Raw genomic sequence first — 49,260 nt, forward strand, 5'->3', positions numbered from 1 at the left:
CGAGGGGGGTGTTGGATATAGCCCCACCCCGCCTTCTTGTTGAAACCACCCCACCCCCCACCCCCCCCCCCCCCGACCCCCCCCCCCCCCCCCCCCCCCCCCCCCCCCCCCCTCGGCACGTTCCCGCCCCTTCCACCACCGAGCAGGAGGCTCCCTTCAAGCTAGGACCGCTGGCTGAGTTCATGGTGGAAGTTCCGTCGATCTTGTAACTGCCGGTCAGACGATCGCAGACAGTCATGCCACCCACCTCGAGGATGGACGTCCCGGGGTGAGCATCCGGCTTGGACGATCGATATCGGCTGATGGTCCGCCGCCCACGTCCTTAACCTGATCACAGCAGAAACTTACTGAAGGGGTGGGCGTGCGCGCACTGGAAGACATCAGAAACCAGGTGAGATCGGCTAAATCGCGCCGCTACATCGACGAGGCCATCGCTGCCTACAGCGGCGGCGCCTACCGCTCGGCACTCATCGCCATCTGGATCGCCGTCGCAGCGGATCTCATCGAAAAGCTTCGCTTCCTCGCCGACGAGGGGGACGCGAACGCGAAGGCACACCGCGACAAGCTCGACGCAGCCATCAAAGACAACAAGATCAACGAGTTGCAGAAGTTCGAGCGGGAGTTGCTGACCAAAGCCCACCAAGACCTCCAGCTCATCGGCTCGCACGAGCGGGACCAGCTCCTTCGTCTGTACGAGGACCGGCATCTCTGCGCACACCCGGCCTTCATCCCTGACAGTGATGATCTGTTCAACCCCACGGCCGAGTCGGTGCGGGCCCACCTGAGGGCCGCCGTGGACGCAGTGCTGTCGCATCAGGCGGTAACAGGGAGGAAAGCGCTGGAACGATTCGGTCGCGACATCGCATCCGCATCGTTCCCCCGGGACGACAGCCGCCTTGCTGACCACCTGCGCGCCGGTTACATGGACCACGGGACGCCGCAGCTACGGGCAAACCTGATCAAAGTGGTGTGCAAGGAGACCTTCAACCAAGAGAAGGACAGCACCTGGCGGTGGAACCACACCCGCACGGCTCGAGAGCTGCAGAAGATCGCTCCTGGAGAGTTCGAGGAGCATGCGCGCTCCGTTCTGGAGCGCAAGCAGAATGAGTTGGACGACGAAGGCCTAATAGCCCTGGTGGCTGGGCTCTGCTACGTGCCCGGTGTCTGGGAACTCCTCCACGCAGGCACCCGCGCTCGCATCGAGGAACTCCTCAAGAACGTGCCGGCCAACCAGTTGGTCATCGTTCACCAGCTGTACAACGGAGCCCTCCCCGCCGCTCCCGTGGACCGCATGCTGCTCGATCGGCTCAGCGAAGCTATTCCTCTCGTTTCCCGTCAGATGCACTTCGCGCAGCTCACCCCATTTCTGGGCGATGTCCCTGACCGACGACTCATCCCGCCTCTCATCGAACTGGTTGCCGACGCCAGCTCCTACGAGGGCGGCGAGGCCGTCCTGAAGTGGGTAAACGCCGTCTCTCCCAGCTTGACGGAAGACGACTTGCAGCAGCTTCTCACTGCCGCAGCCAGTAACAACCAGATCTCGGGTTCCGTCCTGGGGACCCGCCAACTGGAGTTCCTCCGGCACATCGGGCCCCAGGGCGAACAAGCAACGGCTGCCTGGGCCAAGTGGGACACGCGCTGGACACAGGATGCTGAGCCGACAGCCAGCAACCCGTAGTGACCGCGCAGACCTGGCCCTCCGCGACACGATGCGGCCCCCGCCAGGCGCATCAGCATGCGCATCACGTCGCTGCCCTGGTCGGAGGAATCTTCGGCTGCCACATCGAGTACAGCGAGGACAGCTACTGGGACACCTGCCCTCTGTCTTTGATGCACCGCAGATCGGGCCTGTCTGCGTTCTTCTCCGCCGCATGACTGAGAGACGGCAGGCAGATTGAACCAGGCGGCGGTCAGTGCGTAGACGGCCCCGTGGAGCCGGAGACGGGCCGGTGAAGGGGAGCTGGCTGCCAGTGCACCTCGCCGGTATCGCGCTGATGGTGCCAGGTTGCCAGGGTGCGGCCGGCGACCAGCCGGTCGAGCAGCGCTTCGGTCTGCTGGGGGGAGTGCCCGCACAGACGGGCCACGACGGCCATGTCAGCTACGGGGCCGGCCGGGGTGGTGTGGGCGGCCAGGACCAGCGCGGCCAGGCGGTCTGCGGGTTTTGCCGCTGCCGGAACGATGAGCGGAGCGGGCTTGAGGGCCCAGTGGGCGGCGCGCCGGCGGGCGCTGCGGCACGGGGCCTGGTTCAGTGCGCCGTCCAGCAGCCGCACCTGCAACGGTGCTGCCCGGGGATCGGGCAGGTCGAGCCAGCCGTCCTGTGCCAGTTCCTGCCACGCCTCGGTGTGCCGGTGCAGGCGCATGCCGCGCAGCAGGCCGGCCGGCAGATGGGCGTGGCCGTGTGTGTCGGCGCGCAGGGCGCATTGCAGGGCCAGCAGCCGGGCGGCGGGAGAGGTGACGCAGCCGAGTGTGGAGGCGAGGTGGGTGAGCATCTCCCGTACCCGTTGCGGCTCATCTCCGTGGACTCGCTGCCGGACGGGGGCTGATGTGGCCGATCGGTGAGGGCTGAGCAGAGTGTCGGGTACGACGGCGGTGTGGCTGGTCGCTGCCGCGCAGGCCGCGCATGCGTCGGCCAGCCGCCAGGTGCGGCCGCTGAGGTCGCGGGTCAGGGCCAGCAGTACCCGCCCGGCACAGCCGCGATGACGCGGATGCCAGACGCAGCCTCGCAGCCGGCACTGGCAGCTGCGCAGGTACGCGGGCAGTGCGTCCGCGCGGACATGGCAGGCCAGATGTGCCAGGGCGGCCGACCGTGCGGAGGAGGCCTGCAGGGGGAAGGTGCGGGCGGTACACGAGGGGCAGACGAGTACGGGGCCGTCCGCTTGCGGGCGCAGCTCCACTGTCCAGATACGCCGCACTGCAGCATGTGCGCCACCGAACCGCATGGGCTGGTCGTCCTCCCGTCCGTCTGACTGTCGTGGCGGTGGGCACCCTGACAGGCCCCCGAGACGGACGCACTGTAGTGCAGATTCCCGCACCATGGATTCGCCGTTTCCCCACTCCGGCGAAAGTGCAGAAACCCGCACTGACGGGGCAGGGGTCTGCACCGTCGGATGGTCGGGTGACGATCTTGCCGCCAGACCCCGACCTCACTGCGCTGCGCGTCGTGCTCGCGCGCCTGCGGGCCGAACGCGGTTGGACCTTCGACGAACTCGCCGACCGCAGCGGGCTTGCCCGGCGCACCCTCATCGACCTTGAACACGGCCGCACCACCGGCAGTGTCACCACCTGGCACACCCTCGCCCACACCTTCGACGTGCCCATCGAGCGCTTCCTGGGCGCCCTGTGCGACGACCACACCCCGCCCGGCACGGCCACTTCCTGAACTCTCGCTCCGTCCCGGTGCGCACCACGCCGTGAATCACCCGATCGGGCAATCAGGCAGGGAACAGTCATCCGCAGTAACGCTCATGTGTGCGGGCTCGTTGGGCCGGCCGTGGGACATACCTGCGACACGTTGCTCACGCCTGCGTGTCGCCTGGCACGGTCCGGGCCATGTGCCCCACGCCCGCCCCCGACGGCCGCCACTGGGACGGCAGCTCCCGCGCCACCCACCGCCCCCGCCCGCTCCGGGTGACCACCACCAGCCCCAGCCGCCTGCTGCGCGCCGGACAGACCGGCCGCTGCCGCCACTGCGGCCACCGTATCGACCTGTACCAGCGTCCCGACCAGCGGCCCATCGCCTTGCACCCCGCCGAACTGGCCACCGCCGACGTCCCCGAATCCTGCCGCTGGCACCTCAGTGGCGGTATCGCCTACCCGCACGGTGACAACAGCGCCTGGTGCCGCATCCCGCATGCCGTGCTCTGCCCCCACCGCACCCCGACCTGCCAGGCTGGCCCCCGCCTCGAGGTGATCCGCCGCCAACTCGCCGTTCGCACCCGCCGCCTCATCGACACCGGGGTTCTCACCTCCGCCCCACCCGCCACCCCGCAGCCCGTCCCCCCGACTGGCGGACCGGACCGCCCCGTCGTCCAGCTGCTGCTGTGCCGCTACCTCGCCCACCAGCGGCTCGAGGACCTGCGCTGCGTGGCCCAGACCCGCCACCGTCACCGCTGTCCCAACCCCGTCCTCGCCTCCTTCGGCCCGGCCGGGATGTGGAAACTGCTGCCCACCACCGCCCGGCACGGCCAACTTGCCCTGCCTGATGCCCTGATGGCCATCTACGACCTTAGCCACCTCTCCTACGGCGAACAGCTGCGCTGGCGCACCCAGCGCTGTCCGGCACATGCCGCCGTCCCCGGCGCCGCCGACCTCGCCCTGGCCTGCTGGGAACCCTTCGACCCCCTCCTGCACGCGGCACACATCCACACCCGGCTGCCCCACTCCCCGCCCCGCCCGCACCGAAGGGGATGACCCGTGCCCCACCACGCCCTGGAAAACACAATGACCCGCCCCCTGCCCCCGCCCGTCCTGCACCGCGCCGCCCGCCTGCTGCCGCTCGCCGCCAACCACGACGCCACCCGCCTGATGGCCCTCGTCGCCGCCAAGACACCGCAGCGCGCTGCCCACCGGCTGCGCCACCGCCTCGGCACCCGGCTGCCCATCGACGTGATCACCACCCACTACCCGGACGCCGACCACAGCGTGCTGCTCAACGTCGCCTTCCCGCCCGCCGTGCACGCTGCCCTCACCGCCGACGCCCGCCGCGCCCGGCAGAACCCCGAGCGCTTCCTGGAACTGGCCGTGCGTCGGGCCCTGGCCGAGCACGCCGACCGGGAGACCGACCGCCTCGACCGCGCGGTGTCCCAATTGCTGGCCCACACCACCCCCGCCTACCTGCCGGCCGCCGTCGGGCACGCACTCACCCGGCTCCCCGAGAGGCCCACTCCGTGAACCCCACCGACGAACAGACGGCAGCCGCCGACGCCTTCCACGCCGACCACCACCTCGCCCTGCAGGCCGGCGCCGGCACCGGAAAGACCACCACCCTCGCCTTCCTCGCCCGCGCCACCACCCGACGCGGCCGCTACCTCGCCTACAACCGGGCCATCGCCCAGGACGCAGCCGCCCGCTTCCCAAGCACCGTGCAGTGCAAGACCGCCCACGCCCTCGCCTACGCCGCCGTCGGCCACCGCTACACCCGCCGCCTGAACGCACCCCGCCGCCCCGCCTGGCAGACCGGACAAGCCCTCGGCCTGACCAAAGCCGTCCACATCGGCGACCGCGAGATCTCCCAACGCGCCCTGTCCAACGCCGCCTTGCGCACCGTCACCCGCTTCTGCCACACCGCCGACGAGGCCATCAGCCGCCATCACGTACCCCGTCTCCGTGGCCTGGACGACCCCGATCTCCACGCCCAACTCGCCACCCACCTCGTGCCGTTCGCACGCAAAGCCTGGGCCGACCTGCAGCACCCGGACGACGGCGCCGTCCGCTTCGACCACGACCACTACCTCAAGATCTGGGCCCTTGCCCGGCCGCGCATCCAGGCCGACTTCCTGCTGCTGGACGAGGCCCAGGACACCAACCCCGTCGTCGAACAGATCTTCCTCGCCCAGCGCGAGCACGCCCAGCTGGTCATGGTCGGTGACTCCGCCCAGGCCATCTATCACTGGCGCGGCGCCAAAGACGTCATGACCGGCTTCGACGGCACCCAGCTGACCCTCTCCCAGTCCTTCCGCTTCGGCCCCGACCTCGCCGCGGAGGCCAACCGCTGGCTGCATCTCGCCGATGCCCCGATCCGCCTCACTGGCACCCCTGCCGTGTCCACCGAACTTGGCCCCGTCACCCAGCCGGACGCCGTACTGTGCCGCACCAACGTCGGCGCCATGGCCCAGGTCATGACCCTCATGGCGGCCGGCTACCGGGTCGCCCTGGCCGGGGGAGGGGACAGCCTGCAGGCCCTGGCGCTCGCGGCCCGCGACCTGAAGGAAGGCCGCCGCACCCACCACCCCGAACTGATCCTCTTCCCCTCATGGGGCGATCTGCAGGACTACGCCGCCCACGACCCGGCCGGCCGCGACCTGCAGCCCCTGGTCAACCTCGTTGACACCCACGGCACCGAGGCCATCCTCACGGCCGTCGCTCAGCTTGCCCCCGAGCCGCACGCCCAGGTCACCGTCTCCACCGCCCACAAGGCGAAAGGGCGTGAATGGCCCCGCGTGCTCATCGCGGACGACTTCGCCCGCCCCAAGGACAACACGCCCGACGAGCAGACAGGCCCCCTGCCGACACCCGATCCCATCGACGACGCCGAAGCCCGCCTGGCCTATGTAGCGGTCACCCGCACCCGCCAACGCCTCGACCTGGGCGGACTGTCCTGGATCCACGACCATCCCGACGGCCCCTCGGTCGGCCACGACCGCCCCCATCCACCGGCGCTGCCACAGTCTCCTGCCGCTGCCAGGACATGAAGCCGGGTGCCCGCCAGATCGGCCTGCCGGCCGGCCCGCACCCCTTCCGGGACGGCCAGGCTCGACGCGAGGCCCCGCTCCAGCGCGACGGACGATAGACACCTCGGCGATCCCGATGCGCCTGACACACGCTCACTGCTGCGGCTGGGGCTGGGGAAGGACAAAGACAAGTTTTGTGGTTTCCAGGCCCTTTGAGCCCGGTAGCGGTCATGCTGGTCCAGGGACGCACGTGATGCGGGGGTGGAGGGGGACTTGCCGGATCAGCCTGACTTGTTCTCCGTGCAGCAGGAGGACGACGCGGAGGGTCTAGAGCACATACCGCCATTCGTGGCACCGGTCGCTGCTGCACCGAGCGCAGTGACACGCGATCCGGTGGCACTGCGCATTGCCGAGGCGATCCGGGACGTGTTCGGCGACTTCGGCTCCGAACACGGCCTGAGCCGCGGGGAGATAGCCCAGGCGTGTGCTGCGGTGGCCTCCGCCGGCGAGTTTGATGCGAGATTCCGGGTCTTCATCAAGCTTCGTCTGCTGGAGTCGCTGCGCGGCAAGGCCCACGACCAGCGGTATGTGTTCAATCCGACCAGTGGCGCGGCGCTGTTGGTCTACGAGCGGCTCGGGGAGGCTGGCGGCGTCCAGGAGATCACCATGCTGCTGGACCGGACCCGCGAAGGCCTCCTGAACGGCTCCCTGACCGAGGAGCAACTGGCCGCCAAGATTGCGCAGGCCCGGCGGAGCCTGGCGAACTACACCAACCACCTGCTGCGGCTCGTGCGGACCAGGCCCATCGAAGAAATGCTTGGCCAGCGCCACCACCATGCCCACACCACCTCGCTCGAGGAGGCGAAACACCTGGTCCACGCCGTCGCCGAGCAGTACCCCGCGCTGCGTCCTGCCGGTACCCGCCTGATCCAGGAAGCCCTGCGCTACACGGCAGCTGTCAACGAGTTCCACGACCGGCTCATGCAACAAGCCACCACCCGCCGAGACTTCAGCATGCTCCTTCCCGAGCAGTACGTGACCGCGGCCCGGCGGTCCTCCGCCGATGCGCTTGCGCAGGTGTTCGCCACAACCGTCTTCGATCCGCCGCACGTCCAGATCACCACGGGCCAGATCCTCACTGCCGCAGCCGACCACCAACCCCCACCACCACGGCAGCGCCTGCCCCGCCCCCCGTCACAGCCGCCCGGCCCGGACCCGGTCGAGACCGCACGCGCCAAGGCCGCGCTCGCCCGCCAGCGACGGGAGGCCACCGTGACCCTACTCATGGCCGGCAAGGACGAAGCCGACGTCACCGCCGCCCTGCGGGCCCTGCCCTGGCAGGCAGCAGTCAAGCACCTGGTCGAGCTGCTGCGCGCCGCAGCGGACCCGGCCATCCCGTTCATGCTCGACATCTCCCGCGAGGTCATCGTGGATGCCGCAGGCCCGGTCACCTACGCCTCACCTGTGACCGCGTACCGCATCCCCGACAGCCCCCAGGACATGGACGACGACACCGAAGCCGCACCGCAGAGCCCCCATGAGTGACCCCTACCTGCTGGCACGCGCCCGGGCCCTGCGCACGGTTCCCGTCCCTGCGGACCGTGCCGAACTCGCCCGGCTGCGCCGCGCCGTCGACGATGTGGAGCGCCGTCTGGTGGAGGCCGTCACACCCGACGGTATCCAGGAGCTGATGGCCGGCTGGGCCCCCGACGTGGAACCGGCAAGCGGCGCCCTGGGCGACAGTGACGCCCACCGCACCGCCTCGGCCGTCCGCCTGGTCACACTGGCCTGCTGCATCCGCCACTGCTGGCCCGACCCCAGCCAGCCGCTGTACCCGGGACAGCCCGCCGCGCAGGAGGACGTCATCGCCTCCCTGGTTCCTCTCCAGGACACCCTCGCTCCCCGGGAAGGCGTGGCCGCGCTGGGCCAGACCGCGCACTTCCTGAAAGCCCTGCGCTTCCTGCGAGCCTGCGGCCACCTCTTGGCGGACGTCGGCGACGGCATGATCCGCCTCGGACCCATGGTCGCGCTGTGGTCCGAGCGCGATGTGGCCGAACTCCGCAGCGGCTACGACGTCCTGCCCGCCCCGAGGAAGGAGTGAACCGGTGGACGTACCGGCCCTGCAAGCCCTGTCCCACAACCGGCGAGCGGATGTCCGAGCGGCGGTCTGCGCCGTGGAGACCGCCATGCTCCCTGTGCGGCCGGCCCACTACCGCGCCCTCGCAGAGACCCCGCTGCGGGTCGTGGTGGAACAGGTCCTGGCCGCATCCGGACGCACTCTGCTCGCGGTCGGCGGCGGCTACCTCTCCGGTTACACCGACGAGATCAGACAACGTCTGGCGCACGAAGGAATCGGGGTTCTGCCGCGCGACGACCGCGCCGTCCTCACCTTGATCCTGCTGTTCAGCGTCGCCATTCCACGAGCGTCCGGCACCACCCTGCCCGAGCAGCTGTGGACCCAGGGCACCCCCGTGCCCAGGGACCAACTCAAGGACTGCCAGGTGTCCGACGTGGTCCTCACCGGCGCGCTGCAGCGCCTGACCGACGCCGACCTGGTTCGCCGAACCAAATCCGGCTACGTCTTGGGCAACCAGTTCCTGCGCCTGACGCCGACCGCGGGCGCCGACCTGTTCGAACAGCTGATCCTGCTCGCCGACTCCGACGGGCTCCTCGCCGAATCGATCCGTCGCCGCCGCGCCCTCCGCACCGTGCCCCCGGCTGCCGCTACCGACCACGAGGTGCACGACACACCATGACCACTCCGCCCACATCCGACCCGTCCCGGGGTATTGTCGGCGACCGCCAACTCGTCGGGGTCCAGACCTTCGACATCGCCCGGCTCACCGCACACGCCGTTCCGATCGTCCCGGAGACCTTCATCGCCGTCTCCGGCCTTGGCCCCAAGGACGACTCGAACGGCTCCGGCAAGACCAGCTTCCTCATCGCCGTCTCCCTGCTGCTGGCCGACCCGCAGTGGCGCCTGGAGGTCAACGGGGGCCGGCACGCCAGCGGCATCCTGTTCCGTCCCGACGCAGCCGGCGTCGACCAAGCTCACCATGCCTCTCCGGTCACCCACGGCTACATCGTCGGCGTCTTCGCCCACCCCGCGGACCCCGCCACCAGCTCATTGACCGTCTGGGTTCGCATCGCCACTACCGCCCCGTACCTGCAAGCGAATTGGACCGAAGGCCTGCACGTCGCCGACGCTCCCACCGATCATGAGCGCAGCATCCAGGCCGACGTACTGTGGCGCGAGCTGGGCACACGCCAGATCCTCTCCGCCCGTGCCATGGCCGAGAAGCTCTACGGCACAGCCCCCCGCTGCCTCACCTACCTCGACACTGCCCTGCGCCCGCCCGTTCCCTCGCTGCTCAGCCAGCAGCTGACCGAGATGGAACCCCACGACATCGGCCGGTCCCTGATCGCACTGTCGGGCATGACACACCTGTTGGAGGAGGAAGAGGACCTGCGCGGCCAGGCCCTGCAGCACCAGATCAACCTCGACAAGGCCCAGACCCAGCACGCCCAGGCGCTGCTCGCAGAAGAAGAGGTGATGAGCGGCGTGCGCGCCCGCGAGGCCGCCCGCCTCGCCCTTCAGCGCGGCCACGAGGCATGGCGCCGCTACCTCGCGGCCTCCTTCCGCGACGCCCACCAGAGCGACCAACGCATCGCCGAGACCATGGAAGAGGAGAGGCAGGCTGCCGCGACAGTCGCAGCCTTGGTGCAGGACGCCGAAGACCATGTGACCTCGTTCGGTTCCGCCGCGGAACTTGCCACCCAGGAGAGCAAAGCCCGCCAGAGGTGGTCCGACGCCCAGCAACATGCTCGCGAACTTTCCACCACGATGACGGAGTTGACCACCCGGCAGGCGCTGCTGCGCAGTCAGCGGACCGCCCTCCTGCCCCAGGCGCAGGGCTGGGACGGCTGCGACTGCGCCACCACGGCTGCTCGCCTGGAGCAACGCCGGCGCGATCACACCAAGGCAGAGCAGCAATGTGTTGAGGCCGAAGACACCGTCACTCGCGCCCGCACCCACCTACACAACGTCGAACAGGGCCGCAGCGGAAAAGCCGGCCGTGCCATCGACCTGCTGAGCGAACACCACATTCATGCGCACGGTCTACTCGACCAACTCAACGTGGACGAGGCCGCTCGCCCCGTGTGGGAACCGCGTCTGGCGCCCTGGCAGGACGCGATCGTCGTCAAACCCGAGCACGAAGAGAAGGCCCGCCGCCTTCTGCACACCGCTCTGCCCGGCGCACAGATCATCTCGTCCGACGTGAGGCAAGAACACCTGCCCGAGGGCATTCACAGCACCCTGAACGTGGCACGCTTCCTCGGCACCCTTCAAGAGCGCATGATCCCCTCGGACGACAGCACTGCCGTCCGTGACCAGGCGATGGCTCTGACCGTGACGGGTGGCTTCGCCGCCCCGCTGGCTGGACGCGAAACCCGGTTCCGACAAGCCCGCGACGACCTCGCAGCCGCCGAGCAGAGCGCCACCGAGGCCACCGAGGCCATGACTGCTGCCACCGCTGCCCTCACCCTGGCCACGACCCAGCACGCGGCCGCCCAGGCCGCTGAAGAACTCGCACGCCTCAGCACCCGAGAGAATGACCTTCAGACCCAGATCGACGAACTGGCCGGCCGCGTCAACAAGGCCGCGCATGACGAACAGGAGCTCCAGCAGACCTGGAAGGAAGCCGTGGCCCGGCACGCCTCCCACGAACAGCTCCTCGCCAACGCAAAGCTCAAACTGGACGCGGTCAGCAAGGCGCTCAAGGAACGTCACCGCAGCCTGGAGGCCCTGGAACGCCAGCGGCGTCAAATCGCCGCATCCCAGTGGCAGCTGCAGTGGGGTGGAACCCTCGAAGACGCCGTCCACCTCTTGGACCCGGCATCGGACCAGGGGCGTTCACCCCGACCCGGGGCCCTGCACCGACAGGCGGGAGACGAACTGCGCAAGGCCTACGAGCACTACGGCGTTGACGGCACCCCAGGCGCGGACGTCGGCGAAGACCTCCGCGCCGGCGAGGAAACAATGCGGGCCTTCTCCGAAACCGACCCTGCTGGCCTGCCCACCTTCACCTTCGCCGATGTGGCAGCCCCGCTGGACAACCGCCTCGTCGGCCACCGCGACCAGGACGAGGTGGCCGCAGCGCGCATCACTCACGACCAGCACGCCCGGGAGCAGGCCATCGCGGAACTCACCGCCGGGGTCGCCACCAGCGTCCGCAACCTGGAAACCCTCCAGGACATGATCGAAAAGCACCTTGACGGCCTCTTCGCTCAGATCAGCGCGGCCTTCAACGACCTCGACCTGCGCGGCGATGGCTACGGAGCCAAGCTCGAGCACGTCAGCGTCCGCCCCCAGGGCGCCGGTGACTGGCAGTGGCAGGTCATCCCGCGGTGGAAACGCTCCCGCAGCGGCGGATATGTCTCCTACCGGGAAAACGCCAACAGCGCCCAGGTCAAGGTGCATGCCATCCTGCTCGTCCTCGCGGCTCTCCTGGCCGACTCCCAGACCGAGGGCAGAGTTCTGATCCTGGACGAACTCGGCAACAGCCTCGGGGAGGTCAACCGCAAGGACATGCTCGCCGCCCTGCGCGACGTCGCCCGCGACCAACACCTGACCATCCTCGGCACTTGCCAGGACAGTGTCCTCGCCGACGCCGCCGATGTCTGCGGGGAACTGCTGTGGTTCGTTCATGCATCAGCAGCCGACATCATCAACCAGCCCACCAACGTCTGGGCCTTCGACAGCAATGGTGCCCGAACCCAACTCACCGAAGACTGGATCACCGCAGGACGCACTCATGCCTGATCTCACTCCCCGACCTGCGCTCCTCATCGGCGAAGCGCATGGCCGCGAAACTGTCCCTTTGCGTAACCTGCCGCCGGGCATCATCGCCGTCACCCTGCCGCGCATCACCAAGGACGGTGATGACACCATCCACGTGCGCGTTCCCAGGGACCAGCGACGACGCATCAGTCCCCGGCAGGTCGACCTCGTCGCCGACCACCCCGTCAGCCCCTACGAGCCGCCGCCCACCCTGACCACCCGACAACTGATCAAAGTCCTGCAGACCAAGACCACCAAGCGCTGGCCCACCATCCAAGCCGACCTCGGCGACAACGCCTGGCAGACCGTGGTCGACCTCATCCGCTGCGGCGCCGTCATCCTGCGCTGCGACGTCATCAACGCCACCGGCTACAGCCCGCGTTCATGGACCCTGACCCAGTCGTGGGCCGAACTCGCCGAGGACAAACTCGCCGAACTCCAAGGCCGCCAGCACCCTGAAGACTTGCACCGCGACCTCCTCGACATCACGTCCCGTATCCCGCAACTCGCCCATGAACACGCGCTGCTGGCCAAGACGCCACCCGGGCGCGTCCTGAAGATCCCCGAAGGCACCGCCACACGAGCCGAGGACTGGCGGGTCTACGAGGTCGCTATCCGGGCCGCCGGCATCTGGTGGCCCGCCCAGGACACCCCTCGCAAGATCACAGCCAAGGAGCTCGCCGGACGCAGCCTGCGCAACACCAAGAGCGCCTGGACCCCAGCCCGGCAGCAGGCCTTCTCCAACCTGATCGGAATCCCCTTCGACCAGGCCGTCGACAAAGCCGACACCGAACTGCGCATCCGCGGCCCCCTGCAGTGGCGAGTCGGTACAGTCATCGCCGACGCGGCAGCGTGCAACCCCTGGCTCGCTTTGCCCGCCCGCGGGGTCCGGGCCCTCGGCATGATCTCCTGCGATGCCCAGGGCATCTTCCTGATCGAGAACGAGGACACCTTCGAACAGGTCTGCAAAATCTCGGAGATCGCCGACACCTGGCTGTGCATCTGGGGCAAGGGCTACGCAACCGACGGCCTGGCCGAATTCCTCCGCGGCCTCGACGGTCTGCCCGTCGCGGCATGGGGCGACCTCGACGCCCACGGCATCCGTATCATCGGCAACCTCGCCGACCGCATCGGGCGGCCCATCACACCCGTCGCGATGACCGTCGACCTTTACCGTGCCGGCACCAAATACCACCAGGAGCCCGCGAAACTGGAGGAGAACCGCAAGCTCGCCGCCCGGCTTGCGCACCAGGGTATCGAGGCTCTGCGCGATCTGGCCGACGAGATCGCTCGAACCGACGGGCACGGCTGCGAACAGGAGACCCTCTACGACGAAGTCCTGCCCACGCTCCCAGGCCTGCTGAAAGCCGTGCACCTGCCCGGCAGTTGCTGACTTCGCGCCAGGCGGACAGAGCGGGGTGGCGGGGCTGTCTTCCACCGCTCCTGGTCCTCCCGCCGTGGGCGGCGGTGCCTGCCGCGAACGGAGACCCTCGGCTGTGCCGTGTCTGTAGCGCGCAGTGCGGGCGGTCGGCACACACAGCTCAAGGGACGAGGGCGCTGGCGGGCAGGGACAGGTCGAGCCGGGGCAGACGTCCGGCGTGCGTGCGCAGATGCCGGGCTTCGGCGAGCATCACGGGAGCGAACACGCTGTCCCCGGGCGGGCGGGGTGTCAGACGATGGTGGGCGCGGGCGCCGGCCAACAGCGGCCGAGCCCAGTCAGGCACAGCGTGCAAAGGGCAGTACCGATGGTTGACCCCGTGAAGTTTGATGGCGGAGACGTCGCCGGTGATGTCGAGGTCGCGGGTGAAGCGCAGGCTGCCCAGGCCGGCCCGGGTGAAGGCAAGCACGCTCAGCGCTCCGGCGATGAGCGGGTGTGCGAGAGCGGCCAGAGTGGCGGCCTCCTCGGAGCCGATCTTGAGGGCAGGGGCGGCTTGGACCAGCTGTGCCGTTGCCATCGCGCCGGTGCAAGGGGGAGCCGGGGGTCCGGGCCTCGTCGACTCCGCCCCGGGTCTGGGCGGCTGCCGGGCGGGCGACTGCCCCACAGTCACTGCCGCCGCCAGTCCCGTCTCTGCGGGAAGAACAGGAGGGAAAATCGGGCGCGCGGCTATCGGTCCCGGCTCAGCGAGGAGTGCCTCGAATTCCTCCCGGCCGCTGATACGGCGCTTCACGCAGGCCAGCACCGGCGGCAGTCCGCGCGGCGGCTTCTGCCACAGCAGGGTCAGCTGAGCTCCCGTCGACTCGCGCCAGGCGAGCAGTTGGTCGATGCGCCGGATGGTCAGCAGATGGGTCCGGGGGACCACAACGTGCCGCACCCCCATCGCGACACCCCAGGCAGCCGCGGCGAGCCACGCCGCGTTCACCGAGTCCAGCCACACATCCGGGGAGTTGGGCCCGGGCGCCAGCCGCTTGCCCAGCGCATACAGCATGTCGTGCGCCAGCGCGGCCGGGCTGCCGCTGGCCGGCGTCGGCTGCACGGCGATGCGGCCTTCCCCGGGCCGGTGGGCCTGCAGCGCCGCCCGGGTGTAGAACAGGTCGTCCCGCTCGTCCACCACGATCGTCACGTCGCTGTACGCCACTGCCACCACCTTTCCGCGTCCCGCCACACCGCCCCGGAGCGGCCAGGCACCAGGCCGGTCCGTACGGCGCGCCCGATGGTCGGCGGCGGTCCGGCGAACGCGGGCCGCCGCGCCTCGCGACCGCTGCTACATGCCGCCCAGCTTGCTGTACACCCAGTTGACGAGGTCCTGGCTGACCTCGGTCAGGCCCTTCTTCTTCATGCCGTTGAGCATGTGCTTGGTGATGGTGGTCCAGTTGCGGAAGTTGCCGTGGGCCGCGGCCCGGTCGATGTTGCGGATCATCTGCGGGTCGACCCCGGCCCACAGGGAGTGGAACGCCGGCAGCGTGCCGACGACTTCGGCCTCGGGCATGCGCGTGAACTTCTGCCAGATGAAGATCCGTGACGCCAGCATCGGTTCACGCTTGAGGACCTTGTAGCAGCCGTCGCCGCCGGCGAAGATCACGGCGATGTCGGTGTTGCGGTCGTCCCACAGGTGGCGCCAGTACTCGAACGAACTGCGGCCCATCCACTGGGCCTCGTCGCACACCAGCACGCGGAACGTCTGCGACAGCGTCTCCTTCAGGAGCGTGTCGAATTCGATCGGCCGGGTCGGCGGTTCCCCGGGCAGCCCCAGGGCGTGAAACAGTCCGTGGCGGATGTCGCGGGGCGTTGGCCCCGAGCGCAGCTCCAGGCGATAGGTGTTGTCGGGGGCGATCTTGCGCAGCGCCGAGTTCACCGACATCGTCTTGCCGTATCCGGCCGCTCCGTAGGCGACCATCATGGCCTTGGCGTCGATCGTCGCCTGGACGTCGTCCAGGGTCGTCATGAGCGTGTCGGTGGCCACCAGATGCGCATCGAGGCGATGGAAGTGGTCCTCGTCCTCTGCGGGCAGCCTGCCGTAGTCCATGTCGCCGCTCACGCGTTCTCCTCAGGGGTGTCGCTTTCCGGACCGTCCGCGGCCGGCGGGATGGGGCGGGCCCAGCCGTCCGGGACGGGCTGGTGCGGGATGTAGCCGGGATCGGCCCGCCGCAGGTCCGTGGTGGCCGAGTCGGCCAGTTCTGCCTCGGCCTCCGCCTCGGTCAGCGCACCCAGACGCTCGGGCGGGGCGGCGGTGGTGACGGCCTCGAAGCGCTCGCGGCGCAGCCGTGCAGCGGCCTTCATGTCCGCGCGAAGCCGCCGCGCCTTGGCGGTGCGGGCGTTGCGGACCTTGCGGACCTGCTCCTCGCTGGCCGCCTCGGCCAGAACGGCGCTGCCCAGGTGTACGCCGTCCAGGCCGAAGACCTCGATGGTCATGTCGTGGTGGGGCAGGTGGCGCACCGCGACGCGGACGCCGGCTTGGCCGACCATCCAGGGGGCGATGTAGTGGCGGTTGCGCCACCGCACGCCCTGCGTGGTGATGGTGCGGGTGCGTCCGTCGTCCTCGAGCCCGAAACGGGCCAGCTGCTCGGCGGCAACGTCGTGCAGGGGAGTGGGGTCACAAGACCACGCCTCCATCGGGGTGCGACCGCCCAGCCCCCTGGGCTGGTGCTCGGTGTTCCACCAGTGCACCCACTTCAGCAGCAGCTCCACGAACGCCTCGAAGGAGAGCGCGGGCTCCTCCGGATCCGCGGTGCGGCCGCCGGTGAGCGTCTGCCGGTGCACGTAGCGCGGCATGGAGACGAACAGCATCTCCTCGACTGCACCGTTGAGCGCCTCGATGGTGCCCTTCAAATGCGGGCTGTAGGCCGGGAGATCGACGACGGGAACGGCGAAGGCGCCCAGGGCCGAGGCCACGGTGGCACACAGGAACTCCTTGCCGCGGTCCACCCGGATCAGTCCCGGCAGGCCGCCGGCCGGGCCGAAGGGCTCGGCACGGTCCAGGGCCATCCGCAGGGCCGCCAGCACCGCATCCGCGCTGGGCGCATGAGGCGTCACGGCCACCCCCGTGATGACTTTGGTGTGGCAGTCGATGAACCAGGTCACCCAGGGCTGCACGAGCTGCTCTTCGAGCAGCACCCGCACGGGCACACACTTGTGGTCGCCCTCCCAGGCGGCGTTGCGGTGCGCGGGAGGGCGCTGCGCGAACACGTCGAAGGCCCGCCGGGCGGCCTCCCCCTTGGCGAGCCCGGCCCGCTCCCCAAGCGTCAGGTCCCGGCGCAGCGCCCGGTGGATCGTCGACAGCGAAGGGGCCGCAGGCAGCCGGGGATCGGCCAGGGCCCGCTGCTTAAGCTCGCGGTGCACGGCGGACGCGTTGCCTCCCCACAGCACCAGCAGCCGCCGGATCTCCGGGGTGACGCTGAACCGTGTCCGGGACGCCGCGTCGACGCGGCCGGTGGCGCGCGCCGTGGCGACCCACCGCCACACCGCCCGCTCCGAGCGGCCCACGGCCGTGGCGACCAGCTTCACGTGCGCGCTGGTCAGCTCACCGCTCTGGTCCAGCGACAGCAACCGCGGCAGCGCGGCCAGCCGCCCCGAGCGGGCGGTGAAAACCGCTTTGCCGACACCCTGCGTGCCGGCAGAAGAGTCATTCATGCGGTCTGCTCCTTACATGGATACGAATCGCGGAAGGGCCACAAGTTCCGTGCTTCCTCGGGGTGTTGGCGGTGTCCGGGCAGGACGTTGCGGGCGTGGGCCGTCGTCAGCGCCGTGACGCGGTGTCATGCCAGGGGAGGCGGGCACGGCGGAGCCGTCAGCCCGCGCCGGGTGCGAGCGTCAGCAACTTCGCTGGGGAGGGGGCGTGTTCCTCGACGGCCCGGCTACTCCAGGGAGCACTCGTGCACCGGGATACCGGGGATGACCCGGCACCGGCCGTCCTGCTGCGGTGCCGTCGGGTGGACGGCTGCGGTCGGCGCTGAGCCAGTTCTTGTGAGCGCCGGCCGCGGGCATGCAGGGGCGGCCTGTGATGCGCCGGGAAGGAAGCGCCGGGCCCGCCGGTCACCGCACGGGTGAGCCGCCGGCGCCCGAAGTTCGGGGGCCGGGAGATGGGCTTCTCGGCGACTGTGGTGCCCGGTTTGGCACTGGTACTGCTCAGGTGTTTTCCAGCAGGCGCCGGATCCCGTCGTGGATGACTGAGGTGTGTTGTTGCGGTGTGAGCCAGGCGGCCGTGGAGCCCTGGTCGGTCTTGTTGACGAGCAGGACGTCGTCGACGACCTCGGCCACCGGGTACAGGTGGCTGATGACGATGACTCTCGTGTCCTGGGCCACGCTGTCGCTCAGGACGGCGAGAGTGTCGCCCAGGCGGGTGTTGTCCAGCGAGCCGAAGCCTTCGTCCAGGAACAGGCTTTCCAGCTTGTTGTGGCTGGTGTTGTGGAGTTCGACGAGCGCCAGCGCCAGCGCGAGGGAGGTCTGGAAAGTCTCTCCGCCGGAGAGGGTCTCCGGGTCGCGCGCGTGATTGGTGGCGCGTTCAAGGATCTGGAAGTCCTCGGTGAACGCGTAGTCACCCATGGAGATCTGCCGGAGGATCCTGCTGCCGTGCCTGAGCAGCGAATGGGTGCGCTGATCGGTGAGATAGGTGAGGAACTTCCCGTCGGTGAGCTGGTCGCTCACGCTCTTCCACACCGCGGCCTGCTGGTTGGCGGCTTCGAGGGCGGTGCCCAGCGCGTCGGCGTAGGGGATTTGGGACTGTGCGGTGCTCAGGTCGGACTTGGCCTTGTCGTGCGCGGCTTCGGCTTGGATTGTCTTGCGGCTGAGCGGGTCGAGAACGGCGGTGGCGAGCAGGTCGCTCTTCGCAGGCACGGAGAAGCCGGGGTCCTGGTCGGTCTCGTCGGCGGTGGCGCCGGCTTGGCGGATCAGCTCCTTCTCGAATGCGCGGACCTCGTCGGCGGCGTGCTGGGCGGCCTGTCCGAGGGTGCCGGTCAGACGCTGATGCAGCGAGGCGAGGGCCATGCAGTAGGTGTCGACGGCGGCCAGGTCGCCTGCGTCCGGGACGGGAGGCAGGTCGGGGGATGCCTCGGCCTCGAGAAGGCCTGCGGCATCGGCCGCTGTGTCCGCCCACCGCTCCAGCTGCTTGATGAGATTGCGGGCGGGGGTCTCAACCGTGCGCCGGCGGCGTGCGTCCAGGGCCTGCAGGTTTTCGCTGTGCAGCGTGAGGGCCTGCCGGGCGTCGTCACGCTCCTGTGTCCTCTGATCGAGCCGTTCGAGGCGCTGGCCTGCCGCCTCCTTAGCGGAGGCGATGTCCTGCAGGGAGGGCAGTTGTGACGGGGAGGAGTGGGCGGGGCGGATGGAGGGCGGCAGTTCGCCGACCTCCGTCAGCAGACTCGCCAGCTCGGTTTCGTACTGCAGCCGGGTCTTGTCCAGCCGTTTGCGCTCACGCTGCAAGCGCCCGCGCTGGCGTTTGAGCTCGGCCTGGGCCGCCTCGTGCTCGGCCTGCGCCGCCCCCAGGTCCGCCTGGGCGCTCGTGTGTGCCGCGAGGGCCTCACCCTCCGCGTCGCGCAGCGGCTGGGCAAGTCCTTTGACCGCACGCGTGATCTCCGCCCGGCCTACTGGTTCGCCCTCGGCAAGGGCATGCGCCTGAGCCGTCGCCTGCCGGCCCAGCGTGTCCAGGGCGGTGGCCGTGGCAGGAGCACCGGCCGGGTGCACCGCGTCCACCAGCTCCTGCACCTGGAGCAGCGCCGAGTCCATGCGCTCACGGGCGGCCAGGTGTCCGCGGCGGTGCCTTTCGACCTTGCGCTCGGTTCCCTTCAGCTGGGCGGCCGCCTCCGCCTTGGCCTCCACCGCCGCTTCAACGGCGTTCGAGCGTATGGTGACCTTGCGTCTGGCCTGAGCAAGCGCCTTGCCGTCCAACAGCGGCGGGGGAGTGAAGTTGTTAGGGACGGGCCGGGTGCACACCGTGCAGGCGTCCCCGGGCGCCAGACCGGCACCCGCCGCGTGAGCGGCCTCCCTGCGCTGCAGCGCAGCGAGGCCGTCCTGGGCTGCTTCCAAAGCGCCGCGCAGCTTCTTCAGCTCGCTCTCCAGGCCGGCGCTGTGGCCGCGCTGTTCCTCCACCATCTCGAGCGTCGTGCGCTGCGCCTGCAGATGCCCGGCCGCGGCGTTGGCCTCCTGCAGCGCTGCCCGGACGGCCTCCTGGATCTGGTCGGTGTGCGTGCGTGCCTCGCTCACCATGCGCTCGGCCCGGCCGGCGGCCTCGACGAGGGCTGCCTTGCGCTGCTCGTGCTCTTCTAGTTCCTGCCGTGCCTGCGCGTGCTCCTGCTCGTGCTCGTCGTGCTGAAGCTGCTCCTGCTTCAGCCGCTGCTCGATGGCGTCCAGGCCGGCTGCACGCTCCGGCAGGCGGGACAGGACAGCGAACGCGCTGGACAGGGATCGGAGCGTGTCACCGGCCTGTGCGGCCGTATCCAGTGCGCCCTGCGCCGCCTCCAGTTTCGCGGTCAGGTCGCGTCCGGTGGTCTCCTGTTCTGCTGCCTCGGCATCGAGTTCCCTCTTCTTCCGCGCCAGCGCGGCCAACGTGATGCTCGCATCCGCAACAGCACGCTCACGCAGCAGCCGCGCCGCTCTATCCAAGCCCGTCTTGCGATGCTTGTGCTCGACAGCCCGGCTCTGGGCCGCGCGCAGCGCATCCAGGCGCTCGCGCCGACGGGCCGCGATACCCCGGGTGCGTTCCAGATCCAGCAGCGCCTGGGAAGCGGCAGCATGAGGATCCGGCAGGAGAATCGCGCGGGCCCTGGTTGCCTCGGTGATCTGCGTATTCAGGCGCTCCAGTCGCACGCCGGCCCGCTTGCGTACACGCTCGAGCTCGTTGATGCCGAAGATGTGCCGTAGGATGTCAGCACGCATGGCCCTGGGGGCCTTGAGGAGGGCGTCGAACTTCCCCTGGCGCAGCAGGACCGTGCTGACAAAGCCGTCCCAGTCCAGCCCGATGATCCGGGTCACCGCCTGCGTCACCGCGGCCTTGCCGTCGACCCGCAAGTCGGCGCTGTCTTCGGCCAGGGGCTCGAGCACGGCCTGCGGCCCCTTCTTGCCTTCCGCATGTAGAGTGCGGCGCACACTCCACTCGCGGCCGTTCGCCGAGAACTCGAACGCCACGTCCATGCTGGGGCATCCCTTGCCGATCAGCTCGTAGGCGGCCTTGGGGTCCTTGGACCACGAACACGTCCCGTACAAGGCGAAGATGATCGCCTCGAGGATGGTGGACTTGCCCACGCCGGTGTTGCCCAGGATGGCGAGCAGGCGCTTGCCGGTGAAGTCGACGCTGCAGGTGCCGGCGTAGCTGCGCACTCCCGTGAGGGTGAGCCGCAAGGGCTTCACGGTGCCTCCATCCCGGTGTCTTCCAGCGCGGTGCGCGGCAGTTCCTCAAAACCCCTGCTGCCCTTCGGCCATGGGCACGCCCCGTATAGTGCGAAAGCCATCGCCTCGAGGACGGCGGACTTGCCCGCGCCGGTATCGCCGGCGCTGCCAGGCAGATGCTTGCCGGTGACGTCGATGGTGCAGGCGCCGGGGTAACTGCGCACCTCTGTGAGGGTGAGCTGCAAGGGCCTCATGATGCCTCCTTCCAGGGGTTTTCCAGCGCGGCGCGCAGCTGTTCCTCGGCCGGGACCGGGGTCAGCGTCTCGTCGTCGAGTTCGTTGAGCAGGTGGAGGAATGCGGTGACGGTCGACTCCGCGGCATCTGCGTCCACTCCCTCACGTGCCAGGTAGGCCCGGAATGCGTCGGGGAGTTCCGGCTCGTCACCCAGGTCACCGTCGAGGACGGCGCTGGCGGCCGCTTCCCGCGCCGGGGCCGCGTTGATGAGGATCGCGTTCGGGACGATCTCGGCGATCTTCTGGCTGAGGAGCCCGTCGGGCTCCTCGCCGGTGATCACCGGTTTGAGGAAGGTCCCGTCGTACTGGTCGGCCGCAGCCTTCAGCTCCTCGAGGGTCCCGGTGAAGTGGGTCAGCCGCCGGCCACTGGAGAGCCGGCGCGGCAGCACCCGCACAGGCCGTCCCGGGTCGGCGTCAACGATCACGACGCTCTTGGTCTCGTCGGCTTCACCGAAGTCCATGGCAAGCGGACTGCCCGCGTAGCGGGCGGCGAACTTCAGGCCCTCGATGGCCTGCGGGCGGTGGATGTGTCCGAGAGCGGCGTACGACACCACCGGAAGGTCCTCGGGAGGGGTCTCGAAGGCCTCGTCCACGGCCCGTTCGCTCGGGGAGGTCGTGGCGCCTTTGACGAACACATGGGCCGTAAACAGCAGGATGTCCCGGTCGGGGTCGTACCCCTCGTGCAAGGCCTCCGTCAGTTCTCCCTGCAGGCCGCGCATCGCCGCGGTGTAGTCGGCATACGACGTGCCGGTGGTGGAATCGCGCCGCCAGAACCGGTTCGGGTGCACGAACGGCATGGCAGCCAGACGGATTCGCTGCTCACCACCGCAGGCGTCGAAGGTGAAGACGCCCCCGTCGTGTGCCGGGCGGAGCCGGTCGACGAAGAACAGGCCCCGGCCCAGGGAGGGGCCGCTGACGAGGTTGAGGAACTCGAAGTACGTGGGGGAGTCGTGGTTGCCGGCCACCACCACGGTCGGGGCAATGGCGGCGAGTTCGATCAGGGTGCGCATGGCACGGATCAGGTCCCGAGCGGTGGGACGGGAAGAATGGAACAGGTCGCCGCTGTGGACGATCAGGTCCGGCTGGCTCTCCTGGGCGATGGCCACGATCTCGGCCAAGACGGCATCGAAGTCCTCCTCCCGTGAATGCCCGTGCAAGACGTGGCCCAAATGCCAGTCGGAGGTGTGGAGCAGTCTGCTCATGCCTTCATGCGCCCTTCTGGAAGCGAGGCGTAGGAGGGCACCAGTGGTGCCTTATGAGCCCGGGACTGTACACCAAAATCCCTGGAGGAAAACTGGACTTCCCGAGCAGTCGTCGCTCTTGCGTCGTGGACGGGCACCTGATCGCTCCCTAAAAGCGCATGCAACAGCTGCAGGAGGAGGTCCGGCAGGCGCTCACGCGCACACGATACTTTCCAAGTTCGCCTTGCGGGTGCGGATTTGACATCCGCTCGACTCGTCTGGAGCGTTCGGTGCGGGCTTAAGTGATGTCCCGGACACGGTCTCGGCCGGGGCCTGTGTCGGCAGTCACCGGGCCCGACCAGGGTGACCGTGGGCGGCCAGGTCCATCAGACGCGGGCTCTGGGTAATGCCTGGAATAAAGCTGGGAGCCCCGAGTGCCTGCTAGCATGCGGGCATGGATGAGCATCTGGTCGCTCTCGAGAAGCGCATGCAACAGCTGCAAGAGGCGATCCGGCAGGCGCTCACGCAACACGACAGCGCCCAAGTGAAACTATTGGGCGAGGAGTTGGCGCGCACTCGAGGCGCCTGGAACGTTCTGTGCGGGCTCAGTGATGTCCCGGACACGGCCCAGCCACAGGCCCAGCCAGAGGTCCGGCCGCAGCCCGCGCTGGCAGTCGCCGAGCCCAACCAGGACGTGCCCGTACGCGACCAGGTCCACCAGGCGCTGGCCCTCCTCACCGTCCCCGCCTCGCCGAAACTGCTCAGCCAGGTCCACCAAACGTTCTTCTCCAGCCCGCTGAACACGGCACGCCTGACCACCCTGCGCCGCGACGAAGAACGCTCCTTCCGCTCCGCGCCTTACGGCCGCGCCTACTACATCTGCCCCGCGCTGACCTCCGATCTGCTCTCACCGGCCCGCGGGTTGCTCGCCCTGAGCACCTGGCCGCTGGAGCAGCGCCTGGTGGGGCCGCTCACCCAGCGAGTCCACTTCCTCACCTCGGCCCTGCGGCTCGCGGACGCCGCCGAACACCTCGCCGGCGAAACCGGGATGCCGCAGCCCGTCCAGCAACTCCTGCTGCACTACAGCCGCAACATCCACGGCGACACACCCCGGGGCCCGCTCGACCTGGACGCGCTGCGCCGGGCCGCCGCAGCGGAACTGGAGCTCCACGCCGACGACGACGCCGACACCCGCGCCGAAGCGGCCCAGCGCGCACGCGAGCAACTCGGCGACGTGGAGCAGATCTTCGGCAATATCCTGCGCGACACCGACCGCCTGCGCCGCACTTCGTAAACCCGCCCCTGCAACCAGCACGGCTGTGCCCTGTCCCGCCAAGGAAAACAGTGAGCTCGCTCGACGCACGACTGGGCGCATTACGCGGAACCGCGCCGCCCATCCCACACAATGCACGCACCCTGGCAGCGTTGACCGCCAATCCGAGCTGCGACCGCCGCTCCCTGCTGGACGCGGCCGGCATCGACAAAGACGCCCTCGCCGCCCATCTGGGCCTCCCGCGGCCGCTGAGAAAATCCCAGCTCGCCCTCGACTACGGCATCGCCTTCGAACGCCAGGTCACCGCCCAAGCCGGAGCCCCCCTGGTGCCGCTGCTCCGCCAAGCCCTGGGCCTGACCTTGTCGGAGGTGTCCTACGAGGACGTCAACAGCGTCGGCAGCGATGACGACAAATCCCCCCTGAAGCTACGCCGCGCCCACACCCGCTCCCGCATCCTCAGCGCAGCACACCGCAGGTCGGACGACCCTCGCACCCTGCTCGACCACCCCGTACTGTGTCTGACCGTCGCCGGCCACCAGGTCTACCTCGAGCCCGACGTCATCGCCTTCCAGCGCGACGGCGTCTTTCACGTCGTGGAGATCAAATCCTTCCCCGTCATCCACGGACAGCCCGACCCCATCAAGGCCAACGCAGCGCTGACCCAGGCCGCAGCCTACGTCCTGGCCCTGCGTGAACTCCTCGCTGGTGACGGCCTCCCGCCGGACCGCGTCTCCGACACCGTGATCCTGGTCAACCCGCGCAACTTCACCCGCCACCCCACCGCCACGCCCTTCAGCGCCCACAAGCAGATCAAGTACCTGAGCCGCCACCTCGGCAGACTGAGGCGCCTGCCCCAACTGCTGGACAAGCTTCCCCCCAACACCACCTTCGACCTGGAGCCTGGCCCCGACCAGAAACCGACCCGGCCCCGCGGTGAACTCGTTGCCGCACTCGCCGCCGTGCGGCCGTACTACACCCCCGGCTGCCGCCACCACTGCGACCTGGCCTTCCACTGCCGCACCGAGGCCCGCAACCAGGGCAGGACCGCGGCCCTGGGCACCGCAGTCCGCGACGACCTCGCGGGAATCGACGCCATCGCCACGGCCCTGGCCCTCACCGACGGGCACCTGCACCCCTCACGGGGCCAGAAAGACATCACCCAGGCCCTGCGCCACGCACAGCGCATCCACGCAGACCTCCAGACGGACCCCGCATGAGCCTTCTGACCTCACTCCTGCGGATGCGCGCCGCCCACACCGGCAACGCCCAACGCGCCAGCCAACTGCGCCACCTCCACCTCAGCGACCAGCCGCTGATGCTGCTGGCGCTGAAGCAGACCGGCCCCGCCGCACGACCGCTGGCCATCATGCTGGGCACCGACCCGCACCGCCCCCGGCTCCTGGTCGCGCCGCCCTCAGGCAGCACCGCCCCCATGCTCGCCACCCTGGCAGACGCCGTCACCGCATACATCGACGCCTGCCAGCGGCACAGCGAACACCTGCCCGCCACCTCCAGCAAGCCGGCACGCCGCCGCTACACCGACGCCCCCCAGATCCTCGTCACCAACCCCCAGACCGTGCAGCACCTGAAAGACCTCGGAGACGACCTGAGATTCCGCAGCGTCGACGACCAGAATCCCGACTCCCGAGCCGTCCAGCGCCTGGGACACTGGCTCACCTATCTCACCGACCGCGCCGACCTCCCCGGTTCAGCCGCCCTCATCCCCATGACCAGCTTCCTCGGCATGCACTGGATCAGCGGCCAAAGTCCCCAGGAGGACGAGGACCTCGCCACCCTGCTGGCCTGGATCGACCCACCCCGCCACGCCGCCTCGGGACGCGACGCCGCACACACAGCAGAAGACCCGGCCACCTACCGCCCGGCGGGACCAGCCACCGACGCCGCCTTCGACAACGACCACCTGGCCCCCCTGTTCGACGCCTATGCCAGAGGCCGGGGCCAGGCGCAGGGCCAGCAGCAGACCCGCACTCTGCAAGAACTCGACCGCCTGTTGGCCACCTACATGCAGCCCACCTGGGATTTGATGTGGCAGGCCTACACGCTCCTGCAAGCTCTTCCCGAAGCCAAGGGCACCGCACGCCGCTGGGCCCACGAACGCACCGCATTCACCGACGAATGCCTCTACCTGGCCCAGGACGGACGCCCCCGGCCGGCCCGCGACCACGCCGTCGCCGCCGCCGTCCGCCTGGCCCGCATGGAACACGCAGCCACCGCCTTCGCCGCCGAACGCGCCACCGACGACCCCTTCATACGGGCAGAACTGCGCACCACCGGCGAAGCCTTCGGCGGCCCCGTCACCACCATCGACCCGGAACACACGCTGCGCGGACCCACCAGACGAGCACAATGGCGGCCCCGGCTCACCGTGTCCACCCCGGACCCCGTGCCCATGGAACCCGGCCAGCTCCTGGCCTGCCACACCCACCCAAACGCCCGCTACAAGATCTGCGAGGTCACTCCGGCCGACGGCGACACCCTCGTCGAACTCGAGATCACCGCCGGCATGGGCACCGTGGCCCGCCCCAACCACGCCGTCCTGCCCGAAGCCGGCGCCTTCCTCGTGTTCACCATCGCACCAGACCACTACCGGATGCCGGAATTCCCCGCACGAGATCAGACCCCCTGGACCCACGGCGGGCCTCCTGCCGACCATCCGGCCGACAGCGACGAGGACGAGGGCGAGGAAGAACAGTGACACCTTCCCACCAGCCATCGCCGCAGCAGCAGATGGACACGGCCGCCCGCGCCATCCTGGAGCAACTGCCCACGCTCACCCACCGCGGACTCGTCGTGGACTCCCCGCCCGGCGCCGGAAAATCCACCCTGGTCGCCCGAGCCGCCGACGCCCTCGCACAATCCAGCGCCCCCTGCGCCGTCATCGCCCAGACCAACAGCCAGGTCGACCATCTCGTGCGGCGATTCGCCCGGCACCATCCGCATTTGCGCATCGCCCGGCTCACCGGAACGGAACACACCGTCCCGGATGACCTGCAGGCACATCCCGGCATCCGTATCGGCACCCGCATCGAAGCCCTCGAAAAGACGGCCGACGTCATCGTGGGAACCGCCATGAAATGGGCCACGGTCACCGACCGCCGATGGCCATGGGCGATCATCGACGAGGCCTACCAGATGCGCTCCGACATGCTTTTGTGGACCGCCGGCCTCTTCGACCGGGCACTCTTCGTCGGAGATCCCGGCCAACTCGACCCCTTCTCCGCGGTCGAGACCGACCGTTTCCAAGGCCTGTCCCATGACCCCATGAACAGCGCGGTCGCCGTCCTGCTCGCCAACAACCGCGACCTGCCCGTCCACTCCCTGCCCGTGTCCTGGCGCCTGCCGCCCTCAGCCGTTCCCCTGATCAGCGACGCCTTCTACCCTTTCATGCCCTTCCACACCGGAAGCCGTGAAGCCGACCGCACCCTCACGTTCCCCATCACCGGCATGCGCACCCCTACCGACGAGGTCATCGAACACGCCGCCCGAACCGGATGGGCACTGTTCGAACTACCGGCCCGCATCACCGGCCAGCTCGACATCGAAGCCTTCCAGGCCGTCCTCGGCATCGCCGAGCGGCTGCTGGCCCGGCGCGCCATCACCACCTGCGAGGAAAACCCCGAAGGCCACGTCCTGCTGCCAGGCGACATCGCCATCGGCACCGCCCACCGCAGCCAGGCCCACCACATCCGCGCTCTCCTGGCCCGCCAGTACCCCCAACTGCACGGCGTCACCGTCGACACCGCCAACCGACTGCAAGGCTGCGAATTCCGCGTCACCATCGTCCTGCACCCCCTCTCCGGCCGCGGCGACGCCTCCGCCTTCCACCTGGAAGCCGGCCGGCTGTGCGTCCTCACCTCACGACACCGTCACGCCTGCATCGTCGTGGCCCGTGCCGGCATCGCCGAACTCCTCGACGCCCACCCCTCCAGCGACCCCGTATACCCCGGAGCCGCCTCCAAGGTTGCCGACGGCTGGGAGGCCAACCATGCAGTCCTCGCCTACCTGGCCCAGCACACTATCGACGCCCGGGCACAGCCCGGTCGCCGACGCGGATGAGCAGCACGCGCCCGCAACGTGCGCGTCGGCCGGGCTGCGGGCGCTGTGCATCAGGTTCCAGCCGTGGGAAACGCCGTCAACAAGCCGGAACTGCTTGCTGACCGTTGGCAGGGTGGCTGGTTTGCACTGGCCTACCACCTCCAAAAATTAAGACAAGCGTTCTATTGTCGGGTTAGTGGCTACTGCGCGCCGGTCAGATGGTTGGATGCCGGTGTCCGGTGATGCGACACGTCGTTGGGGATGCAGCGACTGTGACCGGGCCGCCGGGGCGAGGCGCGGTTCGAGGGGATGGAGGGCCGGCCGGTGAGTGACCGCAGCGCGATCGAGTGGACCGAGGCGACGTGGAACCCGACGACGGGCTGCGACCGCATCTCCGCCGGATGCGACCACTGCTATGCGCTGACGCTGGCGAAGCGGCTGAAGGCGATGGGCTCGCCCAAGTACCAGGCCGACGGCGATCCGCGTACGTCCGGCCCGGGCTTCGGACTGACGCTGCATCCGGACGCCCTGCGGGTGCCGTATGGGTGGAAGAGCCCGCGGACGGTGTTCGTGAACTCGATGAGCGACTTGTTCCATGCCCGGGTGCCACTCGACTACGTGCGGCAGGTCTTCGAGGTGATCGCTGAGACTCCGCAGCACACCTACCAGGTCCTCACCAAACGAGCCCGACGCCTACGGCAGATCGCCGGGCGTCTGGAATGGCCAGGGAATCTGTGGATGGGGGTCTCGGTGGAGAGCGCGAAGGAACTGCCTCGCATCGAGGATCTGCGCCAGGTGCCGGCCGCGGTGCGATTCTTGTCGTGCGAGCCATTGCTCGGTCCACTCAACGGCCTGGACCTGACGGGCATCGACTGGGTAATCGTGGGCGGCGAATCTGGGCCAGGGGCGCGCCCCATGGACCTGGCCTGGGCAGCGGACGTGGTGGCCAGGTCCCGGCAGTCCGGCTGCGCCCCTTTCGTGAAGCAGCTCGGGTCCCGCTGGGGCAAGGAGCACAAGGAGATCAGCCAGTTCCCCGCCGCTCTGCGGGTCCGCGAATACCCCGAGGAACGCGTCCACGTCTGATCCGCCGCGGCAAAGCCCCCTTGGAACGATGCCGTTTCAGGCGGGTAGGCTGACCTGGCTCTTTGTCGTGAGTTTCCCGCTGGAGAGCAGGGTCACCTGACCGTTTTGCCGCATCTCACGTATGGCTTGCAGCGCATGCTTGGGCAGCCAGCGCGAGGTCTCGGCCAGCAGCCACTCGCCCACCGTCTCCACCCGGGCCGGTCCCATCGACAGGCGCTGCGCGACCAGCTCCAGAAGTTCGGTGTCGGCGAGCCCTGCAGCCTGGAACAGGTCGATCTGGCCGTCCGGGATCGCCCCGCGCGTGCGCGGGTCGCGGAAGCTCTCGCCATCCCGGTCGTCGACCTTCCACATGGCGTCCTTCATCGCCTTCAGGCCCGCCGTGCTGCCGGTACCGAAGACGAGGTAGAGAGGCTGTCCCGTGCGGGGGACCAGTTCGAACTGCAGCTGGTAAGGGAAGCCCGACCGGCGCAGAGCGTCCCGGTAGGTCGACAGCCACACGCGCCACCGCTCGTCGGGACGCAGTTCAGCATTCGCCGGCGTCCAGAACGCCCGACCGCCGAAGACCGTGTCCAGGACGTCCGGGTTGAGGTTCTCACGACGGCTGAACCAGTTGGGGCCGAAGGTGGTGACGACCTCGCTGGAGGGATTGCGGGCGATGCGCCGCATTACATCCAGCGGAACATTGACACTGCCCCAGCTGTCGAAGATGCCGAGGATGGGGTGCCCCCAGGCACCCAGCCGGGTCAGCAGGGGCACGCTGTCGCTGCCGGCGTCACCGCGCTGGACCTCGAGATGCAACGGCAGGTCACGCAACGGCCCGAAACGAGAGTGGAGTTCGCCCATCAGATGCTTGTGCCGGGCAGGGTCCTTCTCGATGAAGATCAGGTGCACGCGCCGAGGACTGAGGTGCATGCGGTCGACCGCACTGTGGTTCAGTAGACGTTCGAGGATGAAGACCGGCGAGCCCGGCTCACCGTCCTGGTAGCGGCCGGGACCGGCGAAAGCATCAAGGAGCGTGACACGGGGGCGGGCATAACCAGTGTGCTGGGACGTCTGCAGCAGAATGGGCCACCAGGCATCCAAGTAGCGCTGGTACAGGCGGTGTTTGGCGGCTGTCGCCGGTTCCAGCTTCCATAACACACCCATCCCGGCCCCCTCCAGGTCGATGGGCGGGCATGTGCCAGCCCCACCCCTAGGCATTGATGGTGAGAGCAACCCGGTTCGGTGTAAAGAGCACGTACGAGCCGCCCGTTCCCGTATGTGCACTGCAGACACCGAAGCCAGGCGATACCCCGATCGGTGGTCCTCCACGTAGACGCGTAGGCCTCCGAACTTCTCTTTGAGATCGAGCAGGAGGTAGCCGGGAAAGACCGCGTGGATCTGTTCATGCATACGCTCCAGCAGATGTCGCCAGCCCGGCCCCACTGCGTGGATCCGCGCGGGGATCTGTACCGGGCGCTCACTAGGGGCAGCGGGGTCCTCAGCCATAGCCCCATCGTCGCGCACCGCGAGTTGCCGAGGCTCCGCCCACGCGGGGCGCCGGTACGTGACACACATGAACAAGCGCCCGGCGGCTGAAACCCCTGTTCGCTCAGCGCCGCGGACGCGTCCATGGACCCGGGATGTCAGTGGGGTACTGGACACTGGTCGTGCGTGACTGCGGTAGTGAGACCAGGGGGGAACGACGTGAGTGACGATGCCGTCCAGCTTGAGAAGCGTATCCGCTTCGCCTTGAGCATTCTCGGCGAGAGCAACAGCCACCACGAGTTCGAGGCCCTGTGCCTGGGCCTGGCCCGCCGGAGGATCACCAGCAATCTGCTGCCGGCGACAGGCCCCGTCAGCGGCGGCGGGGACCAGGGCCGGGACGCCGAAAGCCACTGGAGCAACATTCCCCGGGAGCTGCCCGGCACGTCCCTGTTCGCGTCGCTGGCCTCCACCCAGCGGGTGGTGATGGCCTGCACCATCCAAAGCACCGACATCCCCGGCAAGATCCGAAAGGACCTGGCATCGATCTGCGGGCAGGGCACACCCGTTGACCGTGTCATCTACTTCACGGTGACCGCCGTGCCCACGAGGAAGCGGCACGACCTGATCGACGAAGCCGCCCGGACACACCAGGTCGACCTGGAGATCTGGGACGCGGCCGCCCTCGCCCTCCACCTCGGCGACTACGACCTGTTCCACCTCGCTGTCCAGTACCTTCACCTGCCCTCCGACCTCGCTCCACCGCGCCCGGACGGAGCTGGTGAACTGCCCGACTGGTATGCCGAAGCCCGCCGGCGATGGCAGGCAAACAACGAGCCGGCCCGCACCCTGGGCGACCTGGTGGACCTGCGGGGCCCGCTGCGCCACGCCACCTTCCACGACGAGGCGCGTGCCGATCTGCCGGAATGGATCGGCTACGCACGTGCTCTGCTGGCCGCCGCAGCGGGGGAGCACACCGCCCTGCGGGCCCGCTACGAGATCGTCGTGGCAACCCTGCGCGGCCTCGGCGACATGCACCCGACAGACCAGCTGGCCCGCGACTTCTTCGACACGGTCACCGCCGACGACACCCTCACCGACCCCGGAATCCTCGAGGACGCCGTCGTACTCCTCGGATACGCATTCGGGGCGCTGATCCGCCGCCTCACCGCGCTGACCGCACACGACCTGTGCGGCTGGCAGCGCCTGCTGGCCGACAAGATCGACCGCCTGCTGGACGCGGACCCGCCCGCCAACGCCATGGCCCATCTGCTGGCCATGCGGGCCCGCCTGGCCCTGAACACCGACATGACCGCCGACCTCGAATCCGTGCCCGAGGACCTGCCGACCGTCGCGGAAGTCACCGCATCCGTCTTCGAAGCGGTAGAAGCCGGTGAGCCGATACCTGCCCTGCAGACGGGGCCACCGCTCACCGACCTAGACACCGCCATGAACACCCTGCTCCGACTGGGCCACCACCTGGACAACGCGCCGCTGTTCCCCATCGAGCACACCGCCGACCTCTTCGACTACCTCGCCCCCGTACTGGTCGACCACCCGCTGTATCGGGAGGTCCGTGACCTGCTCGATCAGGCAACCGACCGGGTCACCGGCCAGACCGCACGCGGCGAACGCGCCCAGTCCCGGGGCCACGCCCTGATCAAGAGCGGCCGCATCCCGCAAGCACTCCAGGAGATCCACGAAGCAAAGGCCAACTGGCTGCGCGGCGACACCCTCCAGGGCGGCCTGGTCATGCTGCTGCTGTGCGCGCGCCTCTACAGCGAACTCGGCCTGTCCATCGCCGCCAAGCAGTACGCGCTCGCAGCCGCCACCGCCGCAAAGTCCGCACCCAACCCCGAACTCAGTCGCTTCGTCCCTCGCGGCATCATCCACGCCGCCCAGTACGACCGCCAGGCCGGAAACTGGATCTCCGCCACCCGTCTGTTCTGCATCGGCCTCATGGCACAAACCGACTACTGTGACGAGCCGTACAACGACGAACGCTACCCTTACGTCTGGGAGATGATGGCCGACCAGGCACTCACCCTGCACGTGGCCGGCGCGGTGCGGCCCGGCTTCGTCCCCCTGCTCCGCGAGATCACCGCCTCGGTGGGCATCGACACCCTCATCGACGAGCTGCTCGCCCCCACCGCCGACGTCCCCACAGCAACCGAAGAGGCGTACGCCGAAGAGGCCGATACACACGGCGTGGGACGGCCCTTCAGCGACGCCGGCCCCACACGCCGCTATGCCTGGAACGCGCTCGGTGTCGACTGGGAGATCACCTGCCCGAACGACCGGCTGTCGGTGCTGGCCGCGGAACGCTACACCGCAGCGCTCCAGGTGTTCCTCGGCGAACTCGCCGTAGGAGACCCGCTGTTCCTGCCCGGACGCCTGAGCGTCGAGATCCGCGCAGACGCCACCCTGCCCCACGACCAGCCCGCCGTCTGCGAGCAGAGCACCGACCGGGACACGAACCGGTGGAGGCTGCGCCTGCCCACGGCCGCCTCCGCGAACCTGGAAACAGAACCGTCCCGTCTGCTCACTGCCCTGGTCAAGGTGGTGCTCTCCCAGTCGTTGCTCTCCGACGAGGCATTCATGCACCTCGTCGAGCAGGCGCTCGCCAGCGGCCTCTGGCACAAGTTCTTCGTCGGCCGCCCCTACGACGAACTGGCCGACTTCCTCAGGGCCGACGACTACCAGACGATGGCTGCGCTCGCCGACCCGGCCGTCGGAGCAGGCACACCGCGCGGCCAGGCGAAATCGGCTGCCCTGCCGGCCCGCACCGGGTCTGGGCCCGGCTACGAGCACGAGACAGCCCTCGACACCGTCCGCAACCGCTATGCGGTCATGCTCCCCATCGTGCGCTACACCCTTCCCCGCCTCGCCGCGGACCCCGGCTTCCGTCGCATTGCAACGCAGTTGAGGCAAGAAGGATGGCGCGACTGGCACCTGCTGACCGCCATCGCCAACGCGGTCGGGAACCATCGCGCTCAGCAGCAGGGCCTGCGCCCCTCGCCGGGCGTTTCCCCGGATCACCGAGCTCGCATCCTCGCCGCCATGCAGGCCCCCGAGCGTCCAGACGACCCGGCTGTTCCTGCAGAGGCATTCACCGAGCATGCCCTGCGCTCTCACCTGTCCGTGGCTGCGGTGAGCACTGCGCGCGGCCTCGGCCTCGTCGTCCGCCCCGGCCCGCTCGACTCTCAGGCACTGCTGTCGGTGCTCGGTGAGCGGTACGGCTACTGGACGGACGACATCGAGCACACGGACCCGTTCGGCTGGCCGGCCGCGCAGGACGACACGATCTGACTGACCAGTGCGTGGGCGCAGGTACAGTGCACCGCACCCGAGAGCTGACGCTGTTCTCCAACGCCGCGGGCGTGTGCTGCCGGCAGCCTCGACGCCGGCCCGTGAGGCCCTCCGGGGCCGCACTGCCGCGGACAGGGCGAGTGAGGGCGCGTGCCGTCTCCACGCCGGGGGAGTGCCGCTGGAGCAGGCGCTGGGATGCACGTCAGGGCGGGGCCGAAGGTCTTGGTGACCCGGTGGGGTGCCGGAAACGAGTGCCTCTGTGGCTGTTGTTGAGACGGATTCGAGGGTTATCGTGTGCGTTCGCTGCACATTCGGGAACAGTCGGGCGCGTGGTGCTTTGGCAAGAGGCTGACTGCGACAAAGGGGTCGCAGGCTGGGGGCGTGAGCGATATGTCTTCACGGCTGTGGTCGGACGAGCCGACACGTCTGGATCTGCTCTCCTTCGACGCGGTGGCCAAGACCGTGGTCCAGGCCGTGCTCGACGACGCTCTTGATCCGGTGACCGTGGGGGTGTCGGGTGCCTGGGGGAGCGGCAAGACCACGGTGCTCCGCCTGATCGAGGATGCGCTTGCCCCACAGCCCCCCGAGACGGACGCGACCGTTCTCGTGATCAGTACGGATCCGTGGCGCTACGACCCCAGTGTCGGTGCCAAGGAAACCCTGATCGGCGAGGTGCTCACCGCCGTCGCTGCCGAACTCGCCAGGAGAGAAGGACCGGGCCAGCCCCCGAGCCGCACCAGGGCGCTACTGACCAAGCTGCGGCAGCGGGTCGACTGGGCCAAAGCGCTCCAATTGGCGGCAAAGACGTCGCTGACCCTGCAACTGCCGTCAGTCGACGATCTCACCAGCCTGATCAACACCGAGCCCGGCAACCAGGACGCCGATGCGACAGGCCCTCCGTCACGCGGACTTGAAGAGTTCCGCAGCGAGTTCCGCACACTGATGGAGTCTGCGGAGCTCAGCCATCTCAGGCGGGTGGTCGTGCTAGTCGACGATCTCGATCGCTGCCTGCCCGAAACGGTCGTGGACACGCTGGAGACCATCCGGCTGTTTCTGGCGGTGCCGACGATGGCGTTCGTCGTCGCCGCCGACGAGCACCGGGTGGCCGATGCTTTGCGGGTCCGCTTCCCCGATCCAGGCAATGGACAACAAGGTGCAGGCGAGCGGTACTTCGAGGAGCCTGCCAGCCTCTACCTGCACAAGATCGTGCAGACCACGGTGCCACTGCCCACCCTGAGCCGCTTCGACACCGAGGCATTCCTCGTCCTGCTGCAACTCTCCCAGCGCCTGCCTGTCGAGGAGCTCACCCCCTACATCGACGCCTGCGTACACCTGCGCAGACAGAAGGGCCTGCTGGACGACTTGGCCACGGCCGTGGACGGCAGTGACATCTCCGCCGAACTGGCCTTTGCCTCACGGATGACGCCGATCCTCTACGAGAAGCTCCAGGGCAGCCCCCGCCGCATCAAACGCTTCCTCAACGACCTGCGGGTACGCCAGTCCGACGCCGGTCAGCGCGGCATCGTCCTCGAACCGGACATCGTGGCCAAGCTCATGGTGCTGGAGAAGCTTCTGCCAGACGCCTTCACCACCGTCCTGGGCTGGCTGGCCCGCGGCGAACTGCGTTCCCGTATGACCAAGCTGGAGGCAGCCGCCGGCCGGCCCACGCCGCAGCCCCCCACACCCGATGACGCTGGATCCCCGGAGGAAGAGCAGAGCCCGGCGCCGGATGCGGACGAGACCGAGCCCGTGGCCTTCGAGGACGAACTGATCCGATGGGCCAAACTCCCCCCAGGCCTCGACACCGTGGACCTGGCCCCCTACCTCTACCTGGCGGCAGCGTTCTCGGGCGAGCAACTCCTCGACGCCGGGCTGCCGGGCAGGCTTCGGGACATCGCGGCCAACCTGCTGTCCACGGTGCGCTTTGATCAACGCCGGGTGACCGACGCCGACATCACGGCGCTCGGTGAGGACGACGCCTTGAGCCTAGTCGAGTACCTCGGCCGGGCAGGCCGGGACCGTCCGGCCGAACAGACCGCAGCCGTGCGCAGCCTGGTCCGCATCGCCACCGCCTACCCGGCCACCGCCGACCGGGCCGCCCGCCTCCTGCAGTCCATCCCGGCCGGTGAACTGGAACCGGCCACCATCCTGGCCCTCCCGGCCTCCAACTCCGTCTTCCGCAGCGCGCTGGAGCACTGGAAGAGCCACGCCCCGGCCGACCCGGACCGGATCAAGCGCACCCTGGAGATGGCCCTGAACACGGGAAGCCGTCCCTGATGGGCACCAAAGGCTCCTACACCGGAAACGGCACACCGGCCAGCAAACAACTGCAGAACAACGTCACGCAGTGGCTCGATGCCCTGGCCGGATCCGGCCCCGGTGCGCCCCCGCCACACCTCAGCCCGGATCAACTGCTGCCTGCCCTCGGCCTGTTCAGGACTTCCGGCGGACACGCAGACGGCCCAGGCGGCGGAACAAGCGGCGCAGGGGCCGGCGGCGGGGGCCGCGCCGGGGGAGGAGCACAGCGCACCATCGCCCAGTCCTCCCGCACGGCGGGCCGCGCGGCAGCCGCGGCCTACGCCTACCGCACCGGCAACGTGCAGGCGCTGCAGGAACTCGGCCTCAACTACGCCGAACTGCAGGCCGCAGCCGGCGACCCGATCGACTGGACCCGCCGGATCGTGGACGCGGCCTGCGGACCGCTCGCCGACGGCACCATCGAGGACCAAGAACGCCGCTTCGTCGCCAGCGAGGTGGCTCAGTGGGTCCTGGAAGCCGGCACCGACAGCACACCCCCCAGCCCCGACGAAGTCGTCCGGGAAACCCTGGCCCTGATCATCTTCGAGGCGGTCATCGGTGAGACCGCAGCCGGGATGAACGACGGCTCCCGCCCCGCCTGGGCCACCGCCGACGGCGAACGCCAACTGCGCGAGACCGCACGCGTCCTGGCTGACCGGGCCTCCCTCACGATCACCGGCCCCAGCACCGCCGAGATCACCCGAGCCGTCGAAGAGGGCATCGACGCGATGCGGTCCATCTGGATGGAGCCCTGATGCCCGCCTACACCCTGCACCTGAATGCCGCGGACCCCTCACGACCCGAGCCCGCCGACCTCACCTCGTTCTGGTGGCCCCCCGACTCGGGCGGCTCCTTCGTCTCCACCCTCGGACCACGCCTGGGAGCACTGGGCCCCGTCCCCGAGCCCAACATCGAACTGGTCCGCCTGGCCGCCCTGGTCTATGCCGCCGACCGCACCACACCCCGCCGCGCAGCCCGCTCCAACTGGACCCAACGCACCTTCGAACTGGACGTACCCGTCTACGCCCCGGCCCGCTGGGACGCGCTGTGCGAACGGCTCGAAGCCCTCCTGGGATTCCTGTCCGGCGACCGGTGGTCGATCCGCTTCCGCCGCGCCGATACCCCGCAAGAAACAGTCCGCGACACACCACATCCCGGGGTGCGGCGCGTGGTCCTGCTCAGTGGTGGCGCCGACTCGGCGATCGGCGCCCTGCTCTCCCGCCACGACGTCGGCCCAGGCCGGCATCTGCTGCTCTCCCATGTCGGAGCCACCACCCTCGCGCCGATCCAGCGGAACGTCGCCGCCGACATCGCCCACCTCATCGACGGACCCCCGCAGCCCCATCAAGCCCTCCGCTTCTCCCGCAAAAACCGTCAGTCCAGCGGCGCAAAACTGCCCAACGAGTACTCCACCCGCACCCGCTCGCTGCTCTTCCTCGCCCTGGGGCTTGCTGCCGCAGCGGTGGAGAAGGTACCGCTGTGGATCCCGGAGAACGGCTTCGCATCCCTCAACGTGCCGCTCACCGCCGACCAGCGCGGCGCCCTGTCCACCCGCACCACCCACCCCTTCTTCCTGCAGACCCTGGCCGCCATCGCCCGCGATGCCGGAGCCCACGCCGTCATCCACAACCCCTTCGCCACCCACACCAAGGGCGAGATGTTCACCCAGGCCGCCGAACTGGTCGGCACCGCCCCGGCTGCCCGGCTGCTCAGCCGCACCCACTCCTGCGCCCATACTGGACACCGCAGCCACCGCATCCCGGTGCGGACCCACTGCGGAGTGTGCTTCGGCTGCCTGCTGCGCCGGGCCTCCTTCCGCGCGGCACAGCTCGAGGACTCGACCGACTACCTGCACACCCGCCAGGACGCGAACCTGGCCACATACCTGCACAGCAAGTCGGTCGAACCGTCACTGCGTACCTTCCTCGCCCGCGGCCTGCGCCCAGCCGACATCACCACCCTGAACCTGCCCCCCGACTACCCCACCCGCCAGGCCTACGAGCTCTGCAGGCGGGGCATCGCGGAACTGGAGCTGCTGTACCCATGAGGACGAGCGCACTGCCGCCGCTGGACCTGCACGCGCACATCGACACCAGCGTTCCGGCCGACGACCTCGCCGGCCTGGGCGCCGTCGTCTTCGCCGCCACCCGCTCCCTGACCGAGGCCGCCCGAGCCGTCCAGCGGCGCGACGAGCGGATCATCTGGGGAGTCGGCATCCATCCCGGACTCGCCCGCAGCCACACCGGCTTCGACCCCGACACCTTCACCCAGCTGATCGACCGCACCCCCCTGGTCAGCGAGATCGGGCTCGACGGCAAGAGCCGCGTCCCGATGGACCGCCAGCAGGCCACCCTTCGCCGGGTCCTCGACGTCCTCGCCCGCACCCCGCGCATCGCCAGCATCCATAGCCACGCCGCCTGCGAGCAGATCCTCCACGAGCTGGAACGTGCCCCTGTACCCGGTATGGTCCTCCACTGGTGGCTCGGCGATCCGGCTCAGACCGCCCGTGCCGTCAGCCTCGGCTGCTACTTCTCCCTCAACGCCTCCGCCGTACGCAAGACCGCACTGCTGGAGACCATCCCCCTCGACCGCGTCCTGACCGAGACCGACCACCCTTTCGGTGACCGCAGCTCCGACCAACCACTGCCCGGCAACGTCGCCCTCGTGGAGCAGGCACTCGCACGCCACCACCGAACGACACCCGAGAACATCCGCCAGATCGTGTGGCACAACCTTGCCGCACTCCTGCGCGATACCCGATGCGCAGCTCAGCTCAGCCGACGCGTGCGGTCTCATCTCGCCTCCCTTCCGCCGCGGTGAGCCCAGCGCGTGAGTACCTGCGCCGGCCATGGTCATACGCGGCCGCCCAAGGCCCAGCCCCGAGCGCGCACGTCGGCTCGGGGGCGGCCGGGTCTCCAGCGTGCGCTCCTGACGATGAGCCCGAGGACGAGACCGAAAGGCAAACACAGACCGTCGAGCAGTCCGCCCTCCGACCCCTGCTGAAGGCCATGACAGAACCTGTTCCCCCCATGGAGCGGGTTGCCACTCGCCTGACGGTCCGAGCTGACTGGAGGCAGGACCGGGCCCCGTGATCACCCGCGACTCCCCGACGTTACATAATTCCAGCGAATATTATGTAACGTCAGCTATACTGGGTGGCAGCGTTACATTTTGGTGGCGCGGTCGTTTCGCAGAGGCGGTCGCTGCCGAGCCGACTGCCTGACCTTCCCCCTCGCAACCCGCTTGCCGCTTCTGCTCTTGGAGCCCCCGAGTGTCCTCGCGTTCATCCCGCACCGCCGGTGAGGCGTCTTCCGGCGCTGCCGTGCCGGGCAACCCCGCCCACACTGCCCCGCCCGCAGCCTCGACGGAGCCGTCCGACCAGGCTCCGCGCTGGGCGGGCAACTGGCCCCTGAGTTTCCCGACACCTCCCACCCCATCCGCAGCGGCCAAGACGGCCTCCGAAGACGCCGGCCACCGACACGGCGAGAACAGTCAACTCGAGTCAGTTGAAGGCCCGTTGGACGAGCCGGGAACAACCTCCACCGCTCCTGACGCGGACACACCACACGCCCTGGCGCGCACCGGCCCGGCGACGCTGCACGAGGCCCGCAGCACACTTAAGCAGCTGATCAACGCCGCCATCCAAGGGCACCCCACACCCCTGACACGCGGCCCGCACCATGCACTGCTCACCACCCCCGCCCACGCAACGGAACTGGGCTGGGACCTCACCCAAGCCCCCACCCACAGCTTCGTGGACGCCCGCAAAAAGCTCGGGGATCTGATCCAGTACGGCGCCGAGGGCCACCCCCAGGTGCTGTGCCGGCACAAGACCCCCGTCGCCGTCCTGCTCGCCGCAGCCGCGGACGGCACCCCCACCCCGCCCGCACTTCAAGCCGAGCCCGCACCCGACACAGCGGCTCCGGCTGCACCAGCAGCATCGGTCTCCGCCACAACACCCCTTGAGGGCCAGCAACCAATCCAGAACCCCCTCCCGACCACAACAGCCGAAGCCGAGGCCGCCAAAGACCTCGCATCCGCGCCGACAACTCCTCCGGCCGAAGCGGCCGCTGCACCCACCACGCCCTCGGAACCACGGCCGGAACCGGCGCCACCAGCCCAAGACACGCCTGCACCTGCCCATACGCCCCCCGCCTCACCCCGTACCACCCCAGCCACACCGGCCCCGCCGACCACCCTCACCGGCTCGCCAGCCCCTATCGCTACCGCTCCCACCCCCACCACCCCCGGCCCCCCGACACTCCAGCACCCGGTCACACCGCCGGCCGCCCTCCCGGCACCTTCCTCGGCCCCGCCCGAGCCGGGCCCGCCGGCCCCCACTCCCGCGATGCCCGGTACCGGCCACGAGACGGCCATCCCGGCCGGCGGCCCACCGGCCATCACTGCGCCGCGCACCCCGCGGCGCCTGGCCGCACTCGCGCAAGCCCTGGACACCGTCCTCCCGATCACCGTCCCCACCGGTGACACCGCCACACCCACACCCCTGATGGGCCTGTCGACGGGCATCCGCACCCTGGACGACGCCTTGGGCGGCCTGCAGCCCGGGCGCTTCTATCTCGTTGCCGCCGCCCCAGGCGCCGGATCCAGCCTGATCGCCACCGCCGCTGCACGCACCAGCGCCCTCGACCAGCACCAACCCGTCCTGTACGCCGCCTCCGGACTCACTCGAGCCGACATCGCCGCACGCATCGTCGCCGCGCACCTGCCCGTCGACTACCGCCGCCTGCGAGCCGGCCGCCTCACCCCCACCGAGCAGGACGACACCGCAGCCCTCCACCACCACCTGGCCCAAGCGCCGCTGTACATCGACGACGGCACCGACCTGACCACCGACGCGATCGCCGAGAGCGTTCCGGACCTGCCCGGCCTGGCCCTCGTCGTGGTCGACCGCCTCCAGACCACCGAAGACCCCCGGCTGCCGCTGTCCGGCTCGGCCCAGATCACCGACGCCGCCCAGGCCCTCGCACACCTGGCCCGCACCCACGAGCTCCCCGTCCTCGCCGCCGTCGACACCGACGACCCCCACCTGATCGCCGCGCTCAGCCTCGACGTCACCATCACCCTGACTCGCGACGCCGACCAGATCCACGCCACCATCACCGAACGCGACCTAGGCCCGCAGGCCACCCTCACTCTCCACGCCGACCTCGCCCACGCCCGCATCACCGACCCCACCACCCCCTACACCAGCGCGGTCACCCCTACACCAGCGCCACAGACGCCACCCCCGGCCGCGACCCCGCACACCCCCGCACAGACCCCGCAGGCACCTCTCCAAGCCCCCACCAGCCCACCCCCGGACCCCATGCCCAGCGAGCCCGCCCCCACAGCCCACACCGCCGCCCCGCGCAGGCCATCGCCCCGCCGCACCGCCCCACCCCCGCCTGAAGGCGGCTACGCAAACCGGGACTACAGCTACTTCACCGGCATGATCACTCGCGCCGTCGACGAAGCCCTTCACGACCACGACGGTGACATCGCCGCCGCAACCGAAGCCCTGGTGAAAAAGGCCGTACCGAACGCAATGGCCTTGTTCGAAGCAACCCGCGTCGGCGGAAATTACGAGCACACCGTCTACCCGGAAACCCTCGAATTCCTCAGAAAGAAATCTAAAGACGGCGCCGACGAAATCTGGGAAGGTCGCCACAACTGGACCAACACCCGCCTCATGGAGGCCCTCCAAAACGGCACCCACCCTCCGATCACCGTCAACGCACTCGACACCAACGCCAGCTTCCTGTCCGCTTTCAAGACCCACCTGCCCATCGGCGCCTTGATCCACGACCCCAACGGAGGCTTCGACCCCAAGCGCTCCGGCATCTACCGCCTCCCCACTCGCCCCACCTGGCATCACCCCCACCTGCCCGACCCCATCGGCAACCGTCGCGAAGACGGCCCTGTCCTCCTCGACGACGCCACCATCCGCCTCCTCATCCGCTGCGCCCGCCTCGGCCTGTGCGAGGCCCCGCACATCACCGAGCGCTGGACCTCCGGCGCCAGCGAAGGCCTCCTGGAAAAATTCCGCCGCGTCCTGACCGAGGCCCGCGCAAACGCCATCGAAGCCGACGACACGGTGACCGTCGAATACATCAAAGCCATGTACTCGAAATTCACCTCCACCATCGGAGAATCAAGCGTCAACCGCGACATCCGCCGACCCGACTGGATGCACATCATCCGCTCCCAGGCATTCGCTAACCTCTGGTATAAATCCCACCGGGCCCACAGCAACGGCCTGACCGTCGTCCGTGTCCGCGGCACCGACGAACTCCACGTCACTGGCGACTGGCGCACGGTATTCACCGAAGGCCGCCTCACCACCCAGATGAAACAAAAAGACCAGTACACCCTGCCGAGGAAGAGCGCCCGATAGATGTCGACCGACGGATGGAAGAACTTCGGCACCTACGGCGCAGACCGCGACCCCGGAAACGTCCACGGCAAAATCGCCCTCGCCCGCGCCCTCGAAGACGCCCTCGAACGCATGATCATCGACGGCGGAATCAAATCCCCAGTCGACACCCGCCGCGGCCTGAAAGCCCGCATGCGCTACCTCACCACCACCAAAGGCGGCCCCCAAGCCCTGGCTGACGCCGGCATCACCGCTACCCCCGCCACGATCCGCGCCTGGACCCGCGGCACCCAGCGCCCGCGCCCGGCCAACCTCGAAGCGATCGACACCGCCTACTGGAACCTGCGAGCCCACAACGTGCTCACCAATCCCGGTGCCCTCAAGCAGCACCTCAACCGCAACGGCCGCGGCACCCGCATCGAGATCCACCCCGTCAACCAGGCCGCCGTCGACGAGCCACGCCGCCGCGACAACCTGAGGATCCAACACCGGCAGGTCCGCTACATCTGGGACGACGCCGTCGACGCCCTCGTCGCCGGCGACCTGGACACCATGGAAGACCTCTGGGACGACATCATTGCCGAACTCGACTCCGACTGGGGCGCCTACACCTACGTCTCCTACATCGGCATCGGCGCCTGACACGACCGCCCGCAGCCGACCTGACCGGCCCAAAGCGGCGCTCGGCGCCCCGTAAGACTGATGGTCTGCGGGGGAGCGGCGGTCGCATGTCGTCGTCTGGGCGTCAGTGGCGCAGGTGCGGTGACCTGGTCGTTGACGCTGACGGGTGATGCTCACTCGTTGCTGAAATGAGTGATGAAGGGCCATGTCATTCTCACGCGACCACCAGCCGCCCTGCGCTACGCCTACGCCAACGACCGGACCTTCCCCAAGCCGGTCGACAAGCGCGGCGCCGAACTCCTCTACCGCGTCGGCGACCTCAAGAAGTGGGCCTGCAACCGGCCTCGCGCCGCGTCCGGGACCACCGACCTCGAGAGGCTAGCCATCCTCGGGTCGCGGCATGACGAAGGTGACCGGGGTGTCAGTGGGGCAGGGCAGACTGGGCGCTGTGACGACTTCCGACGTTCGGGGCCTGGAGCAGCTTGAGCGCGCCGTACTGGATGACACTGCCTCTCTCGCCTCTGCCCTCCGGCACTGCCTCCTGCTGGCTGGCTACGCTCACCATGAGGAACTGCGCGCCTGGGCCCTGAAGGAACTGCAGGGGTACCCGGCGGCCGATGAGCTGCCCTCCTACCGGAAGGTGCCGGCACCGCTCGAAGCGGAGTTCGTCGTTAACCTGCCGGGCTATAGCAACCAGGTCAACACCCAGCGGGTCAGTGTTCACCGGCTGCCCCAAGGCGTTGGTGAGCGCGGCATCGAGGAGAACGCACCGATCCGGCAAGGAGTCCGGGAACTCGAAGCTCTGATCGCCACCAGCGACAGGACGGTGCATCTCAGCCCACCTGGATCAGCCGAGTACGCCCTGGCAATGACACGGCAGCAGCAGCAAAGCGGTCAGGAGTTCACCAACGTCACGTCTCTGTACTGGGCGATCGCCAAACCAAGCATCGAGGGCGTCCTCGATCACATCAGAACCCGTCTGACCCAATTCGTCGCGGAAGTGAGAGCAGCCATGCCCGCCGGCCAGCCGAACCCCAACCCCAACCAGATCGACTCGGCCGCGCAACAGGCCCTCAACATCACGGGAGGTGACGGCTCCACCTTCCACATCTCCGCCCCGCACGCGAAGGCGGACCGCGGCGGCACCGCGAGCGCCAACGTCAACGAACCCGCGCCCGCGACGCCCCAGCCCTGGTGGCACCGAACCTCGGTCATCTGGACCGCCGTCGCGGCTGTCGCGGCGATCGCCGGCGTCATCGCCACCGTGATCGTGGCGAAGTGAGACTCCGCCGCAGCCGCCTGGATCGGCTGGAGGACGACGTCCTCAACGAGAGCCGCCCGCTCGCCCCGATCCTGCGCCAGGTGATCGCCCTGGGCGGGCATGCCCACTCCGAACCGCTACGCACCTGGGCACTGCGGGAACTCCAGGGCTATGAGGGCACGGACGTGCCGATCCCCGACTACCGCAGGATCTCGGCACCCTTGGTGATGGACGGCCTCGCAGGGAGGTTCCAGTTCCGGGAACAGCCGGTCAGCATGTTCGACCTGCCGGACTTCGCCCGTGAGAGCCTGGGCGACGTACTCCGCCTCGGGCAGAGTGTCGGCCAGATCGAGTCGCTCATCGCCCGGCAGCCAGGTCAGACGGTGCAACTCGCTCCGGCTCTGGCTGCCGAAGTAGCCGTATTCATGAGCCAGAACTCTCCCCGGCAGGTGCTAAGGCTGTACTGGGCTGTACACCCGTCAGCCATGGAGGGGGTCCTGGACCAGGTCCGTACCCGGCTGGTCCAGCTGGTCGGGGAGCTGCGGGCCGCCATGCCGCACGGCCAACAGGACCCGACACCGGACCAGGTCGCTCAAGCACTCCAGAACATCAATATCGTCACAGGCGACAACTCCTCCGTGACGGTCACTGCGCCCGTTGCCGTCGCGCACCGACGCGGATCAGCACGTGCCGAGATCGGCGAAGCGGCGCAGCGGGCCTTCCCGTGGATGTTGGTCGTGTGGACCGCTTCGGCCGCTCTTGTGACGGCAGCCGCTGTGACCGCCTGGGTGACGTGGTTCTGGCCCAGTTGATCGACGCCGTCACTGCTGGACGGCCGGCGCCGCGCCCCAAATGACCGACCGCAACGCGTGCTGGGGCGCTGGCGAAGGAGGGCAGCCAGCAACCTCCCCGGGCCGGGCGGCCTGGTTGGGCTCATCCGTCGAGCGTGTGGGGGCAGGCGCGACACGCCCGCGCCCACAGCGGCCCAGAAGGCTCGGGAGTCCTGGAAGTGGCCGCCCAAGGCGTGCCAGGACAGGCCGGGGTGCTCCAGGCCCGCGGTGGCCATCCCGCACCGCTGATACTTCTCCATGGTGTAGGGCTGCTCGACTCACCCGAGCTGGCAGTGCGCGCAGACGGTGTAGTCGACGGCGAAGGCGACAGCGTCGGCGAGGTTCGTAGCACGGCTCCTGGCCTGAACTCCTCAGGGTGATAACCCGGTGACGTGCGCGGTGAGTGACGAGGATGATGACCTTCCGGGACCTGTGCAGGAAGGGGGCGAGGCAATGCCGCAGATGGCGCCGGCGGAAGCGTTGGCGGCGTGCGAGCAGGCGCTGAGGAACCTCATCACCACGGTGCTCACGAGGAAGCTGGGCAAGGACTGGGTCTCCCAGGTGTTCACCGCCGAGAAGGTGGAGCGGCTGCGAGAGATCCGAGACGAAGAGACTGGTCGCCGTATGCGGCGGGGCGTCGCCGCAGTGCCGAGCAATGAGTTGGCGTACGCCCAGTTCTTCGACGTCCTCACGCTTCTGAAGAAGCACTGGGAGGACTTCAAGCCCGCGCTGGGCGACCGGAGCGAGACCATGGGATTGCTCAGCCGCTTCGAGGCCCTGCGGAACTCTGTGGCACACAGCCGAGACTTGCTGCCCTTCGAAGAAGAACTCCTCAGCGGCATCGCGGGCGAGATGCGGAACAAGGTGACCATCTACATGAGCAGCCAGGACCCCGTCGGCGACTTCTTCGCGCGCATCGACAGCGTCACGGACAGCTTCGGCAACTGCATCGACAACTTCCCGCAGGACCCGATGGAACACGGCACCTTGCTGCGCACCGGGCTGGTCCTGCACCCCGGCGACACTGTGGCATTCCGCTGCCGCGGAACCGATCCCCAGGGCCGCGAACTCACCTGGTGGATGCTGCCAAATCACGAGACCGAACTCTCCCGCCACACGGGATGCGACGTCGAGCTCACCTGGCACGTCAGCGACTTCGACGTCGCTGCCCGCACCGACATCCACATCTACATGGAGAGCTCCGGCCCTCACCACAGGGTCAACGGATCGGCGAGTTTCGATCACTGCGCATCGTTCGTCTACACCGTCCTGCCCCGCGAGAACTGCGAGCGCGAGGCGTCATAAGGACGACGGCGGAAGGCAGGAAAAAAGATGACAGAGGTGCACAGTGCCGTGCTCGCGGCGCTGGACGCCGCGTCGGCGTCCTATCCCTCGCACTCGGTCGTGGCCGAGGGACTCGCGGCCGCGGCCGACCGGCACACCTGGGCCGAGGCGCAGAGACAGCACTTGGAGGCGCTGCGCGCCGCGATGCTCTTCTTCACCCGGCCCGACGGCACGCTCCAGGGCGAATACCAAGGCGCCGGACCTGAACCCTGGCCGCGCGAACTCGGCCAGATACCGGATGAAGCACGTGAGGTCTGGGCGGCTTACGCGCAGGCCGCCGGCCACCCGACGGTACGGGCACGCCTGCACCACCTGTTGTGGGAGGCACGTCATGGCGCGCGACCGATCGAGCACCTGCGCTCGGCAGTCGACGCGTACCGCCAAGCCGCCCCCGCACTCCTGGACGAATCAGAACCACTCGCCTCGATCGGCCGGATGCAGGCCGCCGATGCGCTCGTCGCGGCATACAAGCTGGCCGTCGCGACCCGACAGCCAGTACTGGAGGACGTCGTCACCGAGATGCTCGCCCTGTCCGACACCGCTCTGGGATGGGATGAGCCGGCCCCAGGAGTCATTGCGGCGTTGGCTGAGCCGCTGCTTGAACACCGGGAGTACCACGACAGGGTGCGCCCGCTGCTGGAGCGGGCCACGGACCTGTATCGATCCGACCTCCACAACCACGTGTTCTTCCTGACCGACCTCCGGCGTATTGCGGGCGACGACGAGCGGCGTGGACTCGACGAGCGCATCGTCGACGCTTACACCAACCGCGCCGAGCAGTTCGGCGGTGTGGTCCAGCTGATGTGTCTCGAGGAAGCCGCCGCTTACGCCCAGAAGATGGGCCTCGCAGCGGCGTTGGAGGAGATCCGCCGCCAGCAGCAGCGCCTCAACCGTGAGGACCTCGATATGGCCCGGATCGGCATCCCGATACACGTGCCCGCCGACTTCTTCGCTCCCGCCCTTGCGGCCGTTGACACCGCACACGACCTCAGTGAGGCGCTGTGGACGCTCGCCGCGAACGCTCCCACGCTGCCCGAGACAGCGGACACGCCCTTCCCGGACGGCACGCTCCGCGGACTCCTGCGCCTACCGACAGCAAAGATCAACATGAACGGTCCCGTCGTGACCACGCCCCCCACGCAGGACGCCACACGCCCTGTCGGGACCGACACTCGCACCCTCGCCATGGACGTGTACGGCCTTCTTGCGGAAGCCCAGCTCGACCGCATCCAGGAGCGTTTCACCCCCACCATCGACGAGCTGCTCGCCCTGTTCACCCGTCCCCCCGTGGCACCGCACGAGCGCATGCGCGGTCTCGCCCGCGCCTTTCAGGCCTACTTCGAACACGACGACGACGTCGCCATCGCCCTCTCCCTGACCCGCATCGAAGGCCTCTTGCGCCGCCATCTCAGGGCCGCAGACGTCCCTGTGATCCAACATGCCCAAGGGGAGCGGCCCGGCCAGGTCAGCCAACTCGGCGCACTCATCGCTGACATGGAAGCCGCAGGCTTCGAAGCACCGTGGCCGACGGTCTTCCGCCTCCTGCTTGCCGACCCGAACGAAGGCATGAATCTGCGCAACAACGTCCTCCACGACCTGGCCGATTGCCCGCCCCGCCACCGCATCGCCCTGGTCCTGCAGGCCGCTCTCGTTCTAGTCCAGACGATCATCGGACGCGAGCCGCGAGAGGAAGAGGGAGCCGTCGCGCCTGTATGACCCAGACCAGACTGCCTGCCGCGGTGGCTCCCGTTGTCACAGGCACGTCTACGGTCGGAACATGACCTCCTTACCGACCCTGCACCCCAACGACCGCTGGCTGCTCCAGGTTACGATCCGGGCGGCGCGCCCCGATGATTCTCGTTGGCAGGAGCAGCTGGCCGTGCTGCGCCACGTGTCCGAGTACGACCCCGCCACCCAGACCTGGAACACCTTCATCGGCGCGTTCGACGTGGCGAGCATCCACACGCTCCAGACCCTCTTCGACGCGGCCCGGACATTCGGGAGCGACGTGCAACTGGAGCCGGCGCCGGTCCCGGCCACCTAGCTGGGACCGTCCTTCGCGAGCGACACCGCGGTGGCCGCGCTTCTCACGGCCCAGGCCGACAAGGGGCGGTCGCTCGGCGTGGCCCGCGACGAACTCGTCGACGGGGGCCGGTAACGCGTCCGGGACGCGAGCGTGGTCAGGGGCTGGCTGATGGTGCCGTCTCATGCCGACCGCCAGACTGCTTGAAAGCACTGTTGGGCGGTACCACGGCGACGAACCGGCGGAAGACACAAAAGTCCTACAAGCCTCCCACCAGCTCCCACACACGAAAAACGAGCCCCGAATTAGGTCCTGATATTCTGCTTCGCACACAACGATTCACCCCTTTGGAGAACACCGTCCAGAGAGAACCGATACAGAATAGCCAACACCCCCAAACAGGAAATGTAAGGGAGTTCTCGGCGAGTGCATAATCTTCTGGTAGGTACCCCTTGCAGGCGTTGAGTTTTTCCCAACAGGTTCAGACCACTCTCTCAAACACGAAGAGTAGCCGTTACATAATGTGTACCGATCTTGAGAGCGTTACATAAGTGGGTACACATTGGAGGCAGGAAGGGCGCCCGGAGGGCGCTTCAACGCATACTGGTGGCAAGGTGGAGCAGGTGGAGCTGACTTAGTCGAGTGCCCCAAGAGACTAAATTCGCAGGACAGGAACTCAATACGAGCACCCAAAGCCAAACGATGCCGGCACTTCAATTATGTAACGGTGACGAAGGGCCAGCGCCCGTCCTCGCTAGCCATCCTGTAACGTCGCGGAGCGGCGTTACAAAACCGTCGCGGAGCGACGGTGCAACGCTCCGTCACGTAGTGACGGCGCGTCATGTCTCCGGAGGAGACGGCGCGC

At 68.9% G+C, this 49,260-nt stretch carries 35 protein-coding genes; 27 read left to right on the forward strand and 8 right to left on the reverse strand.

Going from position 1 to position 49,260, the window contains the following annotated elements:
- Nucleotides 1-361: 361 nt before the first annotated feature.
- Complete coding sequence (locus ACZ4U1_RS15580; RefSeq protein ID WP_467903473.1) at nt 362-1,678, forward strand: hypothetical protein; 1,317 nt, start codon at nt 362-364, stop codon at nt 1,676-1,678.
- Nucleotides 1,679-1,910: 232 nt separating this feature from the next.
- Here ACZ4U1_RS15580 and ACZ4U1_RS15585 read toward each other — a convergent pair whose 3' ends face one another.
- Complete coding sequence (locus ACZ4U1_RS15585) at nt 1,911-2,912, reverse strand: hypothetical protein (protein ID WP_467903474.1); 1,002 nt, start codon at nt 2,910-2,912, stop codon at nt 1,911-1,913.
- 203 nt (nt 2,913-3,115) lie between these two features.
- On the opposite strand from ACZ4U1_RS15585, the gene ACZ4U1_RS15590 reads away from it, so the two are divergent.
- The 9 genes from ACZ4U1_RS15590 to ACZ4U1_RS15630 all read left to right on the forward strand — a co-directional run bounded on the left by ACZ4U1_RS15590 (nt 3,116) and on the right by ACZ4U1_RS15630 (nt 13,624).
- The gene (locus ACZ4U1_RS15590) at nt 3,116-3,379 is read left to right on the forward strand and encodes a helix-turn-helix transcriptional regulator (protein WP_037775690.1); all 264 of its coding nucleotides are present in this window, start codon (nt 3,116-3,118) and stop codon (nt 3,377-3,379) included.
- Nucleotides 3,380-3,549: 170 nt separating this feature from the next.
- Nucleotides 3,550-4,410, forward strand: a complete 861-nt coding sequence (locus ACZ4U1_RS15595) for a DUF6083 domain-containing protein (RefSeq protein ID WP_359867831.1) — start codon at nt 3,550-3,552, stop codon at nt 4,408-4,410.
- A gap of 30 nt (nt 4,411-4,440) precedes the next feature.
- Complete coding sequence (locus tag ACZ4U1_RS15600; protein ID WP_435644781.1) at nt 4,441-4,890, forward strand: hypothetical protein; 450 nt, start codon at nt 4,441-4,443, stop codon at nt 4,888-4,890.
- Nucleotides 4,887-6,410, forward strand: a complete 1,524-nt coding sequence (locus ACZ4U1_RS15605; RefSeq protein ID WP_435644780.1) for a UvrD-helicase domain-containing protein — start codon at nt 4,887-4,889, stop codon at nt 6,408-6,410. Before ACZ4U1_RS15600 ends, ACZ4U1_RS15605 begins: the two co-directional genes overlap by 4 nt.
- A gap of 279 nt (nt 6,411-6,689) precedes the next feature.
- Nucleotides 6,690-7,934 carry a hypothetical protein gene (locus ACZ4U1_RS15610; protein WP_435644779.1) on the forward strand — a complete coding sequence of 415 codons (1,245 nt, stop codon included), beginning with the start codon at nt 6,690-6,692 and terminating at the stop codon, nt 7,932-7,934.
- Nucleotides 7,927-8,490, forward strand: coding sequence for a hypothetical protein (locus ACZ4U1_RS15615; protein ID WP_362290402.1), 564 nt, complete (start codon nt 7,927-7,929; stop codon nt 8,488-8,490). The genes ACZ4U1_RS15610 and ACZ4U1_RS15615 overlap by 8 nt, the downstream gene beginning before the upstream one ends.
- A gap of 4 nt (nt 8,491-8,494) precedes the next feature.
- The gene (locus tag ACZ4U1_RS15620; RefSeq protein ID WP_362290400.1) at nt 8,495-9,145 is read left to right on the forward strand and encodes a hypothetical protein; all 651 of its coding nucleotides are present in this window, start codon (nt 8,495-8,497) and stop codon (nt 9,143-9,145) included.
- Entirely contained in the window at nt 9,142-12,213 is a 3,072-nt protein-coding gene (locus ACZ4U1_RS15625; protein WP_435644777.1) for a coiled-coil domain-containing protein, read from the forward strand. Before ACZ4U1_RS15620 ends, ACZ4U1_RS15625 begins: the two co-directional genes overlap by 4 nt.
- Nucleotides 12,206-13,624: a Wadjet anti-phage system protein JetD domain-containing protein gene (locus tag ACZ4U1_RS15630; RefSeq protein ID WP_467903476.1), complete on the forward strand. Its 1,419-nt coding sequence runs from the start codon at nt 12,206-12,208 to the stop codon at nt 13,622-13,624. Before ACZ4U1_RS15625 ends, ACZ4U1_RS15630 begins: the two co-directional genes overlap by 8 nt.
- A gap of 148 nt (nt 13,625-13,772) precedes the next feature.
- Here ACZ4U1_RS15630 and ACZ4U1_RS15635 read toward each other — a convergent pair whose 3' ends face one another.
- The 6 genes from ACZ4U1_RS15635 to ACZ4U1_RS15660 all read right to left on the reverse strand — a co-directional run bounded on the left by ACZ4U1_RS15635 (nt 13,773) and on the right by ACZ4U1_RS15660 (nt 22,481).
- Nucleotides 13,773-14,807: a hypothetical protein gene (locus ACZ4U1_RS15635; protein WP_467903477.1), complete on the reverse strand. Its 1,035-nt coding sequence runs from the start codon at nt 14,805-14,807 to the stop codon at nt 13,773-13,775.
- Between the two features lie 126 nt (nt 14,808-14,933).
- On the reverse strand, nt 14,934-15,707 hold the full coding sequence (locus ACZ4U1_RS15640; RefSeq protein WP_403127775.1) for an AAA family ATPase: 774 nt from the start codon (nt 15,705-15,707) through the stop codon (nt 14,934-14,936).
- The gene (locus ACZ4U1_RS15645) at nt 15,704-17,224 is read right to left on the reverse strand and encodes a transposase (RefSeq protein ID WP_467903545.1); all 1,521 of its coding nucleotides are present in this window, start codon (nt 17,222-17,224) and stop codon (nt 15,704-15,706) included. The genes ACZ4U1_RS15640 and ACZ4U1_RS15645 overlap by 4 nt, the downstream gene beginning before the upstream one ends.
- 570 nt (nt 17,225-17,794) lie before the next feature.
- On the reverse strand, nt 17,795-20,977 hold the full coding sequence (locus ACZ4U1_RS15650; RefSeq protein ID WP_467903479.1) for an AAA family ATPase: 3,183 nt from the start codon (nt 20,975-20,977) through the stop codon (nt 17,795-17,797).
- Nucleotides 20,978-21,003: 26 nt separating this feature from the next.
- Nucleotides 21,004-21,240, reverse strand: coding sequence for an AAA family ATPase (locus ACZ4U1_RS15655; RefSeq protein ID WP_467903481.1), 237 nt, complete (start codon nt 21,238-21,240; stop codon nt 21,004-21,006).
- Nucleotides 21,237-22,481 (reverse strand): metallophosphoesterase family protein, encoded by a 1,245-nt coding sequence (locus ACZ4U1_RS15660; protein ID WP_467903483.1) that lies wholly within the window; start codon nt 22,479-22,481, stop codon nt 21,237-21,239. Before ACZ4U1_RS15660 ends, ACZ4U1_RS15655 begins: the two co-directional genes overlap by 4 nt.
- A gap of 433 nt (nt 22,482-22,914) precedes the next feature.
- Between ACZ4U1_RS15660 and ACZ4U1_RS15665 the strand changes: the two genes are divergently transcribed.
- The 5 genes from ACZ4U1_RS15665 to ACZ4U1_RS15685 all read left to right on the forward strand — a co-directional run bounded on the left by ACZ4U1_RS15665 (nt 22,915) and on the right by ACZ4U1_RS15685 (nt 28,872).
- Entirely contained in the window at nt 22,915-23,754 is an 840-nt protein-coding gene (locus tag ACZ4U1_RS15665) for a hypothetical protein (RefSeq protein WP_467903485.1), read from the forward strand.
- A gap of 131 nt (nt 23,755-23,885) precedes the next feature.
- Complete coding sequence (locus ACZ4U1_RS15670; RefSeq protein ID WP_467903487.1) at nt 23,886-24,950, forward strand: hypothetical protein; 1,065 nt, start codon at nt 23,886-23,888, stop codon at nt 24,948-24,950.
- Nucleotides 24,947-26,449 (forward strand): hypothetical protein, encoded by a 1,503-nt coding sequence (locus ACZ4U1_RS15675; protein WP_467903489.1) that lies wholly within the window; start codon nt 24,947-24,949, stop codon nt 26,447-26,449. Before ACZ4U1_RS15670 ends, ACZ4U1_RS15675 begins: the two co-directional genes overlap by 4 nt.
- Nucleotides 26,446-27,810 carry a DEAD/DEAH box helicase family protein gene (locus tag ACZ4U1_RS15680; protein ID WP_467903491.1) on the forward strand — a complete coding sequence of 455 codons (1,365 nt, stop codon included), beginning with the start codon at nt 26,446-26,448 and terminating at the stop codon, nt 27,808-27,810. The genes ACZ4U1_RS15675 and ACZ4U1_RS15680 overlap by 4 nt, the downstream gene beginning before the upstream one ends.
- Before the next feature lie 303 nt (nt 27,811-28,113).
- The gene (locus ACZ4U1_RS15685) at nt 28,114-28,872 is read left to right on the forward strand and encodes a DUF5131 family protein (protein ID WP_435644768.1); all 759 of its coding nucleotides are present in this window, start codon (nt 28,114-28,116) and stop codon (nt 28,870-28,872) included.
- A 36-nt stretch (nt 28,873-28,908) separates the two neighbouring features.
- Here the strand turns inward: ACZ4U1_RS15685 and ACZ4U1_RS15690 are convergent, their stop codons facing one another.
- Nucleotides 28,909-30,018: a three-Cys-motif partner protein TcmP gene (locus ACZ4U1_RS15690; RefSeq protein ID WP_467903493.1), complete on the reverse strand. Its 1,110-nt coding sequence runs from the start codon at nt 30,016-30,018 to the stop codon at nt 28,909-28,911.
- A 585-nt stretch (nt 30,019-30,603) separates the two neighbouring features.
- On the opposite strand from ACZ4U1_RS15690, the gene ACZ4U1_RS15695 reads away from it, so the two are divergent.
- From ACZ4U1_RS15695 to ACZ4U1_RS15750, 12 genes are all read left to right on the forward strand, one after another.
- Nucleotides 30,604-33,645, forward strand: coding sequence for a hypothetical protein (locus ACZ4U1_RS15695; protein WP_467903495.1), 3,042 nt, complete (start codon nt 30,604-30,606; stop codon nt 33,643-33,645).
- 390 nt (nt 33,646-34,035) lie between these two features.
- Nucleotides 34,036-35,922: a KAP family P-loop NTPase fold protein gene (locus ACZ4U1_RS15700; RefSeq protein WP_467903547.1), complete on the forward strand. Its 1,887-nt coding sequence runs from the start codon at nt 34,036-34,038 to the stop codon at nt 35,920-35,922.
- The gene (locus ACZ4U1_RS15705; RefSeq protein WP_467903497.1) at nt 35,922-36,698 is read left to right on the forward strand and encodes a hypothetical protein; all 777 of its coding nucleotides are present in this window, start codon (nt 35,922-35,924) and stop codon (nt 36,696-36,698) included. Before ACZ4U1_RS15700 ends, ACZ4U1_RS15705 begins: the two co-directional genes overlap by 1 nt.
- Nucleotides 36,698-37,990, forward strand: a complete 1,293-nt coding sequence (locus ACZ4U1_RS15710; protein ID WP_467903499.1) for a hypothetical protein — start codon at nt 36,698-36,700, stop codon at nt 37,988-37,990. Before ACZ4U1_RS15705 ends, ACZ4U1_RS15710 begins: the two co-directional genes overlap by 1 nt.
- A complete protein-coding gene (locus tag ACZ4U1_RS15715) occupies nt 37,987-38,763 on the forward strand; it encodes a TatD family hydrolase (protein ID WP_467903500.1) in 777 nt (258 codons plus the stop codon). Before ACZ4U1_RS15710 ends, ACZ4U1_RS15715 begins: the two co-directional genes overlap by 4 nt.
- Before the next feature lie 1,528 nt (nt 38,764-40,291).
- Nucleotides 40,292-42,337: a DnaB-like helicase C-terminal domain-containing protein gene (locus ACZ4U1_RS15720; RefSeq protein WP_467903501.1), complete on the forward strand. Its 2,046-nt coding sequence runs from the start codon at nt 40,292-40,294 to the stop codon at nt 42,335-42,337.
- Nucleotides 42,338-42,958, forward strand: a complete 621-nt coding sequence (locus tag ACZ4U1_RS15725) for a hypothetical protein (RefSeq protein ID WP_191878417.1) — start codon at nt 42,338-42,340, stop codon at nt 42,956-42,958. It begins immediately after the preceding gene.
- Nucleotides 42,959-43,385: 427 nt separating this feature from the next.
- Nucleotides 43,386-44,219 carry an AbiTii domain-containing protein gene (locus ACZ4U1_RS15730; protein WP_361255008.1) on the forward strand — a complete coding sequence of 278 codons (834 nt, stop codon included), beginning with the start codon at nt 43,386-43,388 and terminating at the stop codon, nt 44,217-44,219.
- Nucleotides 44,216-45,010 (forward strand): AbiTii domain-containing protein, encoded by a 795-nt coding sequence (locus ACZ4U1_RS15735; RefSeq protein ID WP_467903504.1) that lies wholly within the window; start codon nt 44,216-44,218, stop codon nt 45,008-45,010. The genes ACZ4U1_RS15730 and ACZ4U1_RS15735 overlap by 4 nt, the downstream gene beginning before the upstream one ends.
- Before the next feature lie 471 nt (nt 45,011-45,481).
- Entirely contained in the window at nt 45,482-46,333 is an 852-nt protein-coding gene (locus ACZ4U1_RS15740; protein ID WP_467903506.1) for a Swt1 family HEPN domain-containing protein, read from the forward strand.
- 27 nt (nt 46,334-46,360) lie between these two features.
- On the forward strand, nt 46,361-48,088 hold the full coding sequence (locus ACZ4U1_RS15745) for a hypothetical protein (protein ID WP_467903508.1): 1,728 nt from the start codon (nt 46,361-46,363) through the stop codon (nt 48,086-48,088).
- A 61-nt stretch (nt 48,089-48,149) separates the two neighbouring features.
- Nucleotides 48,150-48,416, forward strand: a complete 267-nt coding sequence (locus ACZ4U1_RS15750) for a hypothetical protein (protein ID WP_467903510.1) — start codon at nt 48,150-48,152, stop codon at nt 48,414-48,416.
- Nucleotides 48,417-49,260 lie beyond the last annotated feature (844 nt).

It is taken from the genome of Streptomyces sp. NPDC028928 (assembly GCF_055564915.1).

Bases quoted from the DNA above. Each gene is read 5' to 3' on its own strand.
- ACZ4U1_RS15630 (WP_467903476.1), top strand. From the start codon at position 12,206: ATGCCTGATCTCACTCCCCGACCTGCGCTCCTCATCGGCGAAGCGCAT.
- ACZ4U1_RS15655 (WP_467903481.1), bottom strand. From the start codon at position 21,240: ATGAGGCCCTTGCAGCTCACCCTCACAGAGGTGCGCAGTTACCCCGGC.
- ACZ4U1_RS15720 (WP_467903501.1), top strand. From the start codon at position 40,292: ATGCCCGGTACCGGCCACGAGACGGCCATCCCGGCCGGCGGCCCACCG.
- ACZ4U1_RS15750 (WP_467903510.1), top strand. From the start codon at position 48,150: ATGACCTCCTTACCGACCCTGCACCCCAACGACCGCTGGCTGCTCCAG.
- ACZ4U1_RS15595 (WP_359867831.1), top strand. From the start codon at position 3,550: ATGTGCCCCACGCCCGCCCCCGACGGCCGCCACTGGGACGGCAGCTCC.
- ACZ4U1_RS15700 (WP_467903547.1), top strand. From the start codon at position 34,036: ATGTCTTCACGGCTGTGGTCGGACGAGCCGACACGTCTGGATCTGCTC.
- ACZ4U1_RS15600 (WP_435644781.1), top strand. From the start codon at position 4,441: ATGACCCGCCCCCTGCCCCCGCCCGTCCTGCACCGCGCCGCCCGCCTG.
- ACZ4U1_RS15625 (WP_435644777.1), top strand. From the start codon at position 9,142: ATGACCACTCCGCCCACATCCGACCCGTCCCGGGGTATTGTCGGCGAC.
- ACZ4U1_RS15745 (WP_467903508.1), top strand. From the start codon at position 46,361: ATGACAGAGGTGCACAGTGCCGTGCTCGCGGCGCTGGACGCCGCGTCG.
- ACZ4U1_RS15660 (WP_467903483.1), bottom strand. From the start codon at position 22,481: ATGAGCAGACTGCTCCACACCTCCGACTGGCATTTGGGCCACGTCTTG.
- ACZ4U1_RS15690 (WP_467903493.1), bottom strand. From the start codon at position 30,018: ATGGGTGTGTTATGGAAGCTGGAACCGGCGACAGCCGCCAAACACCGC.
- ACZ4U1_RS15665 (WP_467903485.1), top strand. From the start codon at position 22,915: ATGGATGAGCATCTGGTCGCTCTCGAGAAGCGCATGCAACAGCTGCAA.
- ACZ4U1_RS15705 (WP_467903497.1), top strand. From the start codon at position 35,922: ATGGGCACCAAAGGCTCCTACACCGGAAACGGCACACCGGCCAGCAAA.
- ACZ4U1_RS15615 (WP_362290402.1), top strand. From the start codon at position 7,927: ATGAGTGACCCCTACCTGCTGGCACGCGCCCGGGCCCTGCGCACGGTT.
- ACZ4U1_RS15725 (WP_191878417.1), top strand. From the start codon at position 42,338: ATGTCGACCGACGGATGGAAGAACTTCGGCACCTACGGCGCAGACCGC.
- ACZ4U1_RS15740 (WP_467903506.1), top strand. From the start codon at position 45,482: ATGCCGCAGATGGCGCCGGCGGAAGCGTTGGCGGCGTGCGAGCAGGCG.
- ACZ4U1_RS15710 (WP_467903499.1), top strand. From the start codon at position 36,698: ATGCCCGCCTACACCCTGCACCTGAATGCCGCGGACCCCTCACGACCC.
- ACZ4U1_RS15675 (WP_467903489.1), top strand. From the start codon at position 24,947: ATGAGCCTTCTGACCTCACTCCTGCGGATGCGCGCCGCCCACACCGGC.
- ACZ4U1_RS15715 (WP_467903500.1), top strand. From the start codon at position 37,987: ATGAGGACGAGCGCACTGCCGCCGCTGGACCTGCACGCGCACATCGAC.